54 protein-coding genes are annotated in these 48,448 nt (G+C 44.6%); 40 read left to right on the forward strand and 14 right to left on the reverse strand.

Annotated features, from left to right (window positions below; all coding sequences use genetic code 11):
* Nucleotides 1-728 precede the first annotated feature (728 nt).
* On the forward strand, nucleotides 729-965 hold the full coding sequence (locus tag EGV91_RS10840) for a YneF family protein (protein WP_135503629.1): 237 nt from the start codon (nucleotides 729-731) through the stop codon (nucleotides 963-965).
* 82 nt (nucleotides 966-1,047) lie between these two features.
* On the opposite strand, the gene EGV91_RS10845 is transcribed toward EGV91_RS10840, so the two are convergent.
* Together EGV91_RS10845 and EGV91_RS10850 are read right to left on the reverse strand one after the other, a co-directional pair.
* Nucleotides 1,048-1,992 carry an alpha/beta hydrolase gene (locus tag EGV91_RS10845; RefSeq protein ID WP_135503631.1) on the reverse strand — a complete coding sequence of 315 codons (945 nt, stop codon included), beginning with the start codon at nucleotides 1,990-1,992 and terminating at the stop codon, nucleotides 1,048-1,050.
* A 12-nt stretch (nucleotides 1,993-2,004) separates the two neighbouring features.
* Nucleotides 2,005-2,904, reverse strand: a complete 900-nt coding sequence (locus EGV91_RS10850) for a hydroxymethylglutaryl-CoA lyase (protein WP_135503633.1) — start codon at nucleotides 2,902-2,904, stop codon at nucleotides 2,005-2,007.
* A 55-nt stretch (nucleotides 2,905-2,959) separates the two neighbouring features.
* On the opposite strand from EGV91_RS10850, the gene EGV91_RS10855 reads away from it, so the two are divergent.
* The 9 genes from EGV91_RS10855 (at nucleotide 2,960) to EGV91_RS10895 (ending at nucleotide 11,031) form a co-directional block, all read left to right on the forward strand.
* Nucleotides 2,960-4,168 carry an acetyl-CoA C-acetyltransferase gene (locus EGV91_RS10855; RefSeq protein ID WP_135503635.1) on the forward strand — a complete coding sequence of 403 codons (1,209 nt, stop codon included), beginning with the start codon at nucleotides 2,960-2,962 and terminating at the stop codon, nucleotides 4,166-4,168.
* A 12-nt stretch (nucleotides 4,169-4,180) separates the two neighbouring features.
* On the forward strand, nucleotides 4,181-4,390 hold the full coding sequence (locus EGV91_RS10860; protein ID WP_135503637.1) for a YqkE family protein: 210 nt from the start codon (nucleotides 4,181-4,183) through the stop codon (nucleotides 4,388-4,390).
* Between the two features lie 201 nt (nucleotides 4,391-4,591).
* Nucleotides 4,592-5,032 carry an NUDIX hydrolase gene (locus EGV91_RS10865; RefSeq protein ID WP_241666173.1) on the forward strand — a complete coding sequence of 147 codons (441 nt, stop codon included), beginning with the start codon at nucleotides 4,592-4,594 and terminating at the stop codon, nucleotides 5,030-5,032.
* Between the two features lie 183 nt (nucleotides 5,033-5,215).
* Nucleotides 5,216-5,728, forward strand: a complete 513-nt coding sequence (locus EGV91_RS10870) for a sigma-70 family RNA polymerase sigma factor (protein ID WP_135503721.1) — start codon at nucleotides 5,216-5,218, stop codon at nucleotides 5,726-5,728.
* A complete protein-coding gene (locus EGV91_RS17265) occupies nucleotides 5,729-6,685 on the forward strand; it encodes a hypothetical protein (RefSeq protein WP_206662868.1) in 957 nt (318 codons plus the stop codon). It abuts the gene before it with no gap.
* A gap of 157 nt (nucleotides 6,686-6,842) precedes the next feature.
* Nucleotides 6,843-7,403 carry a copper resistance CopC family protein gene (locus EGV91_RS10880; RefSeq protein ID WP_135503640.1) on the forward strand — a complete coding sequence of 187 codons (561 nt, stop codon included), beginning with the start codon at nucleotides 6,843-6,845 and terminating at the stop codon, nucleotides 7,401-7,403.
* A 100-nt stretch (nucleotides 7,404-7,503) separates the two neighbouring features.
* The gene (locus tag EGV91_RS10885) at nucleotides 7,504-8,514 is read left to right on the forward strand and encodes a potassium channel family protein (protein WP_158290604.1); all 1,011 of its coding nucleotides are present in this window, start codon (nucleotides 7,504-7,506) and stop codon (nucleotides 8,512-8,514) included.
* Nucleotides 8,515-8,829: 315 nt separating this feature from the next.
* The gene (locus EGV91_RS10890; protein WP_135503644.1) at nucleotides 8,830-9,501 is read left to right on the forward strand and encodes a 5'-methylthioadenosine/S-adenosylhomocysteine nucleosidase family protein; all 672 of its coding nucleotides are present in this window, start codon (nucleotides 8,830-8,832) and stop codon (nucleotides 9,499-9,501) included.
* A gap of 273 nt (nucleotides 9,502-9,774) precedes the next feature.
* Nucleotides 9,775-11,031 (forward strand): ATP-binding protein, encoded by a 1,257-nt coding sequence (locus EGV91_RS10895; RefSeq protein ID WP_135503646.1) that lies wholly within the window; start codon nucleotides 9,775-9,777, stop codon nucleotides 11,029-11,031.
* A 57-nt stretch (nucleotides 11,032-11,088) separates the two neighbouring features.
* On the opposite strand, the gene EGV91_RS10900 is transcribed toward EGV91_RS10895, so the two are convergent.
* Nucleotides 11,089-12,417, reverse strand: a complete 1,329-nt coding sequence (locus EGV91_RS10900; RefSeq protein WP_135503648.1) for a TrkH family potassium uptake protein — start codon at nucleotides 12,415-12,417, stop codon at nucleotides 11,089-11,091.
* Between the two features lie 242 nt (nucleotides 12,418-12,659).
* Between EGV91_RS10900 and EGV91_RS10905 the strand changes: the two genes are divergently transcribed.
* From EGV91_RS10905 to EGV91_RS10925, 5 genes are all read left to right on the forward strand, one after another.
* Nucleotides 12,660-13,595 (forward strand): NADP-dependent oxidoreductase, encoded by a 936-nt coding sequence (locus EGV91_RS10905; RefSeq protein ID WP_135503650.1) that lies wholly within the window; start codon nucleotides 12,660-12,662, stop codon nucleotides 13,593-13,595.
* A gap of 115 nt (nucleotides 13,596-13,710) precedes the next feature.
* Nucleotides 13,711-14,487, forward strand: coding sequence for a YtvA family blue-light photoreceptor (gene ytvA, locus EGV91_RS10910; RefSeq protein WP_135503652.1), 777 nt, complete (start codon nucleotides 13,711-13,713; stop codon nucleotides 14,485-14,487).
* A 164-nt stretch (nucleotides 14,488-14,651) separates the two neighbouring features.
* On the forward strand, nucleotides 14,652-15,467 hold the full coding sequence (locus EGV91_RS10915) for an SDR family NAD(P)-dependent oxidoreductase (protein WP_135503654.1): 816 nt from the start codon (nucleotides 14,652-14,654) through the stop codon (nucleotides 15,465-15,467).
* A 1-nt stretch (nucleotide 15,468) separates the two neighbouring features.
* Nucleotides 15,469-17,133 carry an AMP-binding protein gene (locus EGV91_RS10920; protein ID WP_135503656.1) on the forward strand — a complete coding sequence of 555 codons (1,665 nt, stop codon included), beginning with the start codon at nucleotides 15,469-15,471 and terminating at the stop codon, nucleotides 17,131-17,133.
* The gene (locus tag EGV91_RS10925) at nucleotides 17,033-17,587 is read left to right on the forward strand and encodes a maltose acetyltransferase domain-containing protein (protein ID WP_135503658.1); all 555 of its coding nucleotides are present in this window, start codon (nucleotides 17,033-17,035) and stop codon (nucleotides 17,585-17,587) included. The genes EGV91_RS10920 and EGV91_RS10925 overlap by 101 nt, the downstream gene beginning before the upstream one ends.
* Nucleotides 17,588-17,591: 4 nt before the next feature.
* Here EGV91_RS10925 and EGV91_RS10930 read toward each other — a convergent pair whose 3' ends face one another.
* Nucleotides 17,592-17,939, reverse strand: coding sequence for a rhodanese-like domain-containing protein (locus EGV91_RS10930; protein WP_135503725.1), 348 nt, complete (start codon nucleotides 17,937-17,939; stop codon nucleotides 17,592-17,594).
* A 227-nt stretch (nucleotides 17,940-18,166) separates the two neighbouring features.
* On the opposite strand from EGV91_RS10930, the gene EGV91_RS10935 reads away from it, so the two are divergent.
* From EGV91_RS10935 to EGV91_RS10980, 10 genes are all read left to right on the forward strand, one after another.
* Entirely contained in the window at nucleotides 18,167-18,514 is a 348-nt protein-coding gene (locus EGV91_RS10935; protein ID WP_135503727.1) for an ArsR/SmtB family transcription factor, read from the forward strand.
* A gap of 28 nt (nucleotides 18,515-18,542) precedes the next feature.
* Complete coding sequence (gene arsC, locus EGV91_RS10940) at nucleotides 18,543-18,962, forward strand: arsenate reductase (thioredoxin) (protein WP_135503660.1); 420 nt, start codon at nucleotides 18,543-18,545, stop codon at nucleotides 18,960-18,962.
* Between the two features lie 53 nt (nucleotides 18,963-19,015).
* Nucleotides 19,016-19,375, forward strand: coding sequence for an arsenite efflux transporter metallochaperone ArsD (arsD, locus tag EGV91_RS10945; RefSeq protein ID WP_135503729.1), 360 nt, complete (start codon nucleotides 19,016-19,018; stop codon nucleotides 19,373-19,375).
* Between the two features lie 11 nt (nucleotides 19,376-19,386).
* Nucleotides 19,387-21,156 (forward strand): arsenical pump-driving ATPase, encoded by a 1,770-nt coding sequence (gene arsA, locus EGV91_RS10950; protein ID WP_135503662.1) that lies wholly within the window; start codon nucleotides 19,387-19,389, stop codon nucleotides 21,154-21,156.
* A gap of 29 nt (nucleotides 21,157-21,185) precedes the next feature.
* Nucleotides 21,186-21,614: a protein-tyrosine phosphatase family protein gene (locus EGV91_RS10955; protein ID WP_135503664.1), complete on the forward strand. Its 429-nt coding sequence runs from the start codon at nucleotides 21,186-21,188 to the stop codon at nucleotides 21,612-21,614.
* Between the two features lie 21 nt (nucleotides 21,615-21,635).
* Nucleotides 21,636-21,917 carry a HesB/IscA family protein gene (locus EGV91_RS10960; protein WP_135503666.1) on the forward strand — a complete coding sequence of 94 codons (282 nt, stop codon included), beginning with the start codon at nucleotides 21,636-21,638 and terminating at the stop codon, nucleotides 21,915-21,917.
* A 502-nt stretch (nucleotides 21,918-22,419) separates the two neighbouring features.
* Complete coding sequence (locus EGV91_RS10965) at nucleotides 22,420-22,866, forward strand: MarR family winged helix-turn-helix transcriptional regulator (RefSeq protein WP_135503668.1); 447 nt, start codon at nucleotides 22,420-22,422, stop codon at nucleotides 22,864-22,866.
* A gap of 61 nt (nucleotides 22,867-22,927) precedes the next feature.
* Nucleotides 22,928-24,268, forward strand: a complete 1,341-nt coding sequence (locus EGV91_RS10970) for an NAD(P)-binding domain-containing protein (RefSeq protein ID WP_135503670.1) — start codon at nucleotides 22,928-22,930, stop codon at nucleotides 24,266-24,268.
* Between the two features lie 12 nt (nucleotides 24,269-24,280).
* A complete protein-coding gene (locus EGV91_RS10975) occupies nucleotides 24,281-24,475 on the forward strand; it encodes a hypothetical protein (RefSeq protein ID WP_135503672.1) in 195 nt (64 codons plus the stop codon).
* Nucleotides 24,476-24,586: 111 nt separating this feature from the next.
* Nucleotides 24,587-24,976, forward strand: a complete 390-nt coding sequence (locus tag EGV91_RS10980; protein WP_158290605.1) for a DUF4181 domain-containing protein — start codon at nucleotides 24,587-24,589, stop codon at nucleotides 24,974-24,976.
* Between the two features lie 18 nt (nucleotides 24,977-24,994).
* Here EGV91_RS10980 and EGV91_RS10985 read toward each other — a convergent pair whose 3' ends face one another.
* A complete protein-coding gene (locus EGV91_RS10985) occupies nucleotides 24,995-26,179 on the reverse strand; it encodes an MFS transporter (RefSeq protein ID WP_135503676.1) in 1,185 nt (394 codons plus the stop codon).
* 121 nt (nucleotides 26,180-26,300) lie between these two features.
* On the opposite strand from EGV91_RS10985, the gene EGV91_RS10990 reads away from it, so the two are divergent.
* From EGV91_RS10990 to EGV91_RS11000, 3 genes are all read left to right on the forward strand, one after another.
* On the forward strand, nucleotides 26,301-27,125 hold the full coding sequence (locus tag EGV91_RS10990) for an MBL fold metallo-hydrolase (protein WP_135503678.1): 825 nt from the start codon (nucleotides 26,301-26,303) through the stop codon (nucleotides 27,123-27,125).
* Nucleotides 27,126-27,273: 148 nt separating this feature from the next.
* Nucleotides 27,274-27,630 carry a hypothetical protein gene (locus EGV91_RS10995; RefSeq protein WP_135503679.1) on the forward strand — a complete coding sequence of 119 codons (357 nt, stop codon included), beginning with the start codon at nucleotides 27,274-27,276 and terminating at the stop codon, nucleotides 27,628-27,630.
* Between the two features lie 19 nt (nucleotides 27,631-27,649).
* Nucleotides 27,650-28,243 (forward strand): class I SAM-dependent methyltransferase, encoded by a 594-nt coding sequence (locus EGV91_RS11000; RefSeq protein WP_135503681.1) that lies wholly within the window; start codon nucleotides 27,650-27,652, stop codon nucleotides 28,241-28,243.
* Between the two features lie 90 nt (nucleotides 28,244-28,333).
* Here EGV91_RS11000 and EGV91_RS11005 read toward each other — a convergent pair whose 3' ends face one another.
* Nucleotides 28,334-29,560, reverse strand: a complete 1,227-nt coding sequence (locus EGV91_RS11005) for an MFS transporter (protein WP_135503683.1) — start codon at nucleotides 29,558-29,560, stop codon at nucleotides 28,334-28,336.
* Between the two features lie 254 nt (nucleotides 29,561-29,814).
* Here EGV91_RS11005 and EGV91_RS11010 point away from each other — a divergent pair, with 254 nt between their 5' ends.
* From EGV91_RS11010 to EGV91_RS11020, 3 genes are read left to right on the forward strand one after another with little or no spacing between them, the layout of a single operon-like run.
* Complete coding sequence (locus tag EGV91_RS11010; RefSeq protein ID WP_135503685.1) at nucleotides 29,815-30,108, forward strand: hypothetical protein; 294 nt, start codon at nucleotides 29,815-29,817, stop codon at nucleotides 30,106-30,108.
* Between the two features lie 14 nt (nucleotides 30,109-30,122).
* On the forward strand, nucleotides 30,123-30,656 hold the full coding sequence (locus EGV91_RS11015) for a hypothetical protein (RefSeq protein WP_135503687.1): 534 nt from the start codon (nucleotides 30,123-30,125) through the stop codon (nucleotides 30,654-30,656).
* A gap of 57 nt (nucleotides 30,657-30,713) precedes the next feature.
* The gene (locus EGV91_RS11020) at nucleotides 30,714-31,808 is read left to right on the forward strand and encodes a GGDEF domain-containing protein (RefSeq protein ID WP_135503689.1); all 1,095 of its coding nucleotides are present in this window, start codon (nucleotides 30,714-30,716) and stop codon (nucleotides 31,806-31,808) included.
* Between the two features lie 539 nt (nucleotides 31,809-32,347).
* Here EGV91_RS11020 and EGV91_RS11025 read toward each other — a convergent pair.
* The gene (locus EGV91_RS11025; protein WP_135503691.1) at nucleotides 32,348-33,736 is read right to left on the reverse strand and encodes an aminotransferase-like domain-containing protein; all 1,389 of its coding nucleotides are present in this window, start codon (nucleotides 33,734-33,736) and stop codon (nucleotides 32,348-32,350) included.
* Nucleotides 33,737-33,853: 117 nt separating this feature from the next.
* On the opposite strand from EGV91_RS11025, the gene EGV91_RS11030 reads away from it, so the two are divergent.
* The 3 genes from EGV91_RS11030 to EGV91_RS11040 all read left to right on the forward strand — a co-directional run bounded on the left by EGV91_RS11030 (nucleotide 33,854) and on the right by EGV91_RS11040 (nucleotide 36,693).
* Entirely contained in the window at nucleotides 33,854-34,273 is a 420-nt protein-coding gene (locus tag EGV91_RS11030; protein ID WP_135503693.1) for a GNAT family N-acetyltransferase, read from the forward strand.
* A 416-nt stretch (nucleotides 34,274-34,689) separates the two neighbouring features.
* Nucleotides 34,690-35,958, forward strand: coding sequence for an MDR family MFS transporter (locus tag EGV91_RS11035; RefSeq protein WP_175580302.1), 1,269 nt, complete (start codon nucleotides 34,690-34,692; stop codon nucleotides 35,956-35,958).
* 336 nt (nucleotides 35,959-36,294) lie between these two features.
* Nucleotides 36,295-36,693 (forward strand): winged helix-turn-helix transcriptional regulator, encoded by a 399-nt coding sequence (locus EGV91_RS11040; RefSeq protein WP_135503695.1) that lies wholly within the window; start codon nucleotides 36,295-36,297, stop codon nucleotides 36,691-36,693.
* 23 nt (nucleotides 36,694-36,716) lie between these two features.
* Here EGV91_RS11040 and EGV91_RS11045 read toward each other — a convergent pair whose 3' ends face one another.
* Together EGV91_RS11045 and EGV91_RS11050 are read right to left on the reverse strand one after the other, a co-directional pair.
* The gene (locus EGV91_RS11045; protein WP_135503697.1) at nucleotides 36,717-37,790 is read right to left on the reverse strand and encodes an SDR family oxidoreductase; all 1,074 of its coding nucleotides are present in this window, start codon (nucleotides 37,788-37,790) and stop codon (nucleotides 36,717-36,719) included.
* Between the two features lie 115 nt (nucleotides 37,791-37,905).
* Nucleotides 37,906-38,304: a winged helix-turn-helix transcriptional regulator gene (locus EGV91_RS11050; RefSeq protein ID WP_135503698.1), complete on the reverse strand. Its 399-nt coding sequence runs from the start codon at nucleotides 38,302-38,304 to the stop codon at nucleotides 37,906-37,908.
* A gap of 125 nt (nucleotides 38,305-38,429) precedes the next feature.
* Here EGV91_RS11050 and EGV91_RS11055 point away from each other — a divergent pair, with 125 nt between their 5' ends.
* Nucleotides 38,430-39,086 carry a nitroreductase family protein gene (locus EGV91_RS11055; RefSeq protein ID WP_135503700.1) on the forward strand — a complete coding sequence of 219 codons (657 nt, stop codon included), beginning with the start codon at nucleotides 38,430-38,432 and terminating at the stop codon, nucleotides 39,084-39,086.
* A gap of 76 nt (nucleotides 39,087-39,162) precedes the next feature.
* Here EGV91_RS11055 and EGV91_RS11060 read toward each other — a convergent pair whose 3' ends face one another.
* Nucleotides 39,163-39,606: an Lrp/AsnC family transcriptional regulator gene (locus EGV91_RS11060; protein ID WP_135503702.1), complete on the reverse strand. Its 444-nt coding sequence runs from the start codon at nucleotides 39,604-39,606 to the stop codon at nucleotides 39,163-39,165.
* A 147-nt stretch (nucleotides 39,607-39,753) separates the two neighbouring features.
* Here EGV91_RS11060 and EGV91_RS11065 point away from each other — a divergent pair, with 147 nt between their 5' ends.
* Entirely contained in the window at nucleotides 39,754-40,791 is a 1,038-nt protein-coding gene (locus tag EGV91_RS11065; RefSeq protein ID WP_135503704.1) for an oxidoreductase, read from the forward strand.
* An 820-nt stretch (nucleotides 40,792-41,611) separates the two neighbouring features.
* Here the strand turns inward: EGV91_RS11065 and EGV91_RS11070 are convergent.
* Together EGV91_RS11070 and EGV91_RS11075 are read right to left on the reverse strand one after the other, a co-directional pair.
* Entirely contained in the window at nucleotides 41,612-42,415 is an 804-nt protein-coding gene (locus EGV91_RS11070; protein WP_135503706.1) for a hypothetical protein, read from the reverse strand.
* Nucleotides 42,402-42,926 (reverse strand): RNA polymerase sigma factor, encoded by a 525-nt coding sequence (locus EGV91_RS11075; protein WP_135503708.1) that lies wholly within the window; start codon nucleotides 42,924-42,926, stop codon nucleotides 42,402-42,404. The genes EGV91_RS11070 and EGV91_RS11075 overlap by 14 nt, the downstream gene beginning before the upstream one ends.
* A gap of 365 nt (nucleotides 42,927-43,291) precedes the next feature.
* Here EGV91_RS11075 and EGV91_RS11080 point away from each other — a divergent pair, with 365 nt between their 5' ends.
* Nucleotides 43,292-43,879, forward strand: coding sequence for a GNAT family N-acetyltransferase (locus EGV91_RS11080; protein ID WP_135503710.1), 588 nt, complete (start codon nucleotides 43,292-43,294; stop codon nucleotides 43,877-43,879).
* A 444-nt stretch (nucleotides 43,880-44,323) separates the two neighbouring features.
* Here the strand turns inward: EGV91_RS11080 and EGV91_RS11085 are convergent, their stop codons facing one another.
* A complete protein-coding gene (locus EGV91_RS11085; protein ID WP_135503711.1) occupies nucleotides 44,324-45,193 on the reverse strand; it encodes an SDR family oxidoreductase in 870 nt (289 codons plus the stop codon).
* A 195-nt stretch (nucleotides 45,194-45,388) separates the two neighbouring features.
* Here EGV91_RS11085 and EGV91_RS11090 point away from each other — a divergent pair, with 195 nt between their 5' ends.
* Entirely contained in the window at nucleotides 45,389-45,823 is a 435-nt protein-coding gene (locus EGV91_RS11090; protein ID WP_101802319.1) for an Rrf2 family transcriptional regulator, read from the forward strand.
* Nucleotides 45,824-46,076: 253 nt separating this feature from the next.
* On the opposite strand, the gene EGV91_RS11095 is transcribed toward EGV91_RS11090, so the two are convergent.
* Nucleotides 46,077-46,487 (reverse strand): Lrp/AsnC family transcriptional regulator, encoded by a 411-nt coding sequence (locus EGV91_RS11095; RefSeq protein ID WP_135503713.1) that lies wholly within the window; start codon nucleotides 46,485-46,487, stop codon nucleotides 46,077-46,079.
* A gap of 118 nt (nucleotides 46,488-46,605) precedes the next feature.
* On the opposite strand from EGV91_RS11095, the gene EGV91_RS11100 reads away from it, so the two are divergent.
* Both EGV91_RS11100 and EGV91_RS11105 read left to right on the forward strand, forming a co-directional pair.
* Complete coding sequence (locus EGV91_RS11100) at nucleotides 46,606-47,367, forward strand: MBL fold metallo-hydrolase (protein WP_135503715.1); 762 nt, start codon at nucleotides 46,606-46,608, stop codon at nucleotides 47,365-47,367.
* A gap of 33 nt (nucleotides 47,368-47,400) precedes the next feature.
* Nucleotides 47,401-48,435, forward strand: coding sequence for an MFS transporter (locus EGV91_RS11105; RefSeq protein ID WP_158290606.1), 1,035 nt, complete (start codon nucleotides 47,401-47,403; stop codon nucleotides 48,433-48,435).
* Nucleotides 48,436-48,448: the final 13 nt, after the last annotated feature.

The raw sequence follows: 48,448 nt of genomic DNA on the forward strand, positions 1-48,448 counted from the left end.
ACGACCGTTTTGGTGCAAGCGCACCTGGCGACCGCATCATGAAAGAATTCGGCTTCACTCCTGAAAACGTAGTAGCAAAAGTCAAAGCTCTACTAGGCTAATAAATATGAATAGCAAAAGACGGAAACAGAACTTGTTTCCGTCTTTTTTAATTTAAAGTATTTATAGCTTTTTATTGCGCTTCAACGCACTTTCATGTCTCGAAGCTAGCGAAGCGATGCAGAGACAGGCGGACGCGTTCCGCGGTCCTGGCTTCAGTCTCCGCCTTCCGCTTCATTCAAAGATATTTTTTTATAACAAGTTATTTCTTTTACTGAAGAATACAAAAGATTTACTTTCTGCAGTTTCTTTCGAGTTCTCCAGATATGAAGCAAAACAGCGGAGAAAACCGTACTGCTCCTGCAGTGCTGCGCACTTCGTCGCAAAGACATGGCCTCGCTAGCTTCGGCCAATGTCTTGCCTGCGGGAAAGCGAGACAGCCGAGACCCCGCAGGGAGCGAAGCGACTGAGGAGGCTTGGTGCTCGCCCGCGGCAAGCGTAGCTGTTTTGCGGAATATCGGATTAAAGCTAGATAAATTATAAATTACACTTCTCTAACAACATTCGTACATTTATTAGAATCTGTTTCTGCCTAATATTATTTCGTGTCTATAGTCACATCCGGAAATATATAGTATAATCCATTGTGGTGCACTACTTATTTATGCAACACGAAGGGGGTAACAAGAATGGATACATGGATCTGGATCGTAATCGTTATCGTCGCTTTAATCGCGGGTGTTGCGCTTGGATTTTTCATCGCACGTCAATACATGATGAAGTATTTGAAAGACAATCCACCGATTAACGAAGATATGCTGCGTATCATGATGATGCAAATGGGACAAAAACCGTCTCAGAAAAAAATCAATCAAATGATGCAACAAATGAATAAAGCATCAACTAAACCACCAACTAAAAAATAAGAAGCGCTCCCTGAGTGCTTTTTTCATGACATTAGGTAAATACATCAAAAAACGCCAGCCCTTTAAGGGTTGGCGTTTTTCGTTATACTTTTTCTTCTATAGCCGGTTCAAGCAATGCGTGCTCCCGCAAAAACTGGGCGACGGTTTCTTCGTACTCTTTCGGATGCAAGTTGAAGGATTGCGCATGCGCCCCTTCTTCGAACAGCTTCAGCGCTTTCCGGCCCGGTTTCAGGTCGTGCATTTCCATCGTCATCTGCGGCAGTACGAAATCATCCGGCAAGCTGTGGATGAATAAAACCGGGTTCATGATTTTTTTAACCGCTTCCCGCGGAGTCACGGTACTGATCAGGTAGCCGTCGCGCAGCCGCATGAAAAACGAGGCGAGTTTCAATGCCAGCGGCGTGCGGAGGCGGGTGGTGGTGCGCATGACGTGCAGCACTTGTTCCGAAATGTCGGAGTAGGCACAGTCCGATACGTAAAAATCGGCATCGTCCTGCATGCCTGCATACAGCAGCGTGGTCGCGGCGCCCATCGATTCGCCGTGGATGCCGAATGTGAGCCCTGGACCGACGTGGAGTTTCAATGCTTCAACGACTGCTTTCAGGTCGAATTTTTCATAATGGCCAAAACTTGTTGTTTTGCCGCCGGAATCGCCGTGGCGCCGGTGGTCGTAGACGACCGAGTTAAAGCCGAGTGCTTCAAACATGCGGGCATATTTGAATGAGTTGACTTTCGATTCGGTGACGCCGTGGCAAATGACAGCATAGCGTTTTGTGGCATGGGGTTCCAGGAAGATGGCTTTTACTTGGTAGCCATTTTGGGACTCAATCCATTGTTCGCTTTTTGGCACATTGGCGTACCACACTTCATCGTAGCGTTTGGCAGAGGTTTCACGCTCCAGTATCAAGTTTTCGTCTTTTTTCTTTACATACATCAACCTATTGCTTGCGGCGATGCCGAAAGCGGCTGTCGCCAAAGTAAATGCGCTTGAGACAACTGCGGAAACTTGAAGGATGCGTCTTCTCATTGCCAAAACCCCTTATTTCTTATTTTTGTACAGGCGGTACATGCCGGTATCCACAGGGTTTGAAACATGCGGCTCGATATTGGCAACTGCTTCACATAAAAGATCCAAATCGATGCCGGTGTCGATGCCCATGCGGTGAAGCATATTGACGATGTCTTCGGTTGCGGCATTGCCTGTCGCACCTGGTGCAAATGGGCAGCCCCCAAGTCCGCCGGCTGATGCGTCAAAACGGTCGACGCCTGCTTGCAGCGACGCGAAAATATTGGCGAGCGCCATTTTGCGCGTGTCATGGAAATGTGCAGTCATGAGCACGTCCGGAAATTCCGTTTTCAAGCGATGGAATAATTCATAGCTTTCCACCGGATTCGCCATGCCGATTGTATCGGCGACGCTCAATTCATCGACACCCCAGTCGACGAATTGGCGGCAAAGTGCGACGGTTTTCTCCGGATCGACTGCGCCTTCAAACGGGCAGTAGAACGCGGTAGAGATGCAGGCGCGGACAAAAATGCCTTCTTCCTTCAATTTTAGGATGAGCGGCTCCAGAGCAGCCATGCTTTCGGACGTAGATTTATTGATATTTTTTTTATTGAATGAATCCGATACACCCACAAAAACGGCCAATGCTTTAGCTCCGGACTCAAGGGCCAACGAAATCCCTTTCTCGTTCGGCGTCAAAACGAATTGGCGGCCGGTTTTCTCCACGTTCGCCAAAATCTCTTTGGCGTCCGCCATTTGCGGCACCCATTTCGGCGACACGAACGAAGTCAGCTCCATTTCCTGGATGCCGGCTCTTTGCAGGCCTTCGATAAATTCGAGCTTGGATTCGGTTGAAACGATTTTTCCTTCGTTTTGCAGGCCGTCCCGAGGGCCGACCTCGATTATCGTGGCTTTATTTGGTAAACTGAACATAGTATCCCTCCCAATACCATTGTATCCAGGAGTAGGAGAAAAGAGCAACTTGCAAATGACCAACAAGGGGGAAATCATTTTGTCACAAGAAATCGTAATTGTAAGCGCTGTCCGTACAGCGGTAGGTTCGTTCCAGGGGGCGTTGAAAGATGTGCCAGCTACCCAATTGGGCGCGATTGTCATCAAAGAGGCTGTAAAGCGTGCTGGCTTGAAGCCTGAGCAAGTATCAGAAGTGATCATGGGCAATGTGCTGCAGGCAGGCCTCGGGCAAAACCCAGCTCGGCAAGCAGCGATCCAGTCGGGATTGCCGGAAACGGTGCCAGCGATGACGATCAATAAAGTCTGCGGTTCTGGCTTAAAAGCCATCCATTTGGCGTACCAGGCGATTTACGCAGGGGATGCGGATATTGTTGTGGCAGGCGGCATGGAAAACATGAGCTTGGCGCCTTACCTGATGCCGAAAGCACGCACGGGCTATCGCATGGGCGATCAGACCATTGTCGACAGCATGGTCCATGATGGGCTGACTTGTGCGTTCAATAATTACCATATGGGCATCACCGCTGAAAACTTGTGCGACCGCTACGATATTTCGAGAGAAGAGCAAGATGAGTTTTCAGCTCGTTCACAAGCGCGTGCAGCGGCGGCAATCGACGCGGGCCGTTTTGAAGATGAAATCGTGCCTGTGGAGATTCCACAGCGCAAAGGTGATCCGATCGTCTTTAAAGAAGATGAATACGTAAAACGTGATTCGACGGCTGAGAAACTCGGCAAATTGCGTCCGGCATTCAAGAAAGACGGCAGCGTCACTGCGGGCAATGCATCCGGCATCAACGACGGGGCTGCTGCAGTAATTGTCATGTCGAAAGCGAAAGCGGAAGAAATGGGCTTGACGCCGCTTGCTACGATTGTCGCTAACGGCCATGCAGGCGTTGACCCGGCGGTAATGGGCATCGGACCGGTACAAGCTGTGAAGAACGTCTTGAAAAAAGCGGATATGAACATCGGTGACATCGAATTGATCGAAGCGAACGAAGCATTCGCTGCGCAGTCGATTGCGGTTGACCGAGAATTGCAATTCAACCACGATATTTTGAACGTCAACGGCGGCGCAATTGCGCTTGGCCATCCGATCGGTGCCAGCGGCGCGCGCGTTTTCGTTTCACTTCTGCATGAGATGCAGAAGCGCGATGCGAAAACAGGCCTCGCGACATTGTGCATCGGCGGCGGCCAAGGTGTTGCGACGATCGTCAAACGTCCATAAGGAGGAACAGCCATGGGCAAGAAAAAAGAGCAGGCCGACAGCATGTTGCCACAGGATACGATGGCAAAATTGCTGGCAGCTAAAAAAGAGCTGGTCAAAGAAGAACAGCAGCGTGCAGAAGAAAAGCACGCGCAGGAATTGTTTGAACGCAAAGAAAGAGAGAAGAATTTGTCGTTCGCTGAATTGCTGGAGCGCCACGGCGACAAAGGCAATAAATTCTAAATAAATACCCTACAGCAAGCCAAAGCCCCGCAAACGACGAGAACCATTTCGTTTGCGGGGCTTTTTATTTCAATGATTTAAATCAATAAGGAAATTATTGTATATTATTACAAGGCGAACTGATAAAATATGATCTATATACATACATAAACAGAGAAATACGCTGATGGCATTTAAATGATTTTGATGGGAGAGGATAAAATGTTCGCAAAAGAGCAGGAAACCGAAGGGCAATGGATGCCGCCGAAGCATATTGTTTCAGCAGCTGCAATTGTCCTGAACGAGCAAGGGGAATTATTGTTGATCAAAGGCCCGAGAAGAGGCTGGGAAATGCCGGGCGGCCAAGTCGAAGAAGGGGAATCGTTGGAAGCGGCGGCCATCCGGGAAACGAAAGAGGAAACCGGCATTGATATTAAAGCGCTTAAGTTCTGCGGCATATTCCAAAATGTCAGCGGTTCGATATGCAACACCTTGTTTTTAGCGGAACATGCTGGCGGAGAACTTGCCACTTCCGCTGAAAGCCTTGAAGCGGGATATTTTCCATTAAAGGAAGCGTTAGAAATGGTAGTATGGAAGAATTTCCGCCAACGTATCGAGTATTGCCTGGCTGAAAGCACCCATCCTTTTTATGTGGAATTTTAATTTTACATAATACTGCACTGGTAAACTAATTGTTTTTGATCCACGGGTCATTAAAACCAGCAGCAATTGCGCTAATCGCAATTGCTGCTCTTTGCTGCTTTATTAACTTTTTAAAAATTTTTAAGGCCAAATATCATTTCATTCAGTCTAATAAGTAACGGTTTGCAAAAAGGGGGGTTTCCAATTCTGCAATTAATCAAGAAAGCGCAAAAAAGGGACGATGCAGCTTTTTTAACGCTCTTCCAAATTTACGAAAAAGACATTTACCGGATGGCTTATATTTATGTGAAAAATGAAGAAGACGCCTTGGATATCGTTCAGGAAGTCGCTTACCGCTCTTTTAGCAATATAAAGGCATTGAAAAATCCTGAGTTCTTTAAAACGTGGCTGCTGAAAATTACTATCAACTGCGCCATCACTTTTCTGGAAAAGAACAAAAACAGGAGCACCCCGGCAATGGAAAACAAAGGGGATGTCTTTTTGGAAAGCGAGGACCTTCCAATGGCCCTGACATTGAAGGGCTTGATTGACAACTTAGCGGCTGAAGAAAAAACTGTGGTCATGCTGCGCTTTTACAAAAATCACACATTCAAAGAAATTGCGGAGCTATTGGAAATCCCATTAGGCACTGCAAAGTCTATTCTCTATAGAGCGTTGCATAAGCTTCGGACTGAGTTTGAGAAAGGAATGGTGTAAGTGGACAATAAAATCCGGCAACAAATGGACGACATTAAAATTCCCGAAAACTTGCATACAAAGAGCCGGTTAGGTGTGGCAGCGGCTCAGTCTGAAATCCAAGCACGCAAAAAGAAGAGAACGAAAAAAGGTCTTTCTGCAGCGGCAGGCATTCTTATGATGATTGGGGGGATTTCCTTTGCAAGCTTTTTGAATTTCGAAAATGCCGCAGTGGAAAAACAGGCGGAATCCGTAAAGGAGCAGGCAATTGTTGAAATTCCGGCAATTGAAATTCCAGAAGAAGATCCGTATGGGCTCGTCATGGCATTGATTGTTTACAACGGAAAACTGTACACGCGGGGTGAAACTGAAATTGGATCGGAAGATGGGAGCCTTCTGCGTGGAGAAAAACTCGGTGCCACAAAGGACAGCATAACTGAAGGGAAAAGCCAGATAACATATGCAAAACAGTTTGCTTCGTCAATCGGCAGTGTGGATGTCTATGAGGTCAAAGGCTATGACAGCGCATTCCGCCTGATGACATATGATAGGTCTGATGATGGCTATGCGGCTCATTTTTATGAAAACTTGAATGGCATTTCAGTGGCCAATGGAGAGGATTTTTTCAGCAAGCTAAAACTGAAAGGCAATGCCGTTTCGGCGGAATACAGAGGATTCACTGATATGGATCGAGATGAAGATAATTTCCAGACAATGGACGGCGGGAAGGCGCTTGACTCCTTTATCCGAAACCTGGATGAAACTGTGCCATACTTGGACGCAAAGCACAAAGACCCTATGGATCAGCAAACCATAAAGGACGATGACTTTAGAGAAGTGGCTATCCATTTAAAAGATGGATCTGAGGTCAACTTGAGGCTAGTGACAGGCGGCTATATCTATTATGGTAATATAGGGCTGTTTTTCAAAATGGATGAAGAAAAGTTTTCCGAATTCTGGAGTCTTTTGCAAACGTAGCCCAATTATAGCTATGTCCTGAATCCAACAACGTACAGAACCGATTTTCTCCGCATCCCTGCCTTACTTTCTAAAACTCTACCAATAAACCAGTAATCTAAAATCAGATTTCATGCGTTAGCTAGGTAGATGAAAATGAAAGTTGAGGAGATATACGATGAAAAAAATCTTTGCCGCATTCATATTGCTTATTCTTGCTGGGCCGCTTTCTGCTCAAGCGCATACCGGGCTGTCTTCTTCAAATCCTGCAGAGGGTGAAAAGATATCAGCGCCGTTGGAAGAAATCACGTTGATTTTCGAAACGCAAATTGAAGCTGGTAGCACAATGGTTTTAACAGGTGCTGGTCAAACGTTCACATTGGATGAAATCATGGTTTCCGGCGATACACTCCAAGGCAAGTTGGCAGAAAAGGATTTGCCGAACGGGGCTTATGCGATTCAATGGACCATCATCGGAGCGGATGGCCATCCGATTAAAGGCGAAGTCGGGTTTGAAGTGGCAATGGAAATCGATTCATCTAAAGAAGCTGCCGAAGAAAGTTTGGTTGAAGAAGATATTCCAGTGGTAACTGAAACACCAATGGAGGAAACTGCAAATTCTGAAACGGCTGCGCAGCCGGATTCAAGCGAAGGAAGCATGATGAGCACGATTCTGATCTCAATCCTAGCCATAGCAATCGCCGGAATCGCTTATAAAGTTTTTAAAATGAAGAAATAGCATCAGGCACAAAAGAGCATGGAATTTCAGCATGAAAACAGCTAGACTTAGTTTATGGCAGTATGCAAAACGGGTCTGAGGTGGAAAGATGTTTGAAATCATGCGGAAAATCATAAAAATAAATACAGCAAAGCTTGTCTTGTTCTCTTTCATTTTTTATGTGGCGAGTGCGTTTATTGTCTACCTATTGGAACCCGATAATTTCAAGAATCCGTTTATCGCGTTTTGGTGGGTCATGACAACCGTGACAACAATCGGTTACGGGGACTATGTGCCACGAACCATTCCGGGGATGATTTATGGTATCTTTCTGTATCTATTCGGCATCGGATTAATCGGGATTATCCTCGGAAAAATTGTTGATTTCTTTACTTATTACGGGAGGCTTAAGATGGAAGGGAAACTGGATTATACGGGAAAAGACCATTTTTTGATTATCGGCTGGTCAAAAAGTGTGCAGCAGACGATTGAAGAAATTTTGCTGAGCCGTGACGTTACATCGGATGTCGTTCTCATTGATTCTTTGAAAGAAGCACCTTTCAAGCATGAGCGTTTCCATTATATTCAAGGGGATCCGACAGATAAGAAAATTCTTCGCAAAGCGGGAATCGACAAGACACGTTCGGTTTCCATCTTTGCATCCGGCAATCACAGCGATGTGCTGATGGATGGGAAAACATTGCTGGTTGCGTCCTCTATTGAGCGGTACGCAGTAGAAAATGAAGTCAATATCTACACAATCGCGGAAATCGTCAACCAAAACCATGTCAACATGTTCATGCATGCCGGGGTCAACGAATTCGTGTTGTCCAATGAAGGATTCCCGCACCTAATGGCTAAAGCTCTGTTAAATCATGGGTCGACCCGCTTGTTCATGGAATTGCTAAACCATACTTATGGGGAAAACATCTGGGAGATCAAGCCTTCGGTGTCCTGGAAAACCTATCGCGACGCTTTTGACTCACTGCGTGAAAGAGGAGCAAATCTGATTGCTGAAGGCTCGGACTTCAGCATTGTCAGAAGGCTGGATGAGGTTATTCCTCCTGATGCGAGGCTTTACATCATTACCGACCAAAAAACATACGATACCCTTGATGTGGAGAAACTATAGGAAAACACTTCCGCAAAAGATCGTCCTTGGCGAATAAAGGGTTCTCCATTGGAATACGAAATAGAAAAAGCAAGCTAATTCGGATATGAGTTAGCTTGTTTTTTTCGAAATAGGATAAGACGAGGGCTAGTTCAACTAAATAATTAGGGTAAAATTTAGCTGTTTGTATTCGACAAGTGCAGCATGTGAAAAAGTGCAAACATATTAATAAGCAATTATTGATGGACAGAGTAAAGAAGGAAAGGATGAAAATAGAATGCAAACCATGTATAGACCTTCAGTAAAGACAAATTATAATTGATGGGTGATAAATCGATGATTGGAATAAGTATAGCAACAGAGTGGGAATATGGAGCGTCACTGGAATATTTCGGCATAAAAGACCATGAACGTTTCGGTTATCCTTACGGCGAGTATTTCAAAAGAACAATTGAGGGTGCCGAACTTGTATTTTATCAAACAGGCGCAAGAAAAGTGAATGGTGTCGGCGGTAATCAGTATATGATGTCTAAATTCAATTTGACTAAAGTAATCGTTGCCGGAACTTGCGCAGGAATAGACGATCAGTTCAGCAATTTAGACATTTTCGTACCTGATAAAGCCGTTCAATACGATTGCACCGTAAAAGAAATCGAGCCGTTGATTAAACAATCCTTCATTGTCGATATTGATTTATCGAAATATGGAAATGATTTTTATACTGGAACAATCGGCACCGCTGATAAAGCCGTGGTGATGTGGAAGGATTATTTGGAGCTTATCGAAAACAACATCACAATCGCCGATACAGAAGCGGGCTCCATTGCTTATATTTGCAAAAAGAACGATGTCGAATGCATCATCATCAAAGGGATATCCGATTTTCCGACAGACGAAAGCAACGCCGATCCCGTCGAATCGAACCTGGAACAAATCAATGTCTATTTAGAAAACACCCCCAAAGTTATGAACAAAATATTTGGCGAATATTTAACAAGATTTATTTGAAACATGGTGTTGAAACAAAAAGGTGCGATTAAAAAAGAATTAAGCCTTGTTTAATTGCAGTTAATAAAAATGATAAAGGCACTGCGATATGCAGTGCCTTTTCGTATGAGAATTTATATTCGATTCTCTAAGTTTTTAACTTTCTTTACTCTAAAAGAAAACCCGGACCTTGGAGAAGCATTTCTTTGTTCTAACTTAAAAACGGAATTTTCATTTAAATTTCACTTAAGCGCTTTAAAGTAAGGATATACATAAAAGACGGGGTGGTGCCACATGAAAAAAATATTGATTCTTGGAGCTTATACCCACATGATCGATGTAGTGAAAACTGCGAAAAACATGGGGTTTTATACGATAATTGCAGACCGCGAACCCGCAGCACCCGCGAAAGCTTTTGCCGATAAAGCATATGATATCAGCACCGGCGACCTCAATCGTTTAGCGAAGATGGCAACGGAAGAAAAAATCGACGGAGTCATCAATGCGTTTGATGACTTTAATACATGGCAGGCGCAGGCATTATGTGAACGCCTTGGCTTGCCGTATTACGCGACAAAAGAGCAGCTGGAAATCTGTTCGGACAAAGCCCGTTTCAAAAATCATTGCAGAAAATTCAATGTGCCCGTAATCGAAGAATATGATGTCGACGCGTTACTCCGCGGCGAAGGGAATGCAGAAAGCTTCCCTGTTATCGTCAAACCGGTTGATAGCTATGCAAGCCAAGGAATTACGGTATGCCATTCGCTCCAGGAGCTGGAGCAGGGGTATCAAAAAGCGCAGGAGCGCTCAAAAACCGGGACCGTAATTGTTGAGCGGTTCATTGATAATTCGCATGGCGTTGAAATGTATTATACAGTGAAAAACGGAAACATCGTCTTAACAGCCATGACAGACCGATACGTCCACAAAGTGGCCGACGGTTCTCCTCCGCTGCCGACCGAGACACGTTTCCCTTCCGAGCACTTGAATCATTATGTGGGTGAACTGGATGGCAAAGTCAGGGACATGATCCGAGGAATGGGCATCGATAATGGGTTGCTTTTTATCCAATCGCTTTATGACAACGGCGAGTTTTACCTGTATGAAATGGGTTTCCGTCTGAGCGGTGAACAGCATTACCAAATCATAGAAAAGCAAACGGGCATTAACCTATTGGAAATGATGCTGGACTTCCAGACTGGTGGAGATCTGGCTGCCTATCCGGTCGAACGCTTTGACAATGGCTACACGAAGTTTTCTGCCTGCAATTTGGCGCTCCTTTTGAATGCTGGGCAGATTGAGAAAATCGTCGGCCTGGAAAGCATACTGGAAATGCCAGGGGTCCTGTCTTTTGTCCAGTTGAAAAAAGAAGGGGACCAAGTCGAAGCTATAGGGAATTACGGCCAAATGCTCGGCAGGTTCAATATCGTCTGCAAAGACGAAAAAGAATTGAACGAGCTTCTAAATGAAATTTACCGGACTATCAAAGTCTTGTCGACGGATGGACCGGACTTGATCGAAGGCAGACGTGCCCCAGTGCCGGAATGCTAAACAGCCAAATAAAGCAGTAAAGAGAAAAAATCCTTGCAGATAGCTGCAAGGATTTTTTCAACCTGTGAAGACTTGGTCGTAAGGGTAGCGGAAGTTCTCTTTTTTCGGTTTGAGCAATAGGAAAAACAAAGTCAGCGGACCGATGCGGCCGATGAACATCAAGACACTTAAAATCAGCTCACCCAAATCGCTTAATTGCCCGGTGACGCCCATCGATAAGCCGACCGTCCCAAAGGCGGAAACGACTTCAAATGCCAAAGGCAGGAATGGCAGCGATTCAGATATCGTCAGAAGGAAAATGAAAATCCACACCGTCAAAATCGAGATTGTGGTGATGGCGAGTGACCGGATCGTTATTTCCATGCGGATCGAGCGGCCGAAAATCTCAGGCTCCCTTTGCGAGCGGAGAAACGCCAGCGTAGACAGCACGACGACGATGAACGTCGTGAGCTTGATGCCGGACGCAGTGGACGCGCTGCCCCCGCCGATGAACATCAGAATCATCGTCAGCAAAAGGGTCGGATCTTCCATGACACTATAATCGACCACGTTAAAGCCTGCAGTCCTTGGTGTGACAGCCGTAAAATAAGCGGCTGAGATTTTATTGCCCAAGGACATGGCACCAATTGTCGCTTTGTTATTGTATTCAAGGACAAGAACCATGATTGTCGCTGCTAAATTGATCAATATCGTACCCGACACCATCAATTTGGTATGCAGTGACCAGCGCTGGAACGATTTATGCTGATATAGGTCGAGGACGACCGTAAAACCGATCCCGCCGACGATAAACAGGCTGGACAGCAGGAACAGCGCAAAAGGCTGATCTTGGACGCCGATTAAATTATCGGGAAAAAGAGAAAAGCCAGCGTTATTAAAAGCGGAAATGACATGGAAAATACTCAAATGCAATGCTTTGCTGAAGCCGTATTCCGGCATCCAGTAAAAGGTGAGAATTGTAATCCCGATTGCTTCAACGATAAAAGCGAAAATAATGATCGACTTCGCCAATTTGATGATGCCGCCAACCGTGTTTTGTGAAAAAGCCTCCCGCAAATAAAGCCGGTTTTGAAAACCGATTTTTTTGCGGAACATGATGAGGACCGCGACTGCAAAAGTCATCAAACCGATGCCTCCGAACTGAATCAACACGAGCAGCACGGCCTCGCCGAAAGCGGTCAACACCGTTCCGGGATCAAAGACGCTCAAGCCCGTCACAGTCGTAGCGGAAGTTGCAACAAAAATCGCATCGGTCCAAGAAATCGGCTCTGTGGTAGCAATCGGCAATTTCAGCAGGATTGTCCCGATGAGGATCAACAACAGAAAGCTGCCGGAAATCAATAACGGCGGTGGAATTTTGATTCTTTTTTTGGTAATCGTCAGCACAATGGACACTTCCTTAAGTGGTGGAACTTTTTGCTCAGAGCGTAGCCGGTCAGGAGGAAAAATCGGATTTGGATAAGGATTAAATTACGCTCAATTGATAGCGTTGTCAACTGCCATTTTTTAGAACCCGTTGTCACCAGCCTAGTCGAAAAAGAATAAAGGAAGAAAGCCGCCGGTGTCGTATTAAATACCATAGCGGAGGAAAATCGGAAATGTGTGAGACATTGAAAGGGGCGGGTACAATGAAAGCCATCATTATTGAAGCATACGGCGATATCGAGCAATTCAAAGAAGCCGATTTGCCGGAGCCGGAAATTACAGAACAAGAAGTTTTAGTGGAAGTCCATGCAGTGGCAGTTAACCCGATTGATTGGAAAATTAGAGCTGGCTACCTGCAGGATTATCTGCCTTTTGACATGCCGATTGTTTTCGGATGGGACGTGTCAGGAGTTGTGAAAAAGGTCGGGGCGCAGGTCACGGATTTCAGCGTTGGTGATGGAGTGCTAGCACGGGCAGATTTGAAAAAGCCAGGCGCTTTTGCGGAAATGATAGCGATTGAAGAGGCACAGCTGGTGAAAAAACCGGAAAATCTGCCATTTGAAGAAGCCGCTGCAATTCCGCTTGCGGGAATGACGGCTTGGCAAATGCTTTTTGATAAGGTGAACCTGACCTCCGGTGAAACCGTGCTGATCCATGGGGGAGCTGGGGGAATCGGCATATTTGCGGTTCAGCTTGCTAAACGTGCGGGTGCCAAAGTGATTGCGACCGCCAGCAGCCGCAACAAGGATTTCCTTTTGGCATTGGGAGCGGATCGGTTCATCGACTACCAGAAAGAGGATTTTCAAAAGCTTGTCCATGGAGCTGATGCCGTTTTGGATCTCATAGGAGGTGATGTCTTGGAGCGGAGCTATAAAGTTTTGAAACGGGGTGGCAGGCTCGTTTCTGTCGCTGGACAGCCAAATCAAGAAGAGGCAAAGAAAATGGGCATCACAGCAAGCTATCTGAACAGCAAGATCAAAATCGATCAATTGGAAGAACTGGCTGGCTTAGCCTCTGCAGGAGAACTGAAGATTGTATTGGCGGATGTTTTGCCCTTTACGCTCGACGGGGTGCGGCAAGCACATGCATTGAGCGAAACCCGCCATGCACGCGGGAAAATCATCGTCAAAGTGAAATGACATCGAACAGGCTGTTCCAGTCCTGCCGCTTAATTTTGGCGCTGGATCGGCCATTTATGCTATTATATATTTTATGTAAACTGATAGTTGAAATTATGAAAGATAGAGGTGTTCAATGAAAAACCTTGACCTCGAGAAACAAGTGAAACTGATGGAAGCGATGCTAGACGGCAGCCGAGTTGCGACAATCGTGACCGATCCATCGCAAGAGGACAATCCTGTAATCTACACAAACAAAACCTTTGAACAGATGACTGGCTATTCACGCGAAGAAGTGCTGGGACGCAATTGCCGATTTTTGCAAGGGGCTGACACAGCACCAGAAGCCAAAGAGAAAATCCGCAAAGCGGTCCGCCAAGAAGAAGAATTGATCGTCACGTTGAAAAACTACCGGAAAGACGGCACCGAATTTTGGAATCGCCTGTTCATTAAACCGGTGGATATCGATGGCGCATTGTATTTCATCGGCACGCAGACGGATATCAGTTTGGAACGTTCCCAATTCGAAGAACTTCAGGCGAGCCAGGCGGAAATCGAGGAATTGATGCTGCCGATTTTGTCGATCCAGGAAAAAATCGCGACGGTCGCGCTCGTCGGCACGATGAGCATTCATCGTTTTGACTTGCTGAAAGTGAAAGTGTGCGAATACGTCCGGGAAAACAGAATCGAAAATGTACTTATCGATATCACGGGCCTGTCCTGGGAAGATTCAGTGCCGCTCTTAGGGTTTGTCCAGATCCGGGACGCGCTAAGAATCATGGGCAGTGAATTGTGCATCACCGGCATTTCGCCGAAAGCAGCGCTGGAGTTGGTCATGCAGGAAGATCGTGCAGAAAAACTCACCACTTATCCAACAATCCAAAAAGCGCTTGAAACCGTCGGCAGACGTTGATCGCTTAACGCCAATAAAGTCCAGCAGCAGAGCATCCGCTTCTGCTGCTTTTTTATTGCAAAAAATTGGCTGGGCACGCTGGGTTTCCATGGTAAACTGAAAATAGAGATAATTTGTCATTTTATGGATTGATCGGTTTCCAATAACGGAAAAGGATGAAGCGGATGAAAAAAAACATCATTCTTGAAAAGATCATGTTCAAAACCAATCGGTTCTATTTGAAAAAAATGCAGCAAGAATGTGCTGGGAAAACCATCTTGATCACCGGCGCAAGTTCGGGCATCGGCGAGCAGCTGGCTTTTCTGCTGGGCCAGGTCGACTGCCGGTTGATTCTAGTGGCAAGGCGGACAGAAAAGTTGTACGCGATGAAGGCGGAAATTGAAGGCATGAAAGCGGCGGTGGAAGTATTTTCTGCCGATCTGCGAGTGGACCGGGAGCTTGGTTCTTTCCTGGACTTTGTACATAAGATTGGAAAGCTCGACATTATCATCAGCAATGCCGGAAAATCCATCCATCGACCCATTTTCCAATCATTCGGCCGCGACCATGATTTTACGCGGACGATGGCGATCAATTATTTCGCCCCCGTAAGGCTTATCATGTCCTTGCTTCCGCTTTTGAAGCAAAGCGGGGGCCATATCGTCAACGTCTCGAGCATCAATGCGTTGATGACGCCGATGCCGCATTGGGCCGCATACCAAGCCTCGAAATCGGCGTTTGATGCATGGTTCCGCTCAGCTGCGCCTGAACTGAACAGCAACGGCATCGCAGCATCAACGGTTTACTTACCGCTGGTGAGGACCCCGATGATCGAACCGACTGCTGCATACCGAACGGTACCGGCCATGGAAGCGCATCAGGCGGCTCGGTTGATCGGCAGTATTTTGTACAGCAAGAAACGCACGTGGCGGCCTTGGTGGCTCTGGCCGGTGCAGGCTGCATCAATTTTTGTCCATCAATTGCCGGAAAGGCGGAATTAGCATGGCTGTTTGGCGATTGCTTCAAATCATGTATAAACTGGATTACTTGAACTTCACGGGTGTCTTCAACCTGCTCCGGATTATTAAAAAAGACGGCATCAATGCCATGCTATTATTGCGAATGGCCGAACAAAGGCGCGGTGCAGAGACCGCATTAATCGACAGCAGCGCAGACTTGTCGTATGAGGAATTGCTGTCAGGCAGCGAAAAGCTGGCACAGCTCCTGGCAACGGATTGTGGGGCGTCAGAACACACGAAAACGGCCTTTTTATGCTGCAACCACGCCGTATTTGTGCAGGCGCTTTTTGCGGCGTCGCAAACTGGCACCACCATTTACCTGTTGAATCCGGGGATGAGCCAATACCAATTCGATGCCATCGCGGCTGTACATCATTTCGATTTAATCGTTTTCGATGAAGCGTTTGAACGTTTAGTAAGGCAATCGCCGCATCACAAACAGATGGTACAATGTACCGGAAGCAGCAAAACTTCACTTAGCCAATTAATGCGACATATGGATTGTCCGACAGTCCGTCCCAAACGTTCATCGCGCAGTAAAATCGTGCTGCTGACAGGGGGCACGACCGGGAAGCCGAAAGAAGCGGAACACAAACCTTCGCTAGTCAATTTCCTGAATCCATTCGCTGCGTTATTGGATGAACTGGATTTGCGCAGCTGCCGCTCAGTTTATATCGCCTCTCCGATTTATTATGGCTACGGCATCGCTTTTTTGTTTTCGGTGCTGGCGCTAGGAAAAACAGCGGTGATCCAGGAACGATTTGACGCCAGGCAGTCCTGCATATTAATCCGTGACCACCAAATCGAAGCGGTTTCGGCTGTGCCGCTGATGATTGAAAAAATGCTCAGCCACAATGCGGCGGATCTTCTTTCCTTGAAATGCATCGCTTCCGGCGGTGCCAAGCTGAATCCAGGACTGATCGAAAAGACAAAGGCGGAATTGGGCGATGTCCTCTATAATTTATATGGTACGTCTGAAGCTGGACTGAATATTATCGCCTCACCAAAAGACTTGAACCGCGATCCCCGCATCGCCGGCAAAGCGATCAGAGGTGCGAACTTGAGAATCATGGATAATGGACAAGAGGCGGCTGCCGGCCAAATCGGTCCGTTATGCGTCCGAAACGGCTGGTTGATGAGGGGCAAGAACAATACGTGGATTGCAACCGGTGATTTGGCGTGGAAAGACGAGAAAGGGTTTTATTATTTAAGCGGCCGTGAAGATGATATGGTGGTTTCGGCAGGCGTGAACATTTACCCGGTCGAAATTGAAGGGGCGCTAGCTTGCCATCCGCTCATCATGGAAGCGGCAGTTATAGGAGTGGACAATACAACTTACGGGCAGATTTTAAAAGCATTCGTAAAGACGGCTCCGTCGGCCCATTTGACCGAAGAAATGGTGCTGGATTGGCTCAAGCCTCGTTTGGCAAAGGTCCAGCTGCCGCGGACTGTCACTTTTGTCAGCGAGCTTCCATATACGGCACTCGGCAAACCCGATAAAAAGAAATTGTTCAATTACCCACTGGAACGAAAGGACGGGATCATCGATGAAAACAGAACTGGAAAAAATGCTGGCGGGGGAAATGTACGATCCGACAGACCCGGAACTGACAGCGCTTCACCGGAAAGCTCGCCAAGCCACTGCTGAATTCAATCAGGAAATGGTCGAAGACCGCAGCCCAGTGCTGAAAAACCTGTTCGGCAAAACGGGCGAGCTGTTCCACATCCGGCCGCCGTTTTATTGCGATTACGGCAGCAACATCTACGTCGGTGAGAATTTTTTCGCGAATTACGATTGCGTCATCCTCGATGTCTGCAACGTCATCATCGGCGACAATTGCATGATGGCCCCCAAAGTCAGCATTTACACAGCGACGCATCCACTCGAAGCGGCCGCACGGAACTCCGGACGTGAATTCGGCAAGCCGGTGACAATCGGCGACAATGTCTGGCTTGGCGGAAATGCCGTCATCGGGCCCGGGATCACCATCGGCAATAATGTCGTGGTCGCTGCCGGCGCGGTCGTCGTAAAAGACGTACCCGATAACGTCGTTGTCGGCGGCAATCCGGCGCGCATCCTGAAAGAAATCGACAACGGCTGAGCGTTCACTTTTCAACCGGCAGCTTTTCCTTGCGCCAGCGGTCCATGCCGCCTTCCAGCTGGTAATGGTCAGTAAAGCCGTTCTGCTGAAGTGTGTGGGCGGCAGCCTGGCTGCGGTGGCCGGTTTTGCAGATCAAGATGACCGGCGTGATCGGGATGATTTTCTGGGCGGCTTTCGATTCACTGCCAAGCGGAAAATGCCTGGCTCCCTTAATATGCCCTTTTTTGAATTCGATCGCTGTGCGGACGTCGACGATCACCGGTTTGGGGTATTTCTCCATCCGGTAAAGCAATTCCTGCGGCGATAGGTTTTTCAAAAAACGCGGCTGGCGGAATAAATTCAGTAAGTTCATCACAAGCACAACTCCTCTCAAAAAGCTTTTTTCTTTGATTATAACGGCGTGCATGTATAGGTGAAAGACTTGACTGCAAGAAAGGGTTCCGAGGGTGAACTCTTTTTTTATTGTACAAAACCAAGAAATCATTTGGACATATAAGCATATGCTGATATGCTGTTAGAGAAAATGGAATTACATACAACGATTCGAGTAACCGGCAAAGGAGGGGAACAATCATGGCAATGAAAGTGAAAGAACTGGAAATCGAAAAAACCGGCATGGTCCTGAAATTGCTCGGCGACAAAACACGGTTGTCGATGGTGAAGCTGCTGGAGAACAACGAATGCTGCGTCTGTGAATTCGTCGAAATCTTTCATATCAGCCAATCCGCCATCAGCCAGCATCTCCGCAAACTGCGGGATGTGGGGCTCGTGAAGGAAAACCGGAGAGGGCAGTGGATCTTTTATTCATTGAACACTTCCAGTGAGATGTATGAGCTCGTCTTGAACGTCCTGGCATTTGTTCCAGACCAAAACAGCCACCTCAAAGAACTCGAAAAGCAAGGGCTCCGCATCAATTGTTCGATCTAAAACTACTGACAGAATAGGGGATTTTCCAATGACACAAAAAACATTATATTTTCTATGCACAGGCAATTCATGCCGCAGCCAAATGGCTGAAGGCTGGGGGAAACAGATTCTTGGCGACGAATGGCGCGTCCTGAGCGCAGGAATTGAAGCGCATGGCTTGAACCCGAACGCCGTCAAAGCGATGAACGAAGTCGGAATCGATATTTCAAACCAAACTTCCGATGTCATCGACACGGACATCTTGAACAATGCAGATTTTGTTGTCACGCTATGCGGCGACGCAGCAGACAAATGCCCGATGACGCCTCCGCATGTGAAACGCGACCATTGGGGCTTTGAAGATCCAGCGAAAGCGCAAGGGACGGACGAAGAAAAATGGGCTGTGTTCCAGCGTGTACGCGACGACATCGGTGCACGCATTCAGAAATTCGCTGACACCGGTGAATAAATTCGAAAAGAACCTGAAGCAATGGACATCCTAAGCTGAAAGAGGTGGCAATGATGAACAAAATAGAAATTTACGATCCCGCGATGTGCTGCTCAACAGGCGTCTGCGGACCAAGTGTGGACCCAGAACTGACGCGGTTAGCATCAGCAGTTTATTCACTCGAGAAAAAAGGCTTTGATATCAAGCGCTTCAACTTAGCGAACGAACCGGCTGCATTTGTCGAAAATGCATTAGTCAACCAGGCCTTGGTAGATAAAGGACCAGAAGCGTTGCCAATGGTGCTGTTGAATGGCGAAATCGTCAGAGTCGCATCTTACCCGACAAATGATGAATTCGCGCAATGGTTCGGCATTACACCCGAGCAATTGCAGGAAAAACCGAAAGTGAAACAATCCATCAAGTTTTCAATCTAAGGAGGAGTTTCATGTATCCGCTATTCAATCCGAAACATGTTGAACTGACTCCTTTCCTGTTTTTTACCGGCAAAGGGGGCGTCGGCAAAACGTCCGTGGCCTGTGCCACCGCTGTTGCACTCGCTGACCGGGGAAAGAAGGTGCTGCTGGTCAGTACCGATCCCGCTTCGAACTTGCAGGATGTGCTGAGTGTGGAATTAACGGGCGAACCCATCGAAATTCCGGCAATCGCCAATTTGTCGGCAGCGAATATCGATCCGGAAGCGGCCGCGAAAAGCTACCGTGAAAAAACGGTCGGCCCGTACCGCGGCAAATTGCCGGATGCGGTGCTTGCGACGATGGAAGAGCAGTTGTCAGGTGCTTGTACGGTGGAAATTGCGGCGTTTGACGAGTTTTCACGACTGCTGTCAGACGAAGCGGTGCTCGAACAATACGACCATGTTGTATTTGATACAGCACCGACCGGACACACACTCCGGCTGTTGCAATTGCCATCAGCGTGGAGCGGTTTTCTGGATACCAGTACACATGGTGCATCTTGCCTCGGGCCGCTTGCCGGACTGGAAGGCAAAAAGGAAATGTATGCAAAAGCGGTTGCTGCGCTATCGGATTTTAACAAGACGACATTGCTGCTTGTTGCCCGGCCGGATACTTCTTCTTTGAATGAAGCAGCGCGAGCTGCCCATGAATTGAAAGAAATCGGCGTCGAAAACCAGCTCTTGATTGTCAACGGCGTTCTCCAAACGCGGCATCCGGAAGACGTTGTTTCCAGCGCGTTCTATGACCGGCAGCGCCGCGCATTGAAAGATGCGCCAACCGCTTTAAAGCAAGTTATGACGTACGCATTGCCATTCGTAGCGTATTCATTGACCGGAGCAGACAACCTGCGCCATCTATTCAGCTTTTACAGCATAACAACAGCTGCAGCAGCGAATACGGCAGAAACGGCAGAAATGCCCGGACTGGACCGCGTCATCGCTGATTTCGAGGCCAATAACACCCGCGTCATCTTCACGATGGGCAAAGGCGGAGTAGGTAAAACGACAGTGGCGTCCGCCATTGCTGTAGGGCTTGCCGAAAGGGGCCATCGCGTCCATTTGACGACAACCGATCCTGCTGACCATTTAGGCTACACATTCGGCGGTGGAAAAGGCAATGAGCGCTTGTCCATCAGCCGCATTGATCCGGCGGTGGAAGTAGCGAATTACAAAACGGAAGTTCTCAAAGATGCCGGCGACGGCCTGACCGAAGAAGAGCTTGCTTATCTGAAAGAAGACATGGAATCGCCATGCACCGAAGAAATCGCCTTGTTCAAGGCGTTTGCCACAGTCGTCGACAAAGCGGATGACGAAATCGTCGTCATCGACACTGCCCCGACTGGACATACCTTGTTATTGCTCGATTCAACCGAAGCGTACCACAAGGAAATGAGCCGTTCGGCGGGAGACGTGCCAGACAGCGTGAAAAAGCTGCTGCCGCGTCTGCGCAATCCGAAGGAAACCGGCGTCGTCATCGTCACATTGGCGGAAGCGACACCCGTGCTGGAAGCGGCACGTTTGCAGGAAGATTTAAAACGGGCACAAATCGATCCGAAATGGTGGATCATCAATCAAAGCCTTTATGCCGCTAAAACCGAAGATCCAGTATTAAGAGGGCGAGCCGCTTCTGAAAAACAGTGGATTCAAAAAGTAGTGGATGAGCTTGCAGCCAAGTACGCTGTGATTCCGTGGCTTGCTGAAGAAAAAATCGGCTATGATAAACTAAAGGAATTCAGCAACTAAAACTTGAGAATCGAAAGGCGGAATGGACAATGGAAAAAGCGTATCAGGAATTGGTTAAAGACAAAATTTATGTTGGCGGAGCGGCAGATGCACAAGCAGCGGCTGATAACGAAAAAGTGGACGTTGTCATCGATTTGCGCGCGGAAGCAACGGAAGAAGATACGGATTACAACCGCATCGCCTGTCCGATCATTGAAGACTCAGAAGAGCATCAAGACGAGTCTATCAAAAAAGCGATCGACCAAGTTAAAAAAGCCTATGACAGCGGCCAAAAAGTATTTTTCCATTGCGGCGGCGGAAGCAACCGCGCAGGTACGGTAGCAGTCGGCACCTTGCTAGCCCTCGGAAAAGCAGATACTATTGAACAAGCTGAGAAAGACGCAACGGCGATCCGTTCAAAAATCAACGTAAGACCAGAATTCAAAGAATCCTTGAAACGGATTTTCCCAGAAGCATAAACGTGTAAGGAGAGATGGACGATGATCATTACTGACGAAGCAAAAAAATACATCGAGACAGTCCTTGAAGACAATAAAGCCGAAGGGATTCGCATGTACGCCGTTGAAGGCGGCTGCTGCGGTCCGTCAATCGGCTTATCACTGGACGCTCCGGAAACAGACGACCAAGTTTCCGAAATCAACGGCATCAAAATCGCTATTGCCCCACAAGCCCTATCAGCGACTGAAGACATGACATTGGATTTTGAAACAACAGGCGAACAGTCTGGCCTGACCATGGTCGGTGCTCCCGGCTGCTGTTAAAAATAACAGAAGAATAAGGATTGGTCAGTTGCCGCTTAGTTGCCGCAACTGGCCAATTTTTTGGTTGATAATTAAATTTAGATGGTACTCTCTTCGATCTCTATAATAGTTGAATAAAAGAAGAGATTCTTTGGACTCCGCTCAAATCGCTTTGAGAATGGCATAGAGGATTTCTTTGTCTCTGCCTCTGTCTCTACAACGCTGTGTTAACTTCGAGACATGAAAAACCGTTGCAACACTGCTCTAGCTTTAGGACATGAAACCCCGATACATTTTACGCTAGATAAGTACTTGATAAAATCAGCTATCTTGTAGATTCGGAGAAAAACTGCCGAGACGCCTGCGGGAAAGCGAGAAAGCGGAGACCCTGCAGGAGCGCAGCGACGAAGCGGCTCAGCGCTCGCCCGCGGCAAGCGAGGCAGTTTTTCGGAGTATAGAAAGTCATTTAAATATACTTGCAAAATGCAAATAATAAATGTAGAATAAACCTGAGGTGAACGACATGGAAACGAAAAGAGAATTGTTTCAGACGATGGTTAAGCGTTTTGGGCTATTGAACCGCAATTGCTGCGAAGTTGGAAGCTTAGACATTACCATGGTCCAAAGCCAGATCCTTTACGAAATCAGCAAGCGCAGCAATGCGCCGATGCAGGAAGTGGCTGATGCGCTGGGTACGGATATTTCAACATTCAGCCGCCAGATCCAGAACATGATCAAATTGGATTTGATAAAGAAATCCCCTTCTGAAGCCGATAAGCGCATTTACCTATTGTCGCTGACCGAACAAGGAAACAAAGTGGCACAAGAAATCCAAAGAGAGATGGAAGCCCATCTGGATGAAATATTTTCACATATGAACGAATTTGAAAAAGAGACGGTCTTGCGTTCGATGGCGCTGCTGAATGGGGCAATGGCTAAATCAAGTGTCTGCTGCAAACCGATTTTTTAAGCTGAAATTTTACTTGCAAAAATCAAGTTTTAACGGTTCGTAAATAAAAGGAGGAAAAAACATGTCCAGTCAAAAAAATTGCTGTAACCCTGCTGTTTTAAAAACTCCCATCCATTTCACGTTGCCGAAAAAAGACAATCAATCACTGCCTGTAGCGATCATCGGGGGAGGTCCTGTAGGGTTAGCAGCAGCCGCACATCTGGTGAAAGCGGGTGAATCGTTCATTCTGCTCGAAGCAGGTCCATCGATAGCGCATCATGTTTTGCAATGGTGGCACGTTCGATTGTTTTCGCCTTGGCGCTATAATATAGACAAAGCGGCAAAGGAATTGCTTGAGAAGAGCGGATGGTCCGCGCCGCAAGATGACGAACTTCCCACCGGAAAAGAACTGGCAGACAACTATTTGATTCCCTTATCTAAAGTGACTGAAATCGCTCCATCCATCTGGACCGATGCGAAAGTGGTCGGCATCAGCAGAAAAGGGCAAGACAAAATGAAGACGGCGAACCGGGAAACGCTGCCGTTCCTCCTTTACATTGAAAATGCACAAGGGCAGCCGCGCCGGATCGAAGCAAAAGCTGTAATCGATGCAAGCGGCACTTGGGGCCAGCCCAATCCGCTCAATGCTTCCGGTGTATGGACCCGCCAGGAAAAAGCGCTTGACGAACGAATTTATTACGGCATCGCCGATGTTACAGGACCGAATCGACAACATTACGCTGGGAAGCACATTGCGGTTGCGGGAGGGGGCCATTCGGCGATCAACACGATTTTGGAGCTGGCGGAACTTGAGGATGTGAAAATCAGTTGGATTTTGCGCAAGGCCAATGTCCAGCAAGCTTACGGCGGAGAAGAGAAAGACGCATTGGAAGCGCGCGGCGAGCTTGGTTCGCGCATCCATGAGCTGGTGGATTCCGGCCGTGTCAATGTTTACACGCCTTTCCATGTTCAGCACATCGAAGAAATGGGAGATGCCATTTCGCTTGAAGGTGAGATGAAAGGGCAGCCGTTTGTTCTCAACGGAATTGATGCTGTCATCGTCAATGCGGGAAGCCGGCCGGACCTTTCGATGCTTAACGAAATCCGCACAAGCATTGACCCGGCGACTGAAAGCGTCGAAGCGCTCGCGCCGCTGATCGATCCGAATCTCCACAGCTGCGGAACGGTCCGCCCTCATGGTGAAAAGGAATTGCGGCAGCCGGAGAAAGATTTTTATATTGTGGGGATGAAGAGCTATGGCCGTGCGCCAACGTTCTTGATGGCGACCGGATACGAACAGGTGCGGTCAATCGTTGCGTATTTGACTGGCGACTTCGCGTCCGCTGCAAACCTTGAACTGGAATTGCCGGAAACCGGGGTCTGCAGCACAAATCTCAACAGCGCCTCTGCAACGTGCTGTTAAAGGAGAATTCAAATGACCGTCAACCACGGAGGGAATCTCCATGAGGCATATTTTATCTCTTATTTGAAACTCGTCATGGCTTCAAGAGAGTGCGGCACCGCATGCGCGGAAAATTTCGCCTTTGAAACATTCTTCAGCGGGGACGCTTCTAAATTCGGACCGACCACCTTTGAACGCTTCCAACGAGCCGCAGCTTCTTTAAAATAACGCATACGCAAAGCACCCAGTGAAATCTTCACTGGGTGCTTTTTTGGGAGGAAATTGAGTGCGTGAAGAGAATGTATATAGATGGAAGCGATTTTAGGAGGGAGGAATAAGGTGAATCCCATTACAATTGTCGCGATTGCGATGGTCTTTGCATTGTACGTCTTGGTCAGCCAATTCTTTTTAAAGAAAAAGTTGAAAGTGAAACCGGTCACCGTCAGCATATTTCATCAAGACAGGAAGGGGCTATTTATCGCAATCGATGTTGCTTTGCTGCTGATGTTTATCGTCGGGATGATGTTCTTGTTCGTAGAAAACGATATAGGAGATTTTCCGCGCTTTGCAGCGGCGATTCCGGTATTCGCATTGTTTTTCTTGCAAGGCGTGAACCACGCAATCGAGCAATGGCTGCTGAACCGCCAGAAAAAAGCGTATTGGCATGAAATCCTCAATGCTGTTTTGATGCTCTTGCTGTTCGCCGTAATTTGGGCAGGCGAAACCTAAAGTCTGCCCAAAACTCAGTCAGCCTGATACAGGAAAGCGCTTTTTCAGGTAAAGAGACGAGGTAAACACCAGACCAGCCAACAGCAGGGAAACAATCAATGCGGCGATTTCTCCCCAACGGTCGATGGCCACGGTGTAGGCAAGCGGGGAAGCGGCTGACACAAGAAAACTCGGCACCAGCAGCTTGCCGACGAATGAGCCATAAGTTTTGTGGTCGAACAGCATCAGAGGCAGCGTACCGCGCGTAATCGTCATCAAACCATTCCCGGCGCCGAATAAAAACGCGAAGATGAACGCACTAAAAACAAATTCAGCGCTTGCGAGTCCGAACAAGAAACAAATCGGCAAGATGGCTGAGGCAATAACCGTCAGCGCCAGCGGGTGGATCCGGCTGCCAAACAACACTTCACAGACCCGCGCCAACGATTGGCCGATGCCCCGCAGCGTCGATGCCCAAACCGAAATAGCTGCAGCAACGCCGAGACCGGACAATATATTGATCATGTGGGTCGACATGCCTGAATTCAAAAAGTTCAGCACCATGAAGATGAACGCATAGACTGCACCGGCAGCCACCCTTTCTTTGCCATCGGCGGCCAAAGGTTTCATGGGTGGCAGCTTGTTGTCTCCTTCGCTTTGGTTTTCGGAAAACTTGCTGTCCGGTATCGCCAAATGGAGCGGGATGGTCAATAGCGCAAATAAGGCATAGACGTAGAGCGCAGCGCGCCAGCCGATGGATTCCGCAAGAAAAAAGCCGATCGGCCAAAAGACGGTGGAAGCAAGGCCGCCTAGAAGCGTAATTTGGGAGATGGGGCGTTTTGCGCCGGCTCCGGCAATTCGTGCGAGCGAGGCAAATGCTGCGTCGTAAAGAGATAGCCGCATTGCAAGGCCCAGCACTATCCAAGACAAATAATAGCTGGTGAGCGAATGGGAAAGAGCGATGCCGAGACAGCCAATTGCCAGCAGCAAAGAACCCGCAGACATCACGTATCGGCCGCCGTACAAATCGATAAGCCGTCCGGTCCAAGGGGAAGTGAGGCCCATGACGGCAAGCGCCGCTGAAAATCCGCCATAGACTTGTGTGCCGCTCCATCCCATATCCGCTCCAATCCATGCGCCGAATGCGGCAATGAGGTAATAGGATACGCCCCAACAAACCAGCTGCGACAGTCCGAGAAACCATATCGTTTTACGCGTGATCATGCCCTCACCCCCGAGTAATCGCTATAAGGATAGTATAGGATTCCAAAGCGTTGATTTACATAGCTTGTGTAAAATTTTATTGAAAACAGTTTAGAAGATTACAAAGAAAAGGATGATGGACTTGAATAATTACATTTGCGCAACGTGTGGCGTGCAATACGCCGCATCCCAACTAGCACCCCTTCATTGCCGGATCTGCAACGAAGACCGCCAATACGTTAACCCGGCAGGCCAAAAATGGCTGACATTGGAGGACATGCTGGAGCAGGGGAATTACGTGAACGTGATCCACCCGCAAGAAACAGGCCTCCACAGCATCCACACGACACCTGATTTTGCGATTGGGCAAACAGCGTATCTGGTTGAAGGAAAAGCATCCAATGTATTGTGGGATTGTGTCACTTACCTGGATCCGGCAACAATTGGGGAAATCAAAGATTTCGGGGGAATAAACGCCATTGCGTTGTCCCATCCGCATTATTATTCAACTCAAGTCGAGTGGGCCGAAGCATTTGATGCCAAAATCTATATCCATGAAGACGATAAGCAATGGATCACACGCCCAAGCGAGCAAATCGAGTTCTGGACCGGCGAATCCGTTGTGCTGGACAGCGATATCACGCTTCACCGTATCGGCGGACATTTTAAAGGAGCGGCAGTGCTGGAATGGCATGGCGGCAATCACCGCCAAGGAGTGCTGCTGACGGGCGACATTGTGCGGGTTGCCGCGGACCGTGATTGGCTGACGTTCATGTACAGCTACCCGAATTTTATCCCATTGCCGGCGTCCACTGTTTCGCGCATGGCAAACCAGCTGCAGGAAATGAAGTTCGACCGCATATACGATGCGTTCCACCGCATCATAGAAGCTGGAGCGGCAGAAAAAGCCCAGAAATCGGCAAAGCGTTATGTCGCGGCATTGAACGGGGAATTGTTCGAAACTTAATCATCCGCAAGGGACAGTCTCACTGATTTCAAAGGCACAAGGCTTTATGCAGGATTTGGGCTGGGAAATAGCGTATCTTAGAGGTAACAAGCGCTTTGCAGCCTAAGCTACATAGTGGAATTTAACAAAGAAACAGGGGAGATTGTCAATGGACATGCCAAAGGAATCTGAACTGGTTGCGCTTTTTGAAGCGCAGCCAAAACGCAGCGATGAGCTGGCGGAATTTTACTACGACACCTCGACATTCACTGCCGAAAATGAAAGGCAGTCCATCATGGTCGTCGTGTCTCCGTTTTACAATGAATTCACATTGATTGTCACTGAAAAAGAAGACCAAGAAGCCGTTTCTACCATAAAATTGCGATCGGTCGAAAAAATGGAAATCGTGGAAGATATGCCTGCATCATTGCGGATTGTCCATGCGATTTCGGAAAGCTATTACAACACGATTGAAATCACATTGAAACCGAAGTTTAAAATGGCATTGCACGAACATTACCAGTGAACCGGAAAGGCGGTCGGATATGGGAAATCTATCTCCGAAACTTTACGATATTGCGATGAAACCATTTGAACGGAGCCGTTTTTACCAGATCCGCAAATCCATTGCGGGCAATGCACGAGGAACGGTGCTTGAAATCGGCTCTGGCACCGGCATCAACTTTCCGTTTTACCGGCAAGCGGATTCGGTCGCTGCAATCGAGCCGGACGAAGCGATGCGGAAGCGGTCCCTGCAGCGAGCAGCGGAAGCTAAAGTGCCAATCCGGACATACGCGGCCAAAGCTGAAGCATTACCGTTTGGGGATGATGTATTTGACTCAGTCGTAGCGACATTGGTATTCTGCACGATTCCCGAACCGGAAAAAGCATTGCGTGAAATCCGGCGCTGTGCCAAAAATGGAGCGAAACTATACTTTTTCGAACACGTCCGAATGAATCAAAAGCCTATAGGCTTCCTGCAAGATGCCATGACACCATTGTGGCAGAAAGTGGCTGGCGGCTGCCATCTCAATCGAGACACTTTAGCGCTGATTCGTAAATCCGGATTAAACGTCCTCGAAGTGAAGCCGATGTACGACGGGCTGTTTTTAGCGATCACATGCATTAATGAAAAATAAAAAGCATTTCGGCATCTACAGCTAAAATGGATGTACATAGAAAGGCCGGGCAAAGGGAATTACCCTTTTGTCCGGCCTTTTTCGATTTTTCTATTTCTTGTCAGCCGGCAAGGTTTCTGACAAGCGGAAAGCTGCTATCAATCCTGCACTAAACGGCAAAATGGCAACCAAGCCGATTGCCCATTCGATGTTAATGACATCCGTTAAGATCCCGGCGAACAAAGCGCCGAATGCATAGCCGCTGTCGCGCCAGAACCGGTAAACGCCCATCGAAGAGGCGCGCCATTCCGGTGTCGCCACATCGCTGACAGCCGCTTGCAGCGTCGGATAGACCATCGCGGTTCCGAGACCCAATAACACAGCTCCGGCAATCCACAAGGAATATGTGGAAGCGGCCAAGATCAGCCAAAGTGAAAGCGCCTGCAGCCACATGCCGCCGACGATGAACCATTTGCGCCCGAAACGGTCGCTGAGTGCACCGGTGAACAATTGGAAAAATCCCCAAGACGCCGGATAGATGGCGACAATAAGACCGATTTCGGGCACACTAAGGCCGGAAGCGGCGAAGAAAATGGGGAATAGCCCCCACGCCATACCATCTTTCAAATTCGTGCTGAGACCCGCAAACGTGACACTGGCCAAGTTTTTGTTCTTGAACGTCGTTTCCATAAACACTTCACCAGCAGTCATTTTAGGTGCTGCAGGCGATTTAGCGGATTGCAGCTTCACGAATTCTTTTGTGTCCTTCACAAGCAAAGACAAGATGAAACCGATCACGACAATCCCGATGCCCAGATAAAAAGGCTCCGGACGGGGAGAATAGCTGGATGCGATAAAACCGGAAACGACAGCCATCGCTGCAACGCCTGTATACCCCGCAAACTCGTTCAGTCCGACAGCCAAGCCGCGCTGTGACGGCTTGGAGATATCAATTTTCATATTGACGGTCATTGACCAGGCAAGCCCTCGGTTGATGCCAAGGAAAATATTCGCCACCACAATCATCCACCAAGATGATGCAAAAATGACCAATAGCGGAACGAGCAGTCCGAAACTCCAACCAAGCAAGAGCACTTTCTTGCGGCCGAGCCGGTCTGCAATCGCGCCTGCAAAATAATTGATGATGGCTTTGGAGAAACCGAAACTGATGATAAATGACAATGCTGCACTTGTTGAAGCCAAACCGAATTCTTCTTCACCGATGATCGGCAAAATGGTCCGCTCCAGCCCCACCATGGAGCCGACAAAGAAATTGGTTACGACGAGCAAGGCGAAATTGACGAAGTTTTCTTTGATGCCAAACTGAATTTTTTTCATTGCTCCTCCTTGAAACGCCATCCCGCAGCATTTTCTGTACCAAATTATTATTACTATAAACTATCTTGTAGCATTCAAATCAATAATTCTTATGCCTGGGAATGATTTTAACGCAGTGATTTTTCCAATACCTCTATCTGTTAAATAAAACATACTATATAATTAATCGATATGCAGTTAAAATTTACTAATATTAGCCATTCTTGTATGTCATAAGTGGTTTAAACAGACTTTTGGAAAAGAGGGGATTTGCTATGCTTTCAACTATCATCTCTTTCCTATTGGAATTAGCTATATCGGGAACCGGCAGCTTTGCCGGATTGGATTCTAAAAAAATAGACCGACATATAGAAGAGCTTAATGGACAAAAATGGTTCAACTGCTTCTATACAGATGAAAAATACCGCAGCCTTTTCTTTGGCAACGTCCATGTAAGGAAGAAACTCCAGAACCGCATGTACGTTAAGCGCTTGCTGGTATCTGAAAAAGCGCAGAAGTCGTTTGAACATTACCTGCAAAAGCAGATCAATAAACGCAAGCTGAAATGATAAGGAGTGCCTACATGCTTAACAAAATCTTGGCTCTTTTTTTTAAGGACGACACCGAAGAAGACGGCAATGAAGTTCAAGAAAAACTGGATACCCCAGTAAGAAATAGAGTAGAAGAACGGAAAGCCGCAAGTAAAATCCGCAATATTGGCTTGCTGAATGATCATCTCAAAGACTTTCATTTTGGAGGCTTCCAATCGATCACAAACTTTGAATTGCAATTCACCATCGATTTCGGCGAACCGCATTCCCTTTTAGCCATCAACTTTCTTTACGAGGAAGAAGAGCGGGAATTCGATGTGCTGCTGCACTTCCTTAATCCCCTAAGCCTGGATCTTTCAGGGATTGGCAGAACGTTTGATATCTCCATATACATGATGGATTTAACCGAATTCGGATGGGAAGACACGCGATTTGAAGTGGGGGATTACGAAGACAACTCACTGCATTTCTACTGCGCAGCGATTGAACTTGCATCGGTCAGTGAAAGGCCGAGCGCTGGACAAGCTATCAAAGCAATACATAAAAATACCCCTCTATTAACCTAATTGTGAACCAATCAAGACCGCAACTTGAACAAGACTTACTGCATGGGAGTTGTATTGATGACTGCTTTACTTTTTTTCTTTCTTGAAAACATGGCGCTGATTATCGCGCTCATGTATCTGGGCTTAAAAACGAAAGAGACTTTATTCCTCGACTGGACAAATCCTGTCAGGCAGCGATGGGCCATCTCCATCTTTATCGGCTTTCTGACATTTTCAATTATGTATAACCCGTTCATGTATGAAGGGATGCGCTTAGATCTGAGAGAAGTTCCGCTATTCTTCATTTCATACGTAGGCGGTTGGCAAGCGGGCTTGTTGTCAGCGGTGCTTCCCGCATTCTACCGCGGATTGATGGGTGGGCCGACCGTAGTGATCGGCATCATCCAGTCGATCTTGCTGCCGGTTTTGATCGGCGGCCTTTTCCATGACAGAAAACCGGCTAACCAATTTTTTGTCATCTTGAACATCAAAAGAATGATGGGCGCCTTTGTTGTTTTTGAAGCGATTAAATCGATTTGGATGTACCTCGCGACCCCGGCAAATACTATTGTCACGTTAGGCATGGTATTTTTCGCGGCGATTGCCGTGTTGGCAATGGGGTTGATCCTCAACGGTGAAAACCGCAATCTTGTCTTGCGGAAAGAATTGGAATTCTACTCCAATCAAGACCCCATGACACATTTACCGAACATCCGCTATTTCAAAAACCATGTGGGCAAGTTAGTCGATAATGGGACACCGATGGCGATCGTCATGCTGGATGTCGATTATTTCAAAGTCTATAACGATACGCACGGACACCAAAAAGGCGACGCTGTGCTGCGTTCCATTGCGCAAATCCTCAAAGATTCGACGCGCAAAGACGACTTTGTCGCACGCTACGGCGGAGAAGAATTCATCGTATGCCTGAACAATCCAATCAATACCCAAGAAGCTGCATTGTTGGCGGAAAGAATCAGACAAAATGTCGAAGCTTATCAATTTGAAGGTGAAGCCAAACAGCCTGAAGGGACATTGACTGTCTCCATGGGCATGAGCTGTCCTATGGATCTGAAAAGCCTCGAAGACATGATCGAAGAAGCTGATCAAGCATTGTACCAATCCAAACGCCAAGGCCGTAACCGCGTTACCGTATTTAACGCAAGCGCATGATCATATCAAAGAAACACTCTGGCGCATTTTGCCAGAGTGTTTTTAAATGGAGTCATTTTGGGCTAAGTGAATGTGTTCGTAAAAGTATGGGGGATTGGTGAACGTTCGTAAAGTGTTTTGGCACGTTTATGAACGTTCTTTTGCCTCTTTTTTGGCCGTTTTCAGGGCGTTCGGAAATGTGTACTTTTACGAACGCTTAAATTTAAACTGAATCGAGTGATTTTATATTGCTGTAAGAATATGTATTTTTAGAAATGAAAGTTCTTAGATTTATATGTGTATTAAAAAGACTATCAAAAATCTAAAAAACCAGTAACCTTAATTTCAGGCTATTGGTTCTTTAGATTCTGTATAAAATAAAGTTATAATTACTATTATTTTATCTCTGATAGGGATATAACTACCGGTAGTTATTTATTGGTTCATTAAAATTTAATCAATAAGGTACTGTTCAGTTCAAAACGTTCAGGTTAACTAGTGTGGACTCACTTATTATATTCTTATTTCTAAATATTCGCCTCAATATAATGAGCTACAAATTATAAAAATAAATGATTAGGTTTTTCAACCAATCTTACTTCTTGATTCTTTAGCAAATTGATATATTTTGCAATCGTCTTTATACCAAAAACTATTTGTGCTTCATCTACTTGTGAAATGCAGAGTCTGATCAAATTCTCTTTCTGAAATTCTGGCAAATACATTCGAGTTGCATCATCGACAAAGACATTTTCTTGCTGCAATGCAACCACTAATCGATTGGCTTGCACTTCTTTTGGCAAATAAATGCATAAATAGAAGCCCGTATCAGGCTTAGTGTAATTATAGCTTTGTGGCGAAAGATATAATTCACATGCAAGCTGCACCTTTTCCATTTTTGTGCTATATAATTTTCTAATTCTTTCTATGTGACCGTTAAACATGCCATTTTTCAGATAAAGTTCTAGCGCACCTTGAGAGATCGTTGCACTAAACAAATCACTGCTAAACTTATGACGAAGAAAGTTGTTTATTAACAATTCAGGTAACACGGTTACTCCGATTCTCAAACCAGGAAGCATAATTTTTGAGAAGCTTTTTATGTATATCACTCTTCCAGTTGGTTCATAGGTAAATATAGGGTCGGATTTGAAATTCGTATCTAGGTCGCCTAATATATCATCTTCCACAATATATACGTCGTACTTTATAGCTAATTCAACTATTTTCCTTTTTTCTTCATTAGAGTAACTATGGCCAAGGGGATTTTGAAATCTCGGTACTACGTAAAAAAATTTAATATCGTTATGACGGAATATGTATTCTAGTCGTTCCAAATTTATACCTTTCATAGTGAGCTCAATACCAAATGCTTTTACATTATGTAATCGAATGGATTCTACGATACCAAAGTAAGTAGGTTGTTCGATTAAAATATTCGATTTTCCATTAGGGAAAGGAAGAGGTACAAGTAAATGGATTGCTTGTTGCGATCCCGATAAGACAAATAATCTTTCTGGCGTAGTAAATACTTGCCTGTCTTGCAAGTGTTTTACAAGTTGCTTTCGTAATGAAAGAAAGCCTTGTTGGTGGGAATAAGAAAAAAGTTCTCCCTTATATAAATCTATTGCTTGATTTACGCAATGCTGAAAATCTTCATAAGGCATCGCTTCTTTATCTGGTCCTGCAGAATGAAAATCAACTCGTTGAGTAGTGGGGATATCTTGTGACGGAGTAACATCATTTACCACAAAAAATCCACTCTTTGGAATGGAATAGATGTAATGTTGTTTTTCTAATTCGTTATAAGCTTTAATTATTGTATTTTTACTGCAAGCGTATTTCTCTGATAAGTACCTAATTGAAGGAATTTTGGTTCCGGCTCTTAGTGTACCGTTCGTAATTTCCTCTTTTATCTCGTTCATTATTTGGCTGTACTTAGTATCCATTATTGCGAACCCTCCAGTTCTGTACCTATACAGATTACAAAAAAAGAAATTTATAAAAAGTAAAAATCCTTTATACTTTCACTATATCATGATTGTTCATAAACAGGAGGGTTATTAATGGAGTGGTACAGAGAAGGATATACGGTAAGTGATAACAAACTTAAAATGGATACAGATGTAATTTTTCAACTTTTATCAACTTGTTATTGGGCACAAGATCGCTCAAAAGAAATCATCGTAAAAAGTATGGATAATGCTATTTGTTTTGCTGTTTTTGAAGGAAAGCAACAGATTGGTTTTGCAAGAGTGATAACAGACAATATTACATTTTCGTGGATCTGTGATGTTATTATTAATCCAGATTATCGAGGTGAAGGAATAGGCACATGGTTGTTGCAATGCATAATGGAGCACCCTGATAATCAGGTACGGACACTTGGTCTGTCTACAAAAGATTCTCACCATCTTTACAGAAAATTTGGTTTTTCTGATGTAGAAACTATGCGGTGTAGGATAGATAATCCGGCTAGTTGGTGAGGAAAAACCTTAGTAATGCTGAGAAGTATCATGAATCTTTATTAAACTTCATTGTTCGAACAGTCAAAAGGCAATACTGCAATTCTAGTATCCAACTTTGGACAGTATATGTGACTCCAAGTTATCGGGCAAACAACGAATAGTATATTATATTGGACCTAACCAGTCAGAAGATACGTATAGAAATAAGGAAGAGAAGAGTCTGTAAGCAGAACCTCTTTTCTCCTTTTTTGTGCGGTAAACTGTATCTTTATTCTTCCAACTATGGTTTGTTCGTACCCTAAAAGAAGGTGCGAATAAATAAATCTTAATTACAGAAGTTTAGCTGAATCAAATATGTTCAATATCTTGAACTAATTAAACAGAAATTTGAATGCAATAGGGTACAACAGATTAGAGAGAATGAGGAAAAGACGATGAAAATCAAAGACTGGAACAGAAGTTTGAAAGTGCGCCTGGTAGGCGAGTTCTTTATGAATACAAGCTATTGGATGGTTTTTCCTTTCCTGGCCATCTATTTTGCCGAAGAATTCGGAAAAGGAATGGCGGGGTTGCTGCTTGTCATTTCGCAGGTATTTTCCGTAGCAGCCAATTTGGTGGGAGGCTATTTGGCCGACCGATATGGTAGAAGGCGTATGCTGATCATTGCCTCAATAGGACAGGGGTTTGCATTCCTCTTGTTTGCACTGGCTAATTCTCCGTGGTTTCAATCCCCAGAACTTGGATTTTTCGCCTTTACACTGGCGGGGATGGGCAGTTCACTGTATAAACCGGCGAGTCAAGCGATGATTGCAGACGTGGTTCCGGAAGAATACAGAAGCGATGTTTTTGCTATTTTCTATACGAACCTGAATATTGCTGTAGTAGTGGGTCCGCTGATTGGAGCAGTTCTATTCTTCTCCTTCCGTTTTGAATTATTGCTGGTCGTAGCGGTAATTTCCTTATTGCTTAGTTTGGTTCTTCGTCTGTTTACAGACGAAACGTTATCTCAAAAAATGGTCGATAAATGGGCTACTGCCGAAGCAACAGGCTGGGTGGGAGCAGTTTTAAAGCAATTTAAGGAATACGGCATCATTTTTAAAGACCGTGTCTTTTTATTGTTTATAATTGCTGGTGTTTTAGGTTCACTAGCATTATTGCAGATTAATTTATTATTTCCAATCTATCTTAAGGAAACAATCGACAGCCAAACTATTGCTGCATTTTTTGGCAATGTATGGGAAGTGACAGGTGAAACTTCATACGGCCTTTTGCTGGCTGAGAATGGCTTGTTGGTTGCCTTGTTTACCGTGTTTGTTGCACGCTGGATGAAAAGATATCCGGAGAAATGGGTGTTCTTTACTTCGTCCATGTTGTACGGAGTAATTATGCTGCTGTTTCCTTTAACTTCTTTTTTCTGGGTATTTGTCGCAGCAATGGGCATCTTTACTTTAGCGGAAATAATGGTTGTCGGCATACAACAAAGTTTCATTTCTAAGTTGGCACCGGAAGATATGCGCGGGCAGTATTTTGCTGCAGCTAGTATCCGTTATACAATTGGACGGATGATTGCGCCAGTGGCAATTCCAATGACTGCCTGGTTCGGATTTTCTTGGACCTTCACAATCCTTGGAATCTTGGTAATGCTGAGTGGCATTGTATACCTAGTCATGTTTCGGTTATTTGAAAAACAGTCGAGAACTTAAGGGTTGTTAGTTACAGATACCTTACTATTTTTCATTTGCTTTCAGTATCGAATCCATAACTTCATAAAGGACATGAATCACATAGAAAAATAAGAGATTAGAAAATAAAATATGATTAGTTTACATATCCGGAATTATCAGAAGCTGTGTGAATTGAAAGGGCGAGAAGCTAATGAACGAACACATCTTTTCTCCCCTTTGTCTGTAAAAATGTATTTTTACGAACGCTTTAAAAATAAATACAAAAGAATATATTAGAACTTTCCAAGTATCAGAAATATTATTTTGATTTATGCTAAAATTTGAGCAATAGATAAGCTTGAAAGGCGGTTGAGAATGAATAAAAAAGAGGCAAATACGACAAAGGTCTATAACACTTCGGTAGAAGCCACGTTGGAAGTGATCGGTGGCAAGTGGAAGCCGGTTATCTTATTTTATTTAACCTTTGGCAAGAAGAGGAACAATGAATTCAAGCGAATGCTGCCTCAGATAACGCAAAAAGTATTAACAGAACAATTGAGGGAATTAGAGGAGGCAGGAGTCATCTTGCGGATTGCCTACAATCAAGTGCCGCCAAAAGTTGAGTATGAACTAACCGACTATGGGTGGACACTTAAGGAAATTCTGCATTTAATGTGCCGTTGGGGTGACGACCATATTTCAAAGACTTATGGAGAAAATGCAAAAGTGCTTGATTATCCCCTGATCGAAGAAAAGAGAAGAGCTGAGTATTGATTCAGCATCTTCTCTTTAAATGATTAGTAGGGAAGAATCTTCCGTTCTTTAAAATCATCAAAAATTGTATAAAACATTTTCTCGGTATCTACGTATTCATGAAAACCCAGTCTGCGAGCTTTGGAGCTGTCCGCAAAGAAATCATAGTCCCACGCGAATACAAAGTCACCAAATTTCCAAGAAGACACATCAGAGTAGGGAAGCTCTTCCAATCCATGCTTCTTCACCATAGCGTTCCAAAGCTCCTCTTTATCGCTCATGACGACATCAAGCGACATAGGCAATGGCGGCGCTGTTCCCAAGCCGAAATAGTCAGCGATTTTCGGCCAAAGCTCTTCCCATCGGAACAAATCCCCGTTGGTAATATTGAAGGCTTGATTTTCGCATTGCTCACTAGTTGCTGCCCAAACAGTCGCTTTTGCCAGTAGACCGGCATCCGTCATTTCAAGAAGGCTGGAATAAGCACCGGGTTTCCCAGGGAAGCGCAAAGGAAGACCTAATTCTTTGGAAATAGACGCATAGATTCCAATCACCATTGCCAAGTTCATAGGATTTCCTAATGCAAAACCGCAAACGACCGAAGGACGGAGTGCAGACCAGGTCCAGGTTTTGCCTTTCTGGTGTTGCTCCAAAAAGTCCTGCTGATCAATGTTGAATTCCGGCGGCATATGATTCGCATCCGTTTCCCGGGCAGGTGTCTTGAAGGGGCCAAGGTGCGCACCGTACACCTTATATCCTTGCATCAGGGAGACATGTGTTAATTGTGGAGCGATGCTTTCCATGGCTTCTACCACATTCACCAGCATAGACAAGTTCGGTTCAACAAGCTCCGCCCAAGTCGGTCGATCCTGGAAAGCGGCATAGAATATATGGGTCACTTCCGTATAGTCCTGCAGCTTGTCACGTGTATTGGCTGCATCCAGTAGATCAACCGCTACATAGCGAACCTTTTCTGTATTTTCTCCCCCCCTTCGTGAAATGCCGATAACGTCCCAGTCCTCAAGCGTGACTAGATGATTAATCAAGTTGCTTCCAATCACTCCATTTGCGCCGACAACTAACGCAACTTTCCGGTTTTCTATAGGTTGATTGTTCAAAGTGCTTCAACTCCTCTAGGATTCTGTGTGCATTCCTAGTCTGCATCCGGAAATGACATTTGAGAAGTACGCACTTTGAAGTACCTAAGTCACTTTGAGGTAATACAACACTCGGTTACTCCATGCTATTTGGAATAATACTTGCCAATTGAATGCTTTCTTTCTCCTTATGATGACTACAGATTTTTCCATTCAACTCTAATCCTCTAGTAACGGCATACGTGTTTCCCCAATCACACATCACATTCAGCACAGGGATAAAAGATTCTCCTAATTCAGTTAAACGATACTCAACGCGTGGCGGGACTTCCCTAAACACTTCTCTCTGTACAATTCCGTCCTTTTCCAATTGCTTTAATTGTTCCGTTAATACTTTTTGTGTAATGGTCGGTATGGATAGATAAAATTCTTTTGTTCTCATCTTTTTCTGGCTAAGAAGAAACAGAATTAAGCATTTCCACTTTCCGCCCAAAGTATTCATGAAAATATTAATTCCAGTGTTTTGACTGCTCACTTTATACTCCTCCTCGATAGGCACTAAAAGGTGGCTATACCACATTAAAGTGCGTTATTTTTTCTTTTGTTAAAGACACTTATACTTTCATAGGTAAGAGTAAATGAAGAACTGGAGTGAAAAAGATGAGTGTAAAAGAAACACTGCTGAAAAGACGATCTGTCCGGCACTACGATGTGAACTACAAAGTGAGTATCGAAACGTTATCTGCTTTGATTGAATCCGCTGCGAAGTCCCCTAATGGAAATAATATTCAAGCGACGCGTTATTTAGTCATCGATGATTTCGATTTGCGGAAACAGGTGCTGCCCGTAGCTTTCAACCAGCAACAAGTAACAGAAGCTTCTGCCTTAGTTCTTATCTTGGGTGATTACCAGGCATTTGAAAAAGAAAATATCGTTCTGATACATGAGCAAGGATATCAGGCAGGCTACTTTACCGAACAGCTGAGGGATCAATTGGTAGGCGCTGCCATCAATTACTATGCCAATAAATCGCTGGAAGAATTGAAACTTGAACTGGTACGTGACGCCAGTTTAGCTGCGATGTCTTTTATTCTATTGGCAAATGAAGTAGGTCTTGAAACCATTACCATGTCCGGCTACGAGTCAGACCGTTTAAAGAAAGTATTAGAGATTCCTGACCGATTCCTGGATATCATGCTGATTGCCGTTGGAAAAGGCATTAAATCAGGTCATCAAACAGTTCGACATGAAGTGAATGAGATCATTTATTTAAATACTATTGAATATAAGCTGAAAGCTGGAGAGATGTCGCTTTAAGAATAATTTCTAACTCCATGTATACAGAGAAGAGCGAAGACCAATTCAAGCGAATTGTCTTGGCTCTTTTTCTATTCTATTCTCCATTCGAGAGATAAGGGATGATCGGCCGGTTCTCCATAGGTGTAGACAAGACCACCAATGTTGTCGAATCTCCAAAACGGCCTAAATCATTGATTTTTACCTCCAGCACTTCCAATGTCTCCGCCACCACTTTGACTAAAAAGTTATATTGGCCGCTGATACGGTGGATTTCCAGGACATCTTCGACAGTTTCACAATAGGATACAAAGTCCTCGCAATGGCGGGCTTGGAACAACAGGAAAGCAGAAACCGACTTGTTCACTTTTTTTCGGTCAATGAGCGCTTGGTAGCCAGTGATTACTCCCTTTTCCTCTAACTTTTTCACGCGCTCTGTTACAGCTGGCTGCGACAGGGAAATTTGCTTTCCCAACTTCGTCATAGAAGATTTACTGTCCTGCTGAAGGGCAAGCAAGAGTTGTTGGTCAATTTTATCCATTTGATAGCTCCTTATGATTTATTTGTTTTTTTACTAAACAACAAATGATTCCAAATTAATATGGTGTTTTTTAGAATGAAATGCCATTCTTTCACCTTCTTATTCCTATTAAACTAAACATACCAACAAAAAGGAAGAGGGATGGCAATGAAACTTTTAGAAACGGTAAAAATCAATCAATGGAATTTACAGTCAAGAGTGGTGATGGCGCCGATGACCCGTAGTTTTGCGGATCTGGAAACAGGTGTGATTCATCCAGATACAGTAGCCTATTACGCCAAGCGGGCAAAACATGGCGTTGGCATGATTATCACCGAAGGCATTGCAGTTAGTCCGGAAGCCCGCGGGACCATTGGAATTCCTGGGCTTTATACGGAAGACCAGACTGAAGCATGGAAAGAAGTGACGGCACAAGTCCATCAAGAAGGCGGCATTATCATTGCCCAGTTGTGGCATGTTGGCCGTCTCAGCCATTCAGCGATTACGGGCGGTCTGCAGCCGGTTGCTCCATCTGCTGTCCAAGCGAACGGCTTGACCCATCGGGTGGGGCTTCCCTATGAGATGCCAAAAGCCATGAGCGAGGAGGATATTCAAAAAGTGATTCAGGATTTTACAAAGGCAGCAATCAATGCGCAGCTTGCTGGATTCGATGGCGTCGAAATCCATGCGGCGCATGGTTATTTGATCGATCAATTTCAATTTCCCTGGGTGAACTTCAGAAAAGACGCGTATGGCCGGAATAAGTATCTCTTTCTCGAAGAGATTCTGCAGGCAGTCGCCAACTCGATAGGCGCTGAACGGGTCATCGTCCGATTTTCCGAGCATAAAGACGATACGCCCTTGTTTTTTTGGGAACAACCAGAAAAAGAAGTCATAGAAATCTTAGATGTGTTCCGACGTACAGGGATTCAGGTTATCCATCCTTCCGCTCAAACCTACCGTAAACCTTTGGCAGGACATGAACTGACCCTTCATGCGTTGGTCCGGAAACACTGGGAAGGAGTCGTAATTGGGGTGGGAGAGCTGACACCCGAAATTGCGGAAGAGTCGTTAGCGAAAGGGGAAATTCAATTGGCTGCCTTTGGTCGGTTATTGCTTTCAAATGCAGATCTCGTAAAACGGCTAAAGGAAGACAAAAGTATAAAAGATTACAATCCGAAATCAGACTTGCAACATTTAAGGTAAAAACAGTCCATGATCAAACGAACGTGTTGTTTACTGATTACATTTCGAATCATAAATGAAAGGTTCCGTCTTTGAGATTGATAATAATTATTTATACTTTGACAATTAAAGGTGATGAAATTATGGAAAAAAAAGCAGTGTTCCTTGTGCTTTTCGTAGGGTTCTTCATTCTAGCCACATCGTCTCTAACTCTTCAGAATATAGTCTAAAGAAATGGTTTCCTGTAGGATCTATAGAAAGAATAGAAATTGACCAGCAGTCTCTTAAAAAAACACCGACCATCACTTCCTCTAGTTTACAAATTAAACTCCGCATTGCTGGTGCAGAACCACAGAATCGCTACTGGGGAAGGTTATACGAAGTAGATGGTTCAGAGGAACGAGCGCTCTCTCATAGTGAGAAATGGGGGATGGGTGAGGATGAAATCACTTGGGATATATCTAATTATATAGATAGGAGCAACCCGAAATTGGAAAGAGAAATTTTTGCTAGGATTGGTTATGCTTCGTCTAATGATTCAATAAACATGCAATTCTACGAACAGGATTGGAGGTAAATAGGATAGCGTTTATTGAAAGAAAGCAAGTGGCAGAGTGGAAATCAAAAAAGGTAAAAGCAATAGAACCACCCTTTAGATAAACTCATAATAATTTAAATTTCTCTTTATACAAGTTTACATATCATTTGTTATCGGTAGGGAAGAAGCTAAATAAGCTTTTTCCCTTTTTTTGGGGGTGTGTAAGTATATTTTTAGGAACGGATTGAAAAGGTCAAAAACATTTGAATACAATAATACAAAAAACGCTACCTAAAGGCAGCGTCAATAAATATCTTCATTCATAGCTGTAAGCAAGTCATCCTTATCCAGAAATTGCAGCTTCTCAATTTTTCCTTCTTCAGAAGCCATGGCTTCACCTTCGAACAAATACGGTTGGATTTCGCCGTTTGCGTTTTTATAGTCCACTTGGAAAGTAAATTGATACATTTTCAGATTGTTTTCGTTCTGGCTGATCTTAATATCCGACGCTGTCAGGTCATAGTCGCCATCAAAACCACTGTACATAAAAGCAGGTGTGGCATTTAAAAAATTGTCATAGCCATTTTCTGTGAAAGATGCAGCATAGGTCTCCGCCATATAGTTCATGTAATTTTGCCATACCGGTGTTTGCTGTAAGGCATCGAACTCTTCTTGAGTTGTCACATTGTTTTGGGCTTCCATGGCAGCTTCCCATACTTCTTTGTACTTCTCGTCTGGCCCGTTGAATTCTTCTTCAATGACAGCTTGAATGGTTTCTTTGCTTTTTTCAGCATCTACCTCTTCGCTTCCTGACAAGGTAGGTTCTTCCTCTGTGGTATTTCCTGTTCCTGTTGTTAACCCACTATCTTCTTGAAGGATGTTTTGCGAAAGGAAAATAATTCCGGCTACTAAAAGGAGCGAGCACAGCACTAAACTGGAGGTGAATTTAAAGCCATTAAAAAACCGGGTTTTGGATTCCTGTTTATCCAATTTCGATAAAATCCGAGAGTGCAGCCTTGCTTTATGGTTCTGGCTCCAAATGATATCCTGATCCAATTGTTTCAACTGATTATCTAATGCCGTATGAGTACCATCAGTTTTTTTCATGGATAATTCCCTCCTTGTTTAACTGTTTCTCCAATGCGGAAAGGGCTCGGGAAAGGGTGTTTTTCACTTTGCTATCGGACCAACTTAAAATTTCACCGGTTTCTTGAATACTAAACTCCCTTATTTTCCTCAAAACAATGACTTCACGATATGAACCTTTTAGCTGGCTTAATGCCTGGTAAAGTTCTGTGGAATTCTCTCTAATCTCCACTATTCCTTCAGGTACACTGCTTGTACTTTTTCCGAGTAATACCAGTTCCTTTAACAGCTCCAGGGGCTTTTGCTTACGAATAAAATCAATGGTGAGATTGTGGGCAATGCGAAAAAGCCAGGTTTTCGGATTTGCCTTTCGTTCAAAGCTGTCATAATACCGGAATGCTTTAATAAACGTCTCTTGTGTTAAATCCTCCGCTTGTTGATGATCACGGACCATCAGCAATATGTATCTGAAGATCGAATCACCATGCTGGTGATACCACTCAGTGATTTCGCTTTTTCTCTCGCTGGTCAAGGAATCTCGCCCCCTAATTTATGGTTTCTACTTGTTAGACGTAATCAAAAAACAAAAGTCGTGTTTTTTGGAATTTATTTTCATTTTTCTCGCCTGTAAGAAAAGTATACAAGAAGAATAGGTTTACATATGAGGGGTTATCGGGAGGGAAGCGACTTAATAACAAGTTACTTCCTTTTTTCGTTCGTGAAATTGTACTTTTACGAACGCTTTGAAAAACTATCTTTAGTTTGAGAAAAATCTGTTACCTCAAAAAATGTAAAATGATACACTTACTTATGAATAATTAGAAGGTTTTGTTTTCTTCGCCTTACTGAATAGGCAAGAGAAGACAAAAAAACTTAGCAGAAGGGAACTATGGACATATGAAGACAGATGTAATATTAGATGGGAATGCAGTTTGCCTTTTTCCTCTTGAAATCTCACATACCGAAACTTTATATGAGGCTTTAAAAAGTCCAGAAGTCTGGGAATATACATGGCGAAAAGTTGAATCTCTAGAAGATATTAAAGAAATTGTAAGTGCAGCTATTTCGAGTAAAAAGAAGGGGCTGCATCTGCCATTCTTAATAAAAGATAAGATTACTGGAAAGGTCGTCGGTTCTACTCGAATTGGCGATATTGATCATGTAAATAAAAATGTTGAAATTGGTTGGACTTGGATCGCTCCTGAATATTGGGGAACTAAAGCCAACACGGAATGTAAATTCCTTTTGCTTCAATATTGTTTTGAAGAGATGAAAGTAAATCGTGTTCAATTTTCTGTCAGTGGACAAAATTTCCGATCGCAAAAAGCGGTAGAGAGAATAGGCGCAGTAAAAGAAGGGACATTTCGTAAGCATCGGGTAAAGGCAGATGGAACTATACATGATAATGTGTTTTACAGCATCATCGATACAGAGTGGAGTACTGTAAAACAGCAATTAATTTGTTTGCTGGAGAAGAAATACTAATTTCTTTTACATTGATAAAATTTTAAAGAGAAGAATTAAAAGTGAAACGTTATATTAAATAATTTAGTTTACATATCATAATTTATCAGAGGCTATTCAAATACAGAAGGAGAGTAAAGATGCATTGACTAGCATCCACCTCTCATTTTGTCTTTAAAAGTGTAATTTTACGAATGGTTGTGCTTAATTCTCTAGGTATACCTTAAGAAAGAGAAAGGAATTATGATTTTAATATACCAAGAGAGTTATGAGAAGCAAATGAAATATGAGTTTGAATATTGGTTGAAAAAACTAAACAAAAAAGACATTCTTTGCAGAATGCCCAGCTTTTAAAAAAATATTTTTTATAGGTTTTAAAAATATTAACTTTTATGTTTTCTTGTTTTTTGAATATGATAGGAGACTCTAAGACTCAATTATGCCATCATATCGATTCTTTTAATTTCATTTAGTTTGTGAAATTGTATTAATAAGTTGGTTCAATGATTCATTGATCGGCAGTGTGCGACCAAGAATTTTCTCGAAATCGTTGCTTTCCACTTCAAGTGAACCGTTCCGGATGCTTTCTTGGATTCCTACAACAATCGGAATCACAAAATCGGGTAAACCTAAGCCTTTCATGATCTCTGCATATTTTTCGTCACTCACTTGTTGTACAGGCACTTCTTTACCCAGTATATCCCCAAGAGCAGATGCCAATTCTTCTTGAGTTAAAAGAGGGCCAGAAAGTTCGTACACTGTATTTTCGTGGCCGTTCCCAACCAGAACCGCTGCCGCTGCATCTGCGTAATCTTGTTGCAATGCCCAACCAACTTTTCCTTCACCGGCAGAAGTAACCCATGGTGCTCCTGCTAGGACACCTTGAATGCTTCCGATTTCGTTTTCAAAATACCAGTTGTTGCGCAAGAAAGAGTAGGGGATACCAGTCTTCATAATGGATTCTTCTGTCGCGACATGAGGGGGCGCCATAAGATTTTCGCTTTCTTTAGCATTGGCTAAGCTTGTGTAGGCAATGAATTTTACTCCTGCACGTTCCGCTGCTTGGACAGCATTAGTATGTTGGTGGATTCTCGTTTCATTGTCGCCATCCGCAGAGATGATCAATAAGCGGTCAATTCCTTCAAATGCTTTATCCAAAGTTTCTGGATGGTCAAAATCTGCTTGACGAACTTCCACTCCACGAGCACGAAGCCCTTCTGCTTTCTCGGCGTTCCGGACACTCACCGCCAGCTTACTTGCAGGCAGGGTTTTCAATAATGCTTCTACAACCTTCGAACCTAATTTTCCTGTTGCCCCTGTAACTAATATTTTCATTTTCCAATCCCCCTAGTTCGCTTTTGATGTAACAATAGTGATTACATGTATTCATATTAGTTACTTGTAACTGTATTGTCAACAGGGATAGCGATATTTTGTTTTTTGTTTGCTATTTGATACAATAAACTTGTAACTAAATTAATTACATGATATTAGATATAGAAATAGAAATTTATAAAGGGGTGAAGGTAAATGTCCATTAGCAGCCGATTTGCTGTCGGAATTCATATATTAACTCTAATTGAATTTAATAAAGATGGAATAACATCTTCTGAGTTTTTAGCTTCGAGCGTTAACACAAATCCAGCAGTGATACGGAAACTTATGGGCATGCTTAAAAAAGCTGGTTTGATCGAAGTACACCCAGGTATTGCAGGAGCAAAACTTACAATGAAACTATCTGATATTACCTTGTTCGATGTCTATAAAGCGGTAAATGTTGTTCAAGATAAAGAATTATTCAGTATACACGAAAATCCACAGCTTAATTGTCCCGTTGGCCGGAATATCCAAAATACTATAGAACCAATATTTGCGACCGCACAGGGGGCAATGGAGAAAGTTTTAAAAAATGTAACATTAGAAGATGTGATGAATGATATTGTTGCTGGAGAAAATATTGGATAGATAGGATTTCTTAAAGAAATGTTCTATACTCGTTTATTTAAGTATATTTTTATTAAAATAATCGTTTATTTTATGATGTGTAAAATTATTAGTTAACATATGAGGGATTATCGGAAGTTGTTTGAATACAAATGGAGAAAAGAGGCCGTTTAGAGCACCTCTTTTCTCCATTTTTGTTTGTATAAGTTTATTTTTACGAATGCTTACTTATAAATAACTAATTGAATTGGCATCTAAAAGACCATAGTGGGAACTATTTATTAATGATAATCGATAATTTATAGTTCACATGCTCATTTAATTTGACCAGAAACTCGTCTAGTTTCTCGTTGGACGGAAATTTGCATTCAAGAATATAGCAGCTGTCTCCGCTGATCTTATAGTTGTTGATCACATATTGTTCTTGTGTCTTCAAAAAAGACAGATACGGCTGATGATAAGTGCTTTTGGTAAAGATGTTTATCAAGGCGTGGACATAATACCCCATCTTTACTTGATTTAGATTGATGGTATAACCCTCAATAATGCCGTTGTTTTCCAACTTCTCCACCCGTGCTGAAGCGGCGGGTCCGCTTAAATGAATTTTTTCTCCTAGTTCCTTCATTGAGATGCGGCTATTCCTAGAGAGTTCATCCAAAATTTGCAGATCTGTGTGATCCAACATTTATTACAAATCCCTTCATTAATAAAGTCAAACGGCAAAAAGACTTAATTTATGCTGTGTATTTCTAAAGTGCTTTAATTATACACTTAACGTAATTCAAACTAAAGGAGTTAAGAATATGAACATACAGCAAATCCGTAGCGCAACATTGGTTATCAACTATGCCGGGAAAAAGTTTTTAATAGACCCGTTTTTGGCAGAGAAAGGTGCTTATCCGCCTTTTCCGAATGCAGCAAGACAAGACCAAAATAACCCACTTGATAGCTTAACCGTTCCGATCAATGAAATTATCAATGGCATAGATGCCGTCATTGTTACTCATTTGCATTTGGATCATTGGGACGATGCCGCCAAAGAGGCATTACCAAAAGACATTAAACTGTTCGTCCAAAATGAAGAAGACGCGGAAGAAGTCCGAAGTTCCAATTTCCAGAACGTGGGGGTTCTGCAGGAAGATACAATCTTTGAAGGAATCCAATTGATTAAGACAAAAGGTGAACACGGCAGAGGGGAGATATTAAACCTTATGGGTGTGGTATCGGGTGTTGTCTTCAAGCACCAAGACGAAAAAACCGTGTATGTAGCTGGGGATACAGTATGGTATGACGGCGTCCAGGAAGCAATCAATGTCCACAAACCCGAAGTCATTGTGGTAAACGCTGGGGCCAATCAATTCCTGGAAGGCGGTTCAATTGTAATGGACAAAGAAGATGTTTATGAAGTTTATCAAGCCGCACCTGAAGCAACGATAATCTCCGTCCATATGGAGTCAGCCAATCACTGGGGACTGTCTAAAGAAGATTTGAAAAGTTTCGCAGCTGAAAAAGGCTTCTCTTCCAAGCTTTTCGTGCCAGAAGACGGCGAATCTTACACATTCTGAGGGGAGAAGGAATTTGAGAGAGGAAGTTAACTGGTGAAGCAACTACAACCGAAATTATGGACCAAAGATTTCATCATTCTCTCTTTAGTCAATTTTTTCTTAATCTTTGTCTATCTTTTATTAAATGCCACAATCGCTCTTTATGCGATAAAAGAATTTAATGCCACTACCGGACAAGCAGGTCTGGTAGCAGGCATTTTTATCATTGGTGCATTAGCGGGGAGGCTGCTGACCGGGGGAATCGTTGCGAAAATCGAATACAAACAATTGTTGATTATCGGACTTGTCTTCTTTACGTTAACGATTCTCCTCTATTTTGTAGATTATGGGCTTACTTTTTTCATTGTAAGCCGATTCTTGAACGGGTTTACACTTGGTGTTGCGACTACCGTGATCGGGACGCTTGTTACCCTCACGATACCGGCATCCAAAAGAGGCGAAGGAATTGGTTATTTTGCTGTTAGTACAGCGATGGCTACGGGTCTTGGTCCGTTCATTGGCCTGTATATGACTCAACACACCGGTTTTGTGAAGATTTTTATCCTTTGCCTTCTGCTAGGGGTTGTGAGTACGGTGATTGGCTTCTTCGTAAGTGTGCCTAAAATAGAAAAAATGGAAATGAAACAGGACGACAAAGGATTTAAACTTTATGGTCTTATAGAACCGAAAGCACTTCCCATCAGTTTCATTATCCTCATCATGACGTTCTGCTTCTCCAGTGTTCTTTCTTATATAAATTTATATGCGATAGAACTGAACTTGATAGATACAGCCAGCTTTTTCTTTATTGTCTATACAGTGACCGTCTTGATAGCGCGGCCGTTCACGGGCCGGTTGATGGACAGTATAGGCCCGAATTATGTGATGTATCCGGCTTTTTTTGTTTTCGGTGCCGGAATGCTTCTCCTCAGTACGGCAAGCAGCGCTGCAACTCTTTTAATCGCAGCTGCTTTGATTGGATTTGGTTCGGAATGCCGCCTTCTCCTGGACGTATTACGGAGAAGAAGACATAGCACCATCGTCTATTGCGAAAAAGGCATCATGAAAATCTACCACGACGACGAATAACCAGCTTCAAGTC

Origin of the sequence: Planococcus koreensis, from assembly GCF_004761975.1 — a bacterium.
Lineage (GTDB): Bacteria > Bacillota > Bacilli > Bacillales_A > Planococcaceae > Planococcus > Planococcus koreensis.

What these genes read in the sequence shown, in the direction of transcription:
- arsC (WP_135503660.1), top strand. Translation starts at nt 18,543, where the DNA reads ATGACACAAAAAACATTATATTTTCTATGCACAGGCAATTCATGCCGC.
- ytvA (WP_135503652.1), top strand. Translation starts at nt 13,711, where the DNA reads ATGAAAAACCTTGACCTCGAGAAACAAGTGAAACTGATGGAAGCGATG.
- EGV91_RS10915 (WP_135503654.1), top strand. Translation starts at nt 14,652, where the DNA reads ATGAAAAAAAACATCATTCTTGAAAAGATCATGTTCAAAACCAATCGG.
- EGV91_RS10955 (WP_135503664.1), top strand. Translation starts at nt 21,186, where the DNA reads ATGGAAAAAGCGTATCAGGAATTGGTTAAAGACAAAATTTATGTTGGC.
- EGV91_RS11030 (WP_135503693.1), top strand. Translation starts at nt 33,854, where the DNA reads ATGGAGTGGTACAGAGAAGGATATACGGTAAGTGATAACAAACTTAAA.
- EGV91_RS11035 (WP_175580302.1), top strand. Translation starts at nt 34,690, where the DNA reads ATGAAAATCAAAGACTGGAACAGAAGTTTGAAAGTGCGCCTGGTAGGC.
- EGV91_RS11010 (WP_135503685.1), top strand. Translation starts at nt 29,815, where the DNA reads ATGCTTTCAACTATCATCTCTTTCCTATTGGAATTAGCTATATCGGGA.
- EGV91_RS10960 (WP_135503666.1), top strand. Translation starts at nt 21,636, where the DNA reads ATGATCATTACTGACGAAGCAAAAAAATACATCGAGACAGTCCTTGAA.
- EGV91_RS10920 (WP_135503656.1), top strand. Translation starts at nt 15,469, where the DNA reads ATGGCTGTTTGGCGATTGCTTCAAATCATGTATAAACTGGATTACTTG.
- EGV91_RS11095 (WP_135503713.1), bottom strand. Translation starts at nt 46,487, where the DNA reads ATGTTGGATCACACAGATCTGCAAATTTTGGATGAACTCTCTAGGAAT.
- EGV91_RS10865 (WP_241666173.1), top strand. Translation starts at nt 4,592, where the DNA reads ATGTTCGCAAAAGAGCAGGAAACCGAAGGGCAATGGATGCCGCCGAAG.
- EGV91_RS11015 (WP_135503687.1), top strand. Translation starts at nt 30,123, where the DNA reads ATGCTTAACAAAATCTTGGCTCTTTTTTTTAAGGACGACACCGAAGAA.
- EGV91_RS11060 (WP_135503702.1), bottom strand. Translation starts at nt 39,606, where the DNA reads ATGGATAAAATTGACCAACAACTCTTGCTTGCCCTTCAGCAGGACAGT.
- EGV91_RS10995 (WP_135503679.1), top strand. Translation starts at nt 27,274, where the DNA reads ATGGACATGCCAAAGGAATCTGAACTGGTTGCGCTTTTTGAAGCGCAG.
- EGV91_RS10890 (WP_135503644.1), top strand. Translation starts at nt 8,830, where the DNA reads ATGATTGGAATAAGTATAGCAACAGAGTGGGAATATGGAGCGTCACTG.
- EGV91_RS10880 (WP_135503640.1), top strand. Translation starts at nt 6,843, where the DNA reads ATGAAAAAAATCTTTGCCGCATTCATATTGCTTATTCTTGCTGGGCCG.
- EGV91_RS11000 (WP_135503681.1), top strand. Translation starts at nt 27,650, where the DNA reads ATGGGAAATCTATCTCCGAAACTTTACGATATTGCGATGAAACCATTT.
- EGV91_RS10985 (WP_135503676.1), bottom strand. Translation starts at nt 26,179, where the DNA reads ATGATCACGCGTAAAACGATATGGTTTCTCGGACTGTCGCAGCTGGTT.
- EGV91_RS10840 (WP_135503629.1), top strand. Translation starts at nt 729, where the DNA reads ATGGATACATGGATCTGGATCGTAATCGTTATCGTCGCTTTAATCGCG.
- EGV91_RS10845 (WP_135503631.1), bottom strand. Translation starts at nt 1,992, where the DNA reads ATGAGAAGACGCATCCTTCAAGTTTCCGCAGTTGTCTCAAGCGCATTT.
- EGV91_RS11085 (WP_135503711.1), bottom strand. Translation starts at nt 45,193, where the DNA reads ATGAAAATATTAGTTACAGGGGCAACAGGAAAATTAGGTTCGAAGGTT.
- EGV91_RS11070 (WP_135503706.1), bottom strand. Translation starts at nt 42,415, where the DNA reads ATGAAAAAAACTGATGGTACTCATACGGCATTAGATAATCAGTTGAAA.
- EGV91_RS11055 (WP_135503700.1), top strand. Translation starts at nt 38,430, where the DNA reads ATGAGTGTAAAAGAAACACTGCTGAAAAGACGATCTGTCCGGCACTAC.
- EGV91_RS11025 (WP_135503691.1), bottom strand. Translation starts at nt 33,736, where the DNA reads ATGGATACTAAGTACAGCCAAATAATGAACGAGATAAAAGAGGAAATT.
- EGV91_RS11065 (WP_135503704.1), top strand. Translation starts at nt 39,754, where the DNA reads ATGAAACTTTTAGAAACGGTAAAAATCAATCAATGGAATTTACAGTCA.
- EGV91_RS11005 (WP_135503683.1), bottom strand. Translation starts at nt 29,560, where the DNA reads ATGAAAAAAATTCAGTTTGGCATCAAAGAAAACTTCGTCAATTTCGCC.
- EGV91_RS10935 (WP_135503727.1), top strand. Translation starts at nt 18,167, where the DNA reads ATGAAAGTGAAAGAACTGGAAATCGAAAAAACCGGCATGGTCCTGAAA.
- arsA (WP_135503662.1), top strand. Translation starts at nt 19,387, where the DNA reads ATGTATCCGCTATTCAATCCGAAACATGTTGAACTGACTCCTTTCCTG.
- EGV91_RS11100 (WP_135503715.1), top strand. Translation starts at nt 46,606, where the DNA reads ATGAACATACAGCAAATCCGTAGCGCAACATTGGTTATCAACTATGCC.
- EGV91_RS10850 (WP_135503633.1), bottom strand. Translation starts at nt 2,904, where the DNA reads ATGTTCAGTTTACCAAATAAAGCCACGATAATCGAGGTCGGCCCTCGG.
- EGV91_RS11090 (WP_101802319.1), top strand. Translation starts at nt 45,389, where the DNA reads ATGTCCATTAGCAGCCGATTTGCTGTCGGAATTCATATATTAACTCTA.
- EGV91_RS10925 (WP_135503658.1), top strand. Translation starts at nt 17,033, where the DNA reads ATGAAAACAGAACTGGAAAAAATGCTGGCGGGGGAAATGTACGATCCG.
- EGV91_RS10860 (WP_135503637.1), top strand. Translation starts at nt 4,181, where the DNA reads ATGGGCAAGAAAAAAGAGCAGGCCGACAGCATGTTGCCACAGGATACG.
- EGV91_RS10970 (WP_135503670.1), top strand. Translation starts at nt 22,928, where the DNA reads ATGTCCAGTCAAAAAAATTGCTGTAACCCTGCTGTTTTAAAAACTCCC.
- EGV91_RS11020 (WP_135503689.1), top strand. Translation starts at nt 30,714, where the DNA reads ATGACTGCTTTACTTTTTTTCTTTCTTGAAAACATGGCGCTGATTATC.
- EGV91_RS10855 (WP_135503635.1), top strand. Translation starts at nt 2,960, where the DNA reads ATGACCAACAAGGGGGAAATCATTTTGTCACAAGAAATCGTAATTGTA.
- EGV91_RS10905 (WP_135503650.1), top strand. Translation starts at nt 12,660, where the DNA reads ATGAAAGCCATCATTATTGAAGCATACGGCGATATCGAGCAATTCAAA.
- arsD (WP_135503729.1), top strand. Translation starts at nt 19,016, where the DNA reads ATGAACAAAATAGAAATTTACGATCCCGCGATGTGCTGCTCAACAGGC.
- EGV91_RS10975 (WP_135503672.1), top strand. Translation starts at nt 24,281, where the DNA reads ATGACCGTCAACCACGGAGGGAATCTCCATGAGGCATATTTTATCTCT.
- EGV91_RS10930 (WP_135503725.1), bottom strand. Translation starts at nt 17,939, where the DNA reads ATGAACTTACTGAATTTATTCCGCCAGCCGCGTTTTTTGAAAAACCTA.
- EGV91_RS11040 (WP_135503695.1), top strand. Translation starts at nt 36,295, where the DNA reads ATGAATAAAAAAGAGGCAAATACGACAAAGGTCTATAACACTTCGGTA.
- EGV91_RS10895 (WP_135503646.1), top strand. Translation starts at nt 9,775, where the DNA reads ATGAAAAAAATATTGATTCTTGGAGCTTATACCCACATGATCGATGTA.
- EGV91_RS10885 (WP_158290604.1), top strand. Translation starts at nt 7,504, where the DNA reads ATGCGGAAAATCATAAAAATAAATACAGCAAAGCTTGTCTTGTTCTCT.
- EGV91_RS11080 (WP_135503710.1), top strand. Translation starts at nt 43,292, where the DNA reads ATGAAGACAGATGTAATATTAGATGGGAATGCAGTTTGCCTTTTTCCT.
- EGV91_RS10965 (WP_135503668.1), top strand. Translation starts at nt 22,420, where the DNA reads ATGGAAACGAAAAGAGAATTGTTTCAGACGATGGTTAAGCGTTTTGGG.